This window comes from Pseudomonas sp. GL93, from assembly GCF_003408955.1.
GTDB lineage: Bacteria > Pseudomonadota > Gammaproteobacteria > Pseudomonadales > Pseudomonadaceae > Aquipseudomonas > Aquipseudomonas paracarnis.
This window is the reverse complement of record NZ_NKRF01000092.1, coordinates 1-55,032: the sequence shown is the minus strand read 5'-3', so window position 1 is coordinate 55,032 and position 55,032 is coordinate 1. Positions and strand designations below refer to the sequence as shown.

General features: G+C 59.0%; 61 protein-coding genes (1 of these 61 only partly in view). 27 read left to right on the top strand and 34 right to left on the bottom strand.

Annotated features, from left to right (window positions below; all coding sequences use genetic code 11):
* From CER19_RS21175 to tsaA, 7 genes are all read left to right on the top strand, one after another.
* On the top strand, nt 1-113 hold the 3' portion of the coding sequence (locus CER19_RS21175) for a type II toxin-antitoxin system RelE/ParE family toxin (RefSeq protein ID WP_116667851.1). It extends 211 nt beyond the left edge of the window; the window shows 113 of its 324 coding nt (coding positions 212-324); its start codon lies beyond the left edge, outside the window; it ends in the stop codon at nt 111-113.
* Nucleotides 110-445, top strand: coding sequence for an addiction module antidote protein (locus CER19_RS21170; protein ID WP_116667850.1), 336 nt, complete (start codon nt 110-112; stop codon nt 443-445). The genes CER19_RS21175 and CER19_RS21170 overlap by 4 nt, the downstream gene beginning before the upstream one ends.
* A gap of 181 nt (nt 446-626) precedes the next feature.
* On the top strand, nt 627-1,967 hold the full coding sequence (rimO, locus tag CER19_RS21165) for a 30S ribosomal protein S12 methylthiotransferase RimO (RefSeq protein WP_003231334.1): 1,341 nt from the start codon (nt 627-629) through the stop codon (nt 1,965-1,967).
* A gap of 100 nt (nt 1,968-2,067) precedes the next feature.
* Nucleotides 2,068-2,538: a GNAT family N-acetyltransferase gene (locus tag CER19_RS21160; RefSeq protein ID WP_116667849.1), complete on the top strand. Its 471-nt coding sequence runs from the start codon at nt 2,068-2,070 to the stop codon at nt 2,536-2,538.
* A gap of 207 nt (nt 2,539-2,745) precedes the next feature.
* Nucleotides 2,746-3,456: an rRNA pseudouridine synthase gene (locus CER19_RS21155; protein ID WP_116667848.1), complete on the top strand. Its 711-nt coding sequence runs from the start codon at nt 2,746-2,748 to the stop codon at nt 3,454-3,456.
* Nucleotides 3,457-3,525: 69 nt separating this feature from the next.
* A complete protein-coding gene (locus CER19_RS21150) occupies nt 3,526-3,987 on the top strand; it encodes a DUF1456 family protein (RefSeq protein WP_005785469.1) in 462 nt (153 codons plus the stop codon).
* 3 nt (nt 3,988-3,990) lie between these two features.
* A complete protein-coding gene (gene tsaA / locus CER19_RS21145) occupies nt 3,991-4,686 on the top strand; it encodes a tRNA (N6-threonylcarbamoyladenosine(37)-N6)-methyltransferase TrmO (RefSeq protein WP_116667847.1) in 696 nt (231 codons plus the stop codon).
* A 182-nt stretch (nt 4,687-4,868) separates the two neighbouring features.
* Here the strand turns inward: tsaA and fpr are convergent, their stop codons facing one another.
* A complete protein-coding gene (gene fpr / locus CER19_RS21135; protein WP_003189055.1) occupies nt 4,869-5,648 on the bottom strand; it encodes a ferredoxin-NADP reductase in 780 nt (259 codons plus the stop codon).
* A gap of 125 nt (nt 5,649-5,773) precedes the next feature.
* Between fpr and CER19_RS21130 the strand changes: the two genes are divergently transcribed.
* Nucleotides 5,774-6,700, top strand: coding sequence for a LysR family transcriptional regulator (locus CER19_RS21130; RefSeq protein WP_165861659.1), 927 nt, complete (start codon nt 5,774-5,776; stop codon nt 6,698-6,700).
* A gap of 3 nt (nt 6,701-6,703) precedes the next feature.
* On the opposite strand, the gene CER19_RS21125 is transcribed toward CER19_RS21130, so the two are convergent.
* The 3 genes from CER19_RS21125 to CER19_RS21115 form a co-directional block, all read right to left on the bottom strand.
* The gene (locus CER19_RS21125; RefSeq protein WP_003189051.1) at nt 6,704-7,066 is read right to left on the bottom strand and encodes a diacylglycerol kinase; all 363 of its coding nucleotides are present in this window, start codon (nt 7,064-7,066) and stop codon (nt 6,704-6,706) included.
* 75 nt (nt 7,067-7,141) lie between these two features.
* Nucleotides 7,142-7,792: a response regulator transcription factor ErdR gene (erdR, locus tag CER19_RS21120; RefSeq protein WP_003189050.1), complete on the bottom strand. Its 651-nt coding sequence runs from the start codon at nt 7,790-7,792 to the stop codon at nt 7,142-7,144.
* A 251-nt stretch (nt 7,793-8,043) separates the two neighbouring features.
* Nucleotides 8,044-8,763: a tRNA-uridine aminocarboxypropyltransferase gene (locus tag CER19_RS21115; protein WP_116667856.1), complete on the bottom strand. Its 720-nt coding sequence runs from the start codon at nt 8,761-8,763 to the stop codon at nt 8,044-8,046.
* A 178-nt stretch (nt 8,764-8,941) separates the two neighbouring features.
* Here CER19_RS21115 and CER19_RS21110 point away from each other — a divergent pair, with 178 nt between their 5' ends.
* Together CER19_RS21110 and CER19_RS21105 are read left to right on the top strand one after the other, a co-directional pair.
* Nucleotides 8,942-9,376 (top strand): PA3611 family quorum-sensing-regulated virulence factor, encoded by a 435-nt coding sequence (locus CER19_RS21110; protein WP_034126491.1) that lies wholly within the window; start codon nt 8,942-8,944, stop codon nt 9,374-9,376.
* 293 nt (nt 9,377-9,669) lie between these two features.
* A complete protein-coding gene (locus CER19_RS21105; RefSeq protein WP_116667844.1) occupies nt 9,670-10,782 on the top strand; it encodes a TIGR00730 family Rossman fold protein in 1,113 nt (370 codons plus the stop codon).
* Between the two features lie 61 nt (nt 10,783-10,843).
* On the opposite strand, the gene recX is transcribed toward CER19_RS21105, so the two are convergent.
* The 22 genes from recX to CER19_RS20995 all read right to left on the bottom strand — a co-directional run bounded on the left by recX (nt 10,844) and on the right by CER19_RS20995 (nt 26,811).
* On the bottom strand, nt 10,844-11,311 hold the full coding sequence (gene recX / locus CER19_RS21100) for a recombination regulator RecX (protein ID WP_034118389.1): 468 nt from the start codon (nt 11,309-11,311) through the stop codon (nt 10,844-10,846).
* An 8-nt stretch (nt 11,312-11,319) separates the two neighbouring features.
* Nucleotides 11,320-12,378, bottom strand: a complete 1,059-nt coding sequence (gene recA, locus CER19_RS21095) for a recombinase RecA (RefSeq protein WP_116667843.1) — start codon at nt 12,376-12,378, stop codon at nt 11,320-11,322.
* Nucleotides 12,379-12,461: 83 nt separating this feature from the next.
* Nucleotides 12,462-12,962 carry a CinA family protein gene (locus tag CER19_RS21090; RefSeq protein ID WP_116667842.1) on the bottom strand — a complete coding sequence of 167 codons (501 nt, stop codon included), beginning with the start codon at nt 12,960-12,962 and terminating at the stop codon, nt 12,462-12,464.
* A gap of 153 nt (nt 12,963-13,115) precedes the next feature.
* Nucleotides 13,116-13,673, bottom strand: a complete 558-nt coding sequence (locus CER19_RS21080; protein ID WP_116667841.1) for a glycoside hydrolase family 19 protein — start codon at nt 13,671-13,673, stop codon at nt 13,116-13,118.
* A gap of 22 nt (nt 13,674-13,695) precedes the next feature.
* A complete protein-coding gene (locus CER19_RS21075; protein ID WP_103451334.1) occupies nt 13,696-14,697 on the bottom strand; it encodes a contractile injection system protein, VgrG/Pvc8 family in 1,002 nt (333 codons plus the stop codon).
* Between the two features lie 9 nt (nt 14,698-14,706).
* On the bottom strand, nt 14,707-14,919 hold the full coding sequence (locus tag CER19_RS21070; RefSeq protein ID WP_044272200.1) for a tail protein X: 213 nt from the start codon (nt 14,917-14,919) through the stop codon (nt 14,707-14,709).
* Nucleotides 14,912-15,295, bottom strand: coding sequence for a phage tail protein (locus CER19_RS21065; RefSeq protein WP_014717171.1), 384 nt, complete (start codon nt 15,293-15,295; stop codon nt 14,912-14,914). Before CER19_RS21065 ends, CER19_RS21070 begins: the two co-directional genes overlap by 8 nt.
* On the bottom strand, nt 15,295-17,517 hold the full coding sequence (locus CER19_RS21060) for a phage tail tape measure protein (RefSeq protein WP_165861658.1): 2,223 nt from the start codon (nt 17,515-17,517) through the stop codon (nt 15,295-15,297). The genes CER19_RS21065 and CER19_RS21060 overlap by 1 nt, the downstream gene beginning before the upstream one ends.
* Nucleotides 17,518-17,645: 128 nt before the next feature.
* A complete protein-coding gene (locus CER19_RS21055; protein ID WP_116667839.1) occupies nt 17,646-18,227 on the bottom strand; it encodes a phage tail assembly protein in 582 nt (193 codons plus the stop codon).
* A gap of 180 nt (nt 18,228-18,407) precedes the next feature.
* Nucleotides 18,408-18,914: a phage major tail tube protein gene (locus tag CER19_RS21050; RefSeq protein ID WP_044272192.1), complete on the bottom strand. Its 507-nt coding sequence runs from the start codon at nt 18,912-18,914 to the stop codon at nt 18,408-18,410.
* On the bottom strand, nt 18,914-20,080 hold the full coding sequence (locus CER19_RS21045; RefSeq protein WP_032877508.1) for a tail protein: 1,167 nt from the start codon (nt 20,078-20,080) through the stop codon (nt 18,914-18,916). The genes CER19_RS21050 and CER19_RS21045 overlap by 1 nt, the downstream gene beginning before the upstream one ends.
* Nucleotides 20,081-20,082: 2 nt before the next feature.
* On the bottom strand, nt 20,083-20,256 hold the full coding sequence (locus CER19_RS28835) for a hypothetical protein (protein WP_003189022.1): 174 nt from the start codon (nt 20,254-20,256) through the stop codon (nt 20,083-20,085).
* 88 nt (nt 20,257-20,344) lie between these two features.
* On the bottom strand, nt 20,345-20,647 hold the full coding sequence (locus CER19_RS21040; RefSeq protein ID WP_116667838.1) for a hypothetical protein: 303 nt from the start codon (nt 20,645-20,647) through the stop codon (nt 20,345-20,347).
* A gap of 11 nt (nt 20,648-20,658) precedes the next feature.
* Nucleotides 20,659-21,441 (bottom strand): phage tail protein, encoded by a 783-nt coding sequence (locus CER19_RS21035; RefSeq protein ID WP_165861657.1) that lies wholly within the window; start codon nt 21,439-21,441, stop codon nt 20,659-20,661.
* Between the two features lie 47 nt (nt 21,442-21,488).
* The gene (locus tag CER19_RS21030) at nt 21,489-22,019 is read right to left on the bottom strand and encodes a hypothetical protein (RefSeq protein WP_116667836.1); all 531 of its coding nucleotides are present in this window, start codon (nt 22,017-22,019) and stop codon (nt 21,489-21,491) included.
* A complete protein-coding gene (locus CER19_RS21025; protein WP_116667835.1) occupies nt 22,016-22,654 on the bottom strand; it encodes a phage tail protein I in 639 nt (212 codons plus the stop codon). Before CER19_RS21025 ends, CER19_RS21030 begins: the two co-directional genes overlap by 4 nt.
* Nucleotides 22,651-23,646 (bottom strand): baseplate J/gp47 family protein, encoded by a 996-nt coding sequence (locus tag CER19_RS21020; RefSeq protein WP_116667834.1) that lies wholly within the window; start codon nt 23,644-23,646, stop codon nt 22,651-22,653. The genes CER19_RS21025 and CER19_RS21020 overlap by 4 nt, the downstream gene beginning before the upstream one ends.
* A complete protein-coding gene (locus CER19_RS21015) occupies nt 23,643-23,975 on the bottom strand; it encodes a phage baseplate protein (protein WP_116667833.1) in 333 nt (110 codons plus the stop codon). Before CER19_RS21015 ends, CER19_RS21020 begins: the two co-directional genes overlap by 4 nt.
* Before the next feature lie 9 nt (nt 23,976-23,984).
* Entirely contained in the window at nt 23,985-24,596 is a 612-nt protein-coding gene (locus tag CER19_RS21010) for a phage baseplate assembly protein V (protein ID WP_116667832.1), read from the bottom strand.
* A 3-nt stretch (nt 24,597-24,599) separates the two neighbouring features.
* Nucleotides 24,600-25,115, bottom strand: a complete 516-nt coding sequence (locus tag CER19_RS21005; protein ID WP_116667831.1) for a hypothetical protein — start codon at nt 25,113-25,115, stop codon at nt 24,600-24,602.
* A 23-nt stretch (nt 25,116-25,138) separates the two neighbouring features.
* Complete coding sequence (locus CER19_RS21000; RefSeq protein WP_005785384.1) at nt 25,139-25,477, bottom strand: phage holin family protein; 339 nt, start codon at nt 25,475-25,477, stop codon at nt 25,139-25,141.
* 590 nt (nt 25,478-26,067) lie between these two features.
* Complete coding sequence (locus CER19_RS20995; RefSeq protein ID WP_172832690.1) at nt 26,068-26,811, bottom strand: XRE family transcriptional regulator; 744 nt, start codon at nt 26,809-26,811, stop codon at nt 26,068-26,070.
* 331 nt (nt 26,812-27,142) lie between these two features.
* On the opposite strand from CER19_RS20995, the gene CER19_RS28830 reads away from it, so the two are divergent.
* The 3 genes from CER19_RS28830 to fdxA all read left to right on the top strand — a co-directional run bounded on the left by CER19_RS28830 (nt 27,143) and on the right by fdxA (nt 30,553).
* A complete protein-coding gene (locus tag CER19_RS28830; RefSeq protein ID WP_165861656.1) occupies nt 27,143-27,310 on the top strand; it encodes a hypothetical protein in 168 nt (55 codons plus the stop codon).
* Nucleotides 27,311-27,495: 185 nt separating this feature from the next.
* A complete protein-coding gene (mutS, locus tag CER19_RS20985) occupies nt 27,496-30,087 on the top strand; it encodes a DNA mismatch repair protein MutS (RefSeq protein WP_116667830.1) in 2,592 nt (863 codons plus the stop codon).
* Nucleotides 30,088-30,229: 142 nt separating this feature from the next.
* A complete protein-coding gene (fdxA, locus tag CER19_RS20980) occupies nt 30,230-30,553 on the top strand; it encodes a ferredoxin FdxA (protein WP_003208688.1) in 324 nt (107 codons plus the stop codon).
* Between the two features lie 521 nt (nt 30,554-31,074).
* Here the strand turns inward: fdxA and apbC are convergent.
* On the bottom strand, nt 31,075-32,169 hold the full coding sequence (apbC, locus tag CER19_RS20970; RefSeq protein WP_034135812.1) for an iron-sulfur cluster carrier protein ApbC: 1,095 nt from the start codon (nt 32,167-32,169) through the stop codon (nt 31,075-31,077).
* Nucleotides 32,170-32,341: 172 nt separating this feature from the next.
* Between apbC and metG the strand changes: the two genes are divergently transcribed.
* The 4 genes from metG (at nt 32,342) to CER19_RS20950 (ending at nt 36,438) form a co-directional block, all read left to right on the top strand.
* Entirely contained in the window at nt 32,342-34,393 is a 2,052-nt protein-coding gene (gene metG, locus CER19_RS20965; protein ID WP_116667828.1) for a methionine--tRNA ligase, read from the top strand.
* An 87-nt stretch (nt 34,394-34,480) separates the two neighbouring features.
* Nucleotides 34,481-35,449, top strand: coding sequence for an electron transport complex subunit RsxB (gene rsxB / locus CER19_RS20960; RefSeq protein ID WP_116667827.1), 969 nt, complete (start codon nt 34,481-34,483; stop codon nt 35,447-35,449).
* Nucleotides 35,450-35,509: 60 nt separating this feature from the next.
* Nucleotides 35,510-36,148 carry an endonuclease III gene (gene nth / locus CER19_RS20955; protein WP_116667826.1) on the top strand — a complete coding sequence of 213 codons (639 nt, stop codon included), beginning with the start codon at nt 35,510-35,512 and terminating at the stop codon, nt 36,146-36,148.
* A 107-nt stretch (nt 36,149-36,255) separates the two neighbouring features.
* Nucleotides 36,256-36,438: a PA3496 family putative envelope integrity protein gene (locus tag CER19_RS20950; protein WP_014717144.1), complete on the top strand. Its 183-nt coding sequence runs from the start codon at nt 36,256-36,258 to the stop codon at nt 36,436-36,438.
* 83 nt (nt 36,439-36,521) lie between these two features.
* On the opposite strand, the gene CER19_RS20945 is transcribed toward CER19_RS20950, so the two are convergent.
* The 3 genes from CER19_RS20945 to CER19_RS20935 all read right to left on the bottom strand — a co-directional run bounded on the left by CER19_RS20945 (nt 36,522) and on the right by CER19_RS20935 (nt 40,022).
* Nucleotides 36,522-37,154: a response regulator transcription factor gene (locus CER19_RS20945; RefSeq protein ID WP_003188986.1), complete on the bottom strand. Its 633-nt coding sequence runs from the start codon at nt 37,152-37,154 to the stop codon at nt 36,522-36,524.
* A 613-nt stretch (nt 37,155-37,767) separates the two neighbouring features.
* Nucleotides 37,768-38,985: an argininosuccinate synthase gene (locus tag CER19_RS20940; RefSeq protein WP_003188984.1), complete on the bottom strand. Its 1,218-nt coding sequence runs from the start codon at nt 38,983-38,985 to the stop codon at nt 37,768-37,770.
* A gap of 128 nt (nt 38,986-39,113) precedes the next feature.
* The gene (locus CER19_RS20935; protein ID WP_116667825.1) at nt 39,114-40,022 is read right to left on the bottom strand and encodes an OmpA family protein; all 909 of its coding nucleotides are present in this window, start codon (nt 40,020-40,022) and stop codon (nt 39,114-39,116) included.
* A gap of 157 nt (nt 40,023-40,179) precedes the next feature.
* Between CER19_RS20935 and pyrC the strand changes: the two genes are divergently transcribed.
* Nucleotides 40,180-41,226, top strand: coding sequence for a dihydroorotase (pyrC, locus tag CER19_RS20930; RefSeq protein ID WP_116667824.1), 1,047 nt, complete (start codon nt 40,180-40,182; stop codon nt 41,224-41,226).
* Nucleotides 41,223-41,894 (top strand): ribonuclease T, encoded by a 672-nt coding sequence (gene rnt, locus CER19_RS20925; RefSeq protein WP_003188980.1) that lies wholly within the window; start codon nt 41,223-41,225, stop codon nt 41,892-41,894. Before pyrC ends, rnt begins: the two co-directional genes overlap by 4 nt.
* Before the next feature lie 65 nt (nt 41,895-41,959).
* Here rnt and CER19_RS20920 read toward each other — a convergent pair whose 3' ends face one another.
* On the bottom strand, nt 41,960-42,562 hold the full coding sequence (locus CER19_RS20920; RefSeq protein ID WP_003172097.1) for a peroxiredoxin: 603 nt from the start codon (nt 42,560-42,562) through the stop codon (nt 41,960-41,962).
* 243 nt (nt 42,563-42,805) lie between these two features.
* Here CER19_RS20920 and CER19_RS20915 point away from each other — a divergent pair, with 243 nt between their 5' ends.
* Nucleotides 42,806-43,024, top strand: coding sequence for a bacterioferritin-associated ferredoxin (locus tag CER19_RS20915; RefSeq protein WP_003188977.1), 219 nt, complete (start codon nt 42,806-42,808; stop codon nt 43,022-43,024).
* Between the two features lie 201 nt (nt 43,025-43,225).
* A complete protein-coding gene (bfr, locus tag CER19_RS20910; RefSeq protein WP_012722487.1) occupies nt 43,226-43,696 on the top strand; it encodes a bacterioferritin in 471 nt (156 codons plus the stop codon).
* 173 nt (nt 43,697-43,869) lie between these two features.
* Here the strand turns inward: bfr and grxD are convergent, their stop codons facing one another.
* Both grxD and CER19_RS20900 read right to left on the bottom strand, forming a co-directional pair.
* The gene (gene grxD / locus CER19_RS20905; RefSeq protein ID WP_116667823.1) at nt 43,870-44,208 is read right to left on the bottom strand and encodes a Grx4 family monothiol glutaredoxin; all 339 of its coding nucleotides are present in this window, start codon (nt 44,206-44,208) and stop codon (nt 43,870-43,872) included.
* Between the two features lie 77 nt (nt 44,209-44,285).
* Complete coding sequence (locus CER19_RS20900; protein WP_116667822.1) at nt 44,286-46,394, bottom strand: molybdopterin oxidoreductase family protein; 2,109 nt, start codon at nt 46,392-46,394, stop codon at nt 44,286-44,288.
* Nucleotides 46,395-46,828: 434 nt separating this feature from the next.
* Here CER19_RS20900 and argF point away from each other — a divergent pair, with 434 nt between their 5' ends.
* Together argF and CER19_RS20885 are read left to right on the top strand one after the other, a co-directional pair.
* Nucleotides 46,829-47,749, top strand: coding sequence for an ornithine carbamoyltransferase (gene argF / locus CER19_RS20890; protein ID WP_003188973.1), 921 nt, complete (start codon nt 46,829-46,831; stop codon nt 47,747-47,749).
* Nucleotides 47,746-48,855: an ABC transporter ATP-binding protein gene (locus tag CER19_RS20885; RefSeq protein WP_116667821.1), complete on the top strand. Its 1,110-nt coding sequence runs from the start codon at nt 47,746-47,748 to the stop codon at nt 48,853-48,855. The genes argF and CER19_RS20885 overlap by 4 nt, the downstream gene beginning before the upstream one ends.
* A 134-nt stretch (nt 48,856-48,989) precedes the next feature.
* Here the strand turns inward: CER19_RS20885 and ybaK are convergent, their stop codons facing one another.
* A complete protein-coding gene (gene ybaK, locus CER19_RS20880; protein ID WP_014717137.1) occupies nt 48,990-49,460 on the bottom strand; it encodes a Cys-tRNA(Pro) deacylase in 471 nt (156 codons plus the stop codon).
* 325 nt (nt 49,461-49,785) lie between these two features.
* Here ybaK and CER19_RS20875 point away from each other — a divergent pair, with 325 nt between their 5' ends.
* The 4 genes from CER19_RS20875 (at nt 49,786) to glpD (ending at nt 54,853) form a co-directional block, all read left to right on the top strand.
* Nucleotides 49,786-50,643: an MIP/aquaporin family protein gene (locus tag CER19_RS20875; protein ID WP_116667820.1), complete on the top strand. Its 858-nt coding sequence runs from the start codon at nt 49,786-49,788 to the stop codon at nt 50,641-50,643.
* Nucleotides 50,644-50,719: 76 nt separating this feature from the next.
* Nucleotides 50,720-52,225, top strand: coding sequence for a glycerol kinase GlpK (gene glpK / locus CER19_RS20870; protein WP_032893327.1), 1,506 nt, complete (start codon nt 50,720-50,722; stop codon nt 52,223-52,225).
* A 73-nt stretch (nt 52,226-52,298) separates the two neighbouring features.
* Complete coding sequence (locus CER19_RS20865) at nt 52,299-53,054, top strand: DeoR/GlpR family transcriptional regulator (RefSeq protein ID WP_003188962.1); 756 nt, start codon at nt 52,299-52,301, stop codon at nt 53,052-53,054.
* A 260-nt stretch (nt 53,055-53,314) separates the two neighbouring features.
* The gene (gene glpD, locus CER19_RS20860; protein WP_116667819.1) at nt 53,315-54,853 is read left to right on the top strand and encodes a glycerol-3-phosphate dehydrogenase; all 1,539 of its coding nucleotides are present in this window, start codon (nt 53,315-53,317) and stop codon (nt 54,851-54,853) included.
* The last annotated feature ends 179 nt before the right edge of the window (nt 54,854-55,032 follow it).

Sequence of the window (55,032 nt, the reverse complement as noted above, 5' to 3'; positions counted from 1 at the left end):
TCCAAGATCGAAAAATTGTTTTCCTGTTGGGTGGTGGTTCAAAGGCCAGACAGCAAAACGACATCGATCAGGCCAAGGCTCTCTGGAAATCTTACAAGGTGCAGCAAAAATGACCATTCATACTCGCTCTCATGAAGATAGCGTTCTTGAAATGCTCCGAGACGACGAAGCGTTTGCTCTCGAATATCTTTCTGTCGCACTTGAGGAAATTGATGAAGCGGGTGGTGAGGACGCCTTCCTTGTCGCTGTCCGCCGAGTCGCGGAAGCCCGTGGCGGAATGCTCAGCTTGTCGCAGAATACGGGCCTCAATAGAGCAAATCTCTACAGATCCATCGCCGTCGGCGGCGACCCGAAGCTCTCCACTCTCCTGAAAGTGCTTCAGGCGTTAGGTGTGGGCATGTCTAAAGTTGTATCGCACCGCGCAGAGCAAGACGTCCGGGCTTAAGAGAGTGGTAACGGCTGTAAGAATGCCCCGATACAGCACTCGTCGCATTTCCCTGCATAAAGCTGGTCAAGTGCGTTAGCCGTCGATAGAATTGCGCACTTTTTGATCAGAGGCGCACCAAGCGCCCATCCGTTGCCTTGTCGTGCACGACCGGCAGCGTCATTCAATACCGAGGTTAGACATGTCCACCACCATCGCAAAAGCCAACCCCAAGGTTGGCTTTGTTTCCCTGGGTTGCCCGAAGGCGCTTGTCGACTCCGAGCGCATCCTCACGCAATTGCGTATGGAAGGCTACGACGTCGTGTCCACTTACCAGGACGCCGACGTGGTGGTGGTCAACACCTGCGGCTTCATCGACTCGGCAAAAGCCGAATCCCTGGAAGTGATCGGCGAAGCCATCAAGGAAAACGGCAAGGTCATCGTGACCGGCTGCATGGGGGTGGAAGAAGGCAATATCCGCAACGTGCACCCGAGTGTGCTGGCGGTGACCGGCCCGCAGCAGTACGAGCAGGTGGTCAATGCCGTGCACGAGGTGGTGCCGCCACGCCAGGATCACAACCCGCTGATCGACCTGGTGCCGCCTCAAGGCATCAAGCTGACCCCACGCCACTACGCGTACCTGAAGATTTCCGAAGGCTGCAACCACAGCTGCAGCTTCTGCATCATCCCGTCGATGCGCGGCAAACTGGTGAGCCGCCCGGTGGGTGACGTGCTCGACGAGGCCCAGCGCCTGGTGAAGTCTGGCGTCAAGGAGTTGCTGGTGATCTCCCAGGACACCAGCGCCTACGGCGTCGACGTGAAATACCGCACCGGTTTCTGGAACGGCGCGCCGGTGAAAACCCGCATGACCGAGCTGTGCGAAGCCCTCAGCAGCCTGGGCGTGTGGGTGCGCCTGCACTATGTTTACCCGTACCCGCACGTGGACGAGTTGATCCCGCTGATGGCCGCCGGCAAGATCCTGCCGTACCTGGACATCCCGTTCCAGCACGCCAGCCCGAAAGTGCTCAAGGCGATGAAACGCCCGGCGTTCGAAGACAAGACCCTGGCACGCATCAAGAACTGGCGCGAGATCTGCCCGGAGCTGATCATCCGCTCCACCTTCATCGTCGGTTTCCCCGGCGAGACCGAGGAAGACTTCCAGTACCTGTTGGACTGGCTGACCGAAGCGCAGCTGGACCGCGTCGGTTGCTTCCAGTACTCGCCAGTGGAAGGTGCGCCGGCCAACCTGCTGGACCTGGCCGTGGTGCCGGACGACGTCAAGCAAGACCGTTGGGAGCGCTTCATGGCGCACCAGCAGGCCATCAGCTCGGCACGCCTGCAACTGCGCATCGGCAAGGAAATCGAAGTGCTGATCGATGAAGTCGACGAGCAAGGCGCGGTGGGTCGTTGCTTCTTCGACGCCCCTGAAATCGACGGTAACGTGTTTATCGACGATGCCAGCGGCCTGAAGCCGGGTGACAAAGTGTGGTGCACTGTGACCGACGCCGACGAGTACGACTTGTGGGCTGAAAAGCGCGACTGATCGCACGATGATAAAAAAGCCTCGCCTCTGAGAAGATGCGGGGCTTTTTTAGGTCTATCGTATTGCCCATCAACCCCGAATACAGCAAGGGACAGCGGGTATGCGTCAGCATTCGGTGATTCACACACCTAAAACCAGCGACTACGCGCGCCTGGTGCAGATCTGGGAGGACTCGGTACGCGCCACCCACGACTTCCTCCCGGACAGCTATATCGACATGTTGAAAAACCTGGTGCTGACCCGCTACCTCGATGCGGTCATGCTGATCTGCACCAAGGACGCGCGCCAGCGCATTACCGGCTTCGCCGGAGTGTCGGCGGGCAAGGTGGAGATGCTGTTTATCGACCCGCACTACCGTGGCCAGGGGCTGGGCCGGCAATTGCTGGGCTACGCCATCGAACACATGAATGCCGATGAACTGGACGTCAACGAACAGAACCCGCAAGCCCTGGGTTTTTACCTCAAGCAAGGCTTCGAGGTGATCGGGCGAACGGAACACGATGGGCTTGGGCAGCCTTATCCGTTGTTGCACCTGCGCCTACACCAGCAGCAACGGGCCCGTAATGCCTGAACTGTGGGAGCTGGCTTGCCTGCGAAGGCGTCGGGTCAGTCTACCCATCCGGTGCTGGTATACCGCCATCGCAGGCAAGCCAGCTCCCACATTTGCCCCGTGGGGTGTCAGTTAAATAATTGTTATGGCACATGTGCTGAAATGGGGCCGGGATTAACCGGCGCCAGGCAGGTACAATAGTGGCCCCCTTTTGTTACGGCCCTTGTCATGACTGACCCCATACGCCTCTCCAAACGCCTTATCGAACTGGTCGGTTGCTCCCGTCGGGAGGCTGAGCTGTTTATCGAAGGCGGCTGGGTCTCGGTGGACGGCGAAGTAATCGACGAGCCGCAGTTCAAGGTCACTGACGAGAAGGTCGAGCTGGACCCGGAAGCTAAAGCCACCGCGCCAGAGCCGGTGACCATCCTGCTGCACGCCCCCGCAGGCGTGAATGCTGAAACCGCCATGGCTTCGATCAGCGCTGAAACCCTTTCTGAAGAACACCGCTTCGGCAAGCGTCCGCTCAAGGGGCACTTCCTGCGCCTGAGCGCCAGCGCCGACCTGCAAGCCAAGGCCAGTGGCTTGTTGGTGTTCACCCAGGACTGGAAGATTCTGCGCAAATTGACCGCCGATGCCGCCAAGATCGAGCAGGAATACGTGGTGGAAGTCGAAGGCGACATGGTTGCCCACGGCCTTAACCGCCTGAACCACGGCCTGACCTACAAAGGCAAAGAGCTGCCTGCCGTCAAAGCCAGCTGGCAGAACGAGAACCGCCTGCGCTTTGCGATGAAAAACCCGCAACCCGGCGTGATCGCGCTGTTCTGCGAAGCCGTTGGCCTGAAAGTCATCGCCATCCGCCGCATCCGCATCGGCGGCGTGTCCATCGGCAAGGTGCCAGTGGGCCAATGGCGTTACCTGTCCGGCAAAGAGAAGTTCTAAGCCGTTCCCCTTTTCCCGACACCGCCTGATTCCGGCGGTGTCATCAGTTGAATACCAGGATTGCCCACCATGATTCACAACGACGTACTGCGCAGCGTGCGCTACATGCTCGACATCAGCGACAACAAGATGGTCGAGATCATCAAGCTCGGCGGCATGGACGTGACCAAGGAAGACCTGCTGACCTACCTCAAAAAAGATGAGGAAGAAGGCTTCGTGTTCTGCCCGGATGAAGTCATGGCTCACTTCCTCGATGGCCTGGTGATTTTCAAGCGCGGCAAGGACGAAAGCCGCCCGCCGCAGCCGATCGAAACCCCGGTGACCAACAACATCATCCTGAAAAAGCTGCGTGTGGCCTTCGAACTGAAGGAAGACGACATGCATGCAATCCTTAAGGCGGCGGAGTTCCCGGTGTCCAAGCCAGAGCTGAGCGCGCTGTTCCGCAAGTTCGGCCATACCAACTACCGCACCTGTGGCGACCAGTTGCTGCGCAACTTCCTCAAGGGCTTGACCCTGCGGGTTCGTGCTTAAGCCATGAGCTATCAGGTCTCCCCGGTCGGCTTCGTGCGCTCTTGCTTCAAGGAGAAGTTCGCCATCCCGCGCCAACCGCAATTGGCGCCGGCTGCCCGCGGCGTGCTGGAGTTGGTGGCGCCGTTCGACCAGGGTGAGGCGGTGCAGGGGCTGGAGCAGGTCAGCCATGTGTGGCTGCTGTTTCTGTTTCATCAGGCCCTGGAAGACAAGCCACGCCTGAAAGTGCGCCCGCCACGCCTCGGAGGCAATACCTCCATGGGCGTGTTCGCGACCCGTGCGACCCATCGTCCCAATGGCATCGGCCAGTCGGTGGTGAAGCTGGACAAGGTGGAGCCGGGGCGGTTGTGGATATCCGGCATAGATTTGCTCGATGGCACGCCGGTGCTGGATATCAAACCGTATGTGCCCTATGCCGATATCGTGGATGCGGCCACCAACGACATCGCCAGTGATGCGCCCCCGCTGATCGGCGTGCAATGGCTCAAGGCTGCACTGCAACAGGCGCAGGGCCACGCCCAGCGCCTTGGTGAGCCGTTGGTGGCGCTGATTGAACAGTGTCTGGCACAGGATCCGCGGCCGGCGTATCAGGTTCCTACCTCAGAACGGGAATACGGGGTGCGGTTCTGGGATGTGGATGTGCGCTGGCACTACCCGGAGCCGGGGATGATTTGTGTGCTGGAAGTGGTTCCGGCGCAGTAAATCGCAGAAACGCAAAAGCCCGCGTTGCCTTCACAGGCAACGCGGGCTTTTCTTTGCAAACGCATTCAACTGTAGGAGCGAGCTTGCTCGCGAAAAACGAACAAGCACCGCGTTCATTCAAGGTGCCAGCGTTATCGTTGGCGCCCTTCGCGAGCAAGCTCGCTCCTACAAGTGAGCCGAGGTTACTTTTCGACGAACGCGCGCTCGATCAGGTAGTCACCCGGCTCACGCATCCGTGGCGAAACCTTCAGGCCGAAGCTGTTCAACACTTCGCTGGTCTCATCCAACATGCTTGGGCTGCCGCACAGCATGGCGCGGTCGTCCTCAGGATTGATCGGCGGCAGGCCGATGTCGCTGAACAGCTTGCCACTGCGCATCAGGTCGGTCAGGCGGCCTTCGTTTTCGAACGGCTCGCGGGTCACGGTCGGGTAGTAGATCAACTTGTCACGCAGGGCCTCGCCGAAGAACTCGTTCTGCGGCAGATGCTCGGTGATGAATTCGCGGTAGGCGACTTCGTTGACGTAGCGCACGCCGTGGCACAGGATGACTTTTTCGAAACGCTCGTAGGTCTCCGGGTCCTGGATCACGCTCATGAATGGGGCGAGGCCAGTACCGGTGCTGAGCAGATACAGATGCTTGCCCGGCTTCAAATCGTCAAGCACCAGGGTGCCTGTCGGTTTTTTGCTGATGATGATCTCGTCGCCTTCCTTCAGATGCTGCAACTGGGAAGTCAGCGGGCCATCGGGCACCTTGATGCTGAAGAACTCCAGGTGCTCCTCCCAGTTCGGGCTGGCAATGGAGTAAGCGCGCATGAGCGGGCGGCCGTTGGGCTGTTGCAGGCCGATCATCACGAACTGACCGTTCTCGAAGCGCAGGCCCGGATCGCGGGTGCACTTGAAGCTGAACAGAGTGTCGTTCCAGTGATGAACACTGAGGACACGCTCGTGGTTCATGTTGCTCATGTACGGGGGACTCCTGGAAATGGGTCTGCGCCAAAGGTAAGGATGCGCAATTGCACAGCATTCTAATGGCGGCGACAATATCTGTTAACTGGATTATTAAGATAAGGGTTATCGGTTATATCGATATGCGATTTACTCTCCGTCAACTGCAAGTTTTCGTCGCCGTCGCCCAGCAGGAAAGCGTCTCCCGCGCTGCTGGCCTTCTGGCCTTATCTCAATCCGCCGCCAGCACGTCGATTACCGAGCTGGAGCGTCAATCCAGCTGCCAATTATTCGACCGCGCCGGTAAGCGCCTGAGCCTCAATGCCCTCGGTCATCAGCTGCTGCCCCAGGCCGTGGCACTGCTGGACCAGGCCAAGGAGATCGAAGACCTGCTCAACGGCAAGTCCGGCTTCGGCTCCCTGGCGGTTGGCGCCACGCTGACCATCGGCAATTACCTGGCGACGCTGCTGATTGGCAGCTTTATGCAGCAACACCCCGAGAGCCAGGTAAAGCTGCATGTGCAGAACACTGCCCATATCGTGCATCAGGTTGCCCACTACGAAATTGACCTGGGTCTAATTGAGGGCGACTGCAGCCACCCGGATATCGAGGTGCAGACGTGGGTGGAAGATGAGCTGGTGGTGTTCTGTGCGCCCCAGCATCATTTGGCCACGCGTGGCGTGGCCACCATGGACGAATTGACCCACGAAGCGTGGATCCTGCGGGAACAAGGCTCGGGCACGCGCCTGACCTTCGATCAGGCTATGCGTCATCACCGTAGCGCACTGAATATCCGCCTGGAGCTGGAACACACCGAGGCGATCAAGCGGGCTGTGGAGTCAGGCTTGGGGATTGGCTGCATTTCACGGCTGGCGCTGCGCGATGCCTTCCGCCGCGGCAGCCTGGTGCCGGTGGAGACCCCGGACCTGGACCTGGCCCGACAGTTCTACTTCATCTGGCACAAACAGAAGTACCAGACCTCGGCGATGCGCGAGTTTCTCGAACTGTGCCGCGCCTTCACCGCTGGGGTGCAGCGCAGCGACGAGATCGTGCTGCCGAGTATCGCGTGATCCTCAGATCAGGATCACGGCCCATACCAGAGTGATCATGGTCAGTGCCACGAACTGCGCGGCGCTGCCCATGTCCTTGGCGTTTTTCGACAGCGGGTGGCGGTCCAGGGAAATACGGTCAATGGCCGCTTCCACCGCTGAGTTGAGCAATTCAACGATCAGCGCCAACAAACACACTGCAATCAGCAGCGCCCGTTCAACCCGGCTGACCTGCAGGAAAAAGCTCAGGGGGATCAGGATGACGTTCAGCAAGACCAGCTGGCGGAATGCCGCCTCGCCAGTGAATGCCGCGCGCAGGCCATCCAGGGAATAGCCCCCTGCATTGAAGATACGTTTGATACCGGTTTGACCCTTGAAAGGCGACATAGATGTAGGCAACTGAACCAAAGAAGTGGGGAAGCTAGATCACGCAAAGTCAAAAAAGCGTGAAGCGGCTGTAACTTAATGTTGCGAGATAGACTCGAGTTGCTGCAACAGCAACGCCGCCTGGGTGCGCGTACGCACGCCCAACTTACGGAAAATCGCCGTAACGTGGGCCTTGATGGTCGCTTCCGACACACTCAATTCGTAGGCAATCTGCTTGTTCAACAACCCTTCGCAGACCATGGTCAATACCCGGAACTGCTGGGGCGTCAAGCTGGCCAGGCCATCGCGGGCGGCCTTGGCTTCATCGGACACATTGATTTCTTCAAACGCCTGGGGTGGCCAGGACACATCGCCGTCCAACACCGTGCGCACGGCTTTCTGGATATCTTCCATCGCGCTGGACTTGGGAATGAAACCGCTGGCGCCAAACTCCTTGGAGCGCACCACCACGTCGGCTTCTTCCTGGGCTGACACCATCACCACGGGGATCTGTGGGTATTGACCACGCAGCAGCACCAGCCCGGAGAAACCGTAGGCGCCCGGCATGTTCAGGTCGAGCAACACCAGGTCCCAGTCGGACTTTTCGGTAAGGCGGGCTTCCAGTTCGGCAATGCTGGCCACTTCGACCAGACGTACGTCGGGGCCAAGGCCCAGGGTTACGGCCTGATGCAGTGCGCTGCGAAACAGCGGGTGGTCATCGGCAATCAGGATTTCGTATGTGGCCATTGGTTAAATGATCCTGTTTTTTATGGGAGCCCTGATGGGTTCAGGGTTCACCAATACACGAGGCGACGGCCAGGCAGCGATCGCCACAGGGCCCGCTCAACGTCAAAAACACATGAAACGACGTCGATAATTCACGGTTGCGCCCAATCGGCGCACAGCATGCCCAGCGTAGCCTGGAGGGTCAAGCACTACGCCCGTGGGGATTTTAGCGGGTTGCGGGCTTACAGTGCCATCATGCAAACGTCGTCTGGTTATACCGCCGGGATGTAGGGTGCAAGGCGGGTATGCACGGTGTCTGCCGCATCCAGTGGCAGTTGGAACTTGGCAGCCAGGTAATGAGTGCTGAACACATCAAGGTAAGCATCCAGCACTTCGCTGGCGGCCAGGTCATTGGCCAGTTCCAGGCACAGCGCCGCCACCTCGGCGGTGCAGAAATGGTCATCGCGCTTGGAGCGCCGTAGTTTGTAGCGCGACAACTGCTCGGGCGCCAGGCTCAGCACTGGTAGATGCTCCAGATAGGGGCTTTTGCGAAACATCTTGCGCGCTTCGCTCCAGGTACCGTCCAGCAGAATGAACAGCGGGCGCTTGCCCTCCTCCACGCGCACTTCACTGACCACCCGTTGCGGCGCCACGAATTCACCGGGAAATACGATGTACGGTTGCCACTGCGGGTCGGCCAGCAACCTGAGCAACTCGGGGTCGACTTCGGTGCGCGACCAGGCGAACGCGGTGGTGTCGTGTATGACATCGGCGATCAGCCAACCCGTGTTGCTGGGTTTCATCGGCTCTACGTCATGCATCAACAGGCACATGGCAGACTTGGCTTCTACCTGCGGCCGCCAGGCACACAGGCAATATTCAGGAATGACCCGACAGCCGGCACAACGCTCAGCACGGGAACCCCGATTGAGAAACGGCCGGACGGCACGCGCCAGACGCTGAGTACGCAAACGGGAGACGGCGTGACTCATCGGGCACGCGGCGAAGTAGAAGAAATCGACACGGAACAAACTCGTGAAAAACAGAAGTCCCGCAGTTTACCAGCGATACGCCTGGCTGTAGTGGCAAGGGCTCACCTATAATTGCGCGCCACTGAACGCACAGCGCAGTGGCTGGTCTATGCACCAGTAACCGAATCAGGAGAGTTTCATGCTGCGTTCCATGCTGCGCCTTGTTGCCCCATCCGTCGCCCTTGCGCTGGTCTTGCCTATGGGCGCCCACGCGGCCTCGCTGCTGGAGGCTCAAATGAACAAGAAGCTGCAAAGCGTCGCGGCCGAAAGCAACAAGGACCTGCCCCGGGAAATCGATGAAAAAACCCTGGAAGTCGCCTACACCGTTGAAGGCATGCAGTTGATCGATCACCTCAGCGTGCTGCCTGATCGTGCCGAACAGATGCGCGCCAACCCAAAGGCTGTGTATTTCCAGCTAGGCCGCAGTGTGTGCACCAACCCAGGCTACCGCGAGCTGATGGCCAAGGGCGCGGTGATGCGCTACGAAATCACCGAGAACAAGACCAATCGGCCGGTGGCTTCGGTCAAGTTTGCAGAGGCCGATTGCCCGGCTCCGGCGAAGAAGAAAAAGTAACCACTGCTAAACCCTCGCGCGCGGCTGTCCAGCGGCGCGCAATCCCTCGATCCGTTTTCTGCCAACAACTGAACGCTCTGATGCGTAACCAATAAGCGGTTGCCAGCCAAGGGTTTTTCGGCCCATGATCAAGCCATCCCATACGCCCGCCCACAGCTATTTCAATGCTGTTCAGTAACACTTTCAGGGCATAAGCGGCCTGCCCTCCTGTGGCATGCAACGACACATGCAGTGTCGTGGCCCCGACGACGCTCTCGTCGACTATCCAGGCCCTGTAAAGAAGGAGAAGTTGAATGCCTTATGAATCCAATGATCAGTTGCTTCGTCATTTTGAAGAAAACGGGACCGATCTCACGCAGCAGGTCGACGCGCAAATTCAGTTGATCGCCCCCAACAGCCCGAATATTCCCCTTTATCGCGACATGATCCTTACCGTTCTGCGCATGGCCCAGGACGACCGGGACCGCTGGAATGCCAAGATCACCCTGCGCGCCATTCGTGAATTGGACCATGCCTTTCGCGTACTCGAACAATTCAAGGGCCGGCGCAAGGTGACGGTGTTCGGCTCGGCACGTACACCTGTGGAAAGCCCACTGTATGCGCTGGCCCGAGAAGTGGGTGCAGCATTGGCGCGCTCCGACCTGATGGTTATCACCGGCGGTGGCGGCGGCATCATGGCGGCAGCCCACGAAGGCGCGGGCCTGGCGCACAGCCTGGGGTTCAATATCACGTTACCCTTTGAACAGCACGCCAACCCCACCATCGATGGCACCGAAAACCTGCTGTCATTCCACTTCTTCTTTACCCGCAAGCTGTTCTTCGTCAAGGAAGCTGACGCGCTGGTGTTGTGCCCAGGCGGTTTCGGCACCCTGGACGAGGCTCTGGAAGTACTGACCCTGATCCAGACTGGCAAGAGCCCGCTGGTGCCAGTCGTGTTGCTGGATGCGCCGGGCGGTGGGTTCTGGCAAGGCGCCCTGGACTTTATCCGCAGCCAGTTGGAAGCCAATCGCTATATCCTGCCCACCGACCTCAAGCTGATACGCCTGGTCTACAGCGCCGAAGAAGCAGTGGATGAAATCAACCAGTTCTATGCCAACTTCCACTCCACTCGTTGGTTGAAACGCGAGTTTGTGGTGCGCATGAACCATCCTCTCAGTGAGCGTGCTCTGGCCCATTTGCAGCAAGAATTTGCCAGCCTGCGGCTCAGTGGCGAGTTTCAACAGCTCGCCTATACAGGCGAAGACCATGACGAACCAAGGTTCAGTCACTTGACCCGCCTGGTGTTCAACTTCAATGGCCGCGACCAGGGGCGACTGCGTGAATTGGTGGATTACATCAACCTGCCGGAAAACTGGGCACAGGCCCAAGGCAAGACGCAGCAACGCGTGACATCACTGCCGGCGTAGTTTTTTGCAGGCGAAAAAAAAGGCCCACTATTTTCATAGTGGGCCTTTCGTTTTGGGGCGTTCAGTCGTCCATATCCCGGCCGCTCAACAAGCGACTGATCATGTCCATCGAAAACCCGCGATAGCTCAGAAAGCGCCCTTGCTTCGCACGTTCCCTGGCATCAATCGGAAGGTGCCCCGCAAACTTGCGGCGCCAAGTGTCTTCCAACTGCGACTGCCAGCTGATACCGCACTCACGCAGGGCAAGGTCGATATCGGCACGTTGCAGACCACGCTGGCTCAGCTCTTCACGAATCCGCGCAGGGCCGTAACCGGAGCGCGCTCGATAGGACACAAAACTTTCAAGGTAACGGGCTTCTGACAACAGCCCCTCTTCCGTCAAACGGTCGAGGGCTGTTTCGATCATCTCAGGCTCCGCGCCGCGCTGACGCAATTTACGCGTCAGCTCGACTCGGCCATGCTCGCGGCGAGCGAGCAGGTCCATTGCAGTGCGCCGAACAGCAACGAGTGTATCCAGTACAACAGTCATCGTTTGCTTCAGATGTCAGTGTCGGCTTCTTCCATCTCGTCAACCGGCTCGCGGTTAGCGGCAGCTTTCACGTCCGGCGCCGGGGTCAGCAGCTTGTCGCGAATCTGCTTCTCAAGCGTGGCAGCAATATCCGGGTTATCCGCCAGGAACTTGGCCGAGTTGGCCTTGCCCTGACCGATCTTGCTGCCGTTGTAGGCATACCAGGCACCGGACTTCTCGACGAAACCGTGCAGTACGCCCAGGTCGATCATCTCGCCGTTCAGGTAGATACCCTTGCCGTAGAGAATCTGGAACTCGGCCTGACGGAATGGCGGGGCCCCTTTGTTCTTTACGACCTTGACGCGGGTTTCGCTACCGACAACCTCGTCACCTTCCTTCACCGCGCCAGTACGGCGGATATCCAGACGGACCGAAGCGTAGAACTTCAGCGCGTTACCACCGGTGGTGGTTTCCGGGCTGCCGAACATCACGCCGATCTTCATGCGGATCTGGTTGATGAAGATCACCAGGCAGTTGGCGTTCTTGATGTTACCGGTGATTTTACGCAGCGCCTGGGACATCAGGCGGGCTTGCAGGCCCACGTGCATGTCGCCCATTTCGCCTTCGATTTCAGCCTTGGGCACCAGGGCTGCCACGGAGTCGACCACGATCACGTCAATGGCGTTGGAGCGCACCAGCATGTCGGTGATTTCCAGGGCTTGCTCGCCGGTGTCCGGCTGGGAAACAAGCAGGTCATCGACGTTGACGCCCAGCTTGCCGGCGTATTCAGGATCCAGGGCGTGCTCGGCGTCGACGAACGCACAGGTGGCGCCCATTTTCTGCGCCTGGGCAATCACCGACAGGGTCAGGGTGGTTTTACCGGAAGATTCAGGGCCGTAGATTTCAACGATACGGCCTTTTGGCAGGCCGCCAATGCCGAGCGCGATGTCCAGACCCAGAGAGCCAGTGGAAATAGCCGGGATCGCCTGACGGTCGTGATCGCCCATACGCATTACGGCACCCTTGCCGAATTGACGTTCGATCTGACCCAGGGCCGCAGCCAAGGCTTTCTTCTTGTTGTCGTCCATTAAAGTCCTCACGTAATCAATAAGGCCTGACGGCCAACACCTGTATAAGTAGACAGTATTGTTCCACAAAGATCGGTGATCGCCTACCCCTGATTCTCGATTTCTGCTGCAGCTCGTCGCAACAAGCCCTCCAGTGCGGCTTTTACCGTTTGTCGGCGGACTTCGTCGCGGTTGCCGGGGAAGTGCGCAAGCTCGGCTGTCACCTCGTCGCCCACGGCAAAAGCCAGCCAAACAGTGCCCACCGGTTTGTCCGGCGAACCGCCATCGGGGCCGGCCACACCGCTGACCGCCACGGCAAACCGCGCCAGGCTTTTTTCCTGCGCGCCGCGGGCCATCGCTTCCACCACTTCCTGGCTGACGGCCCCGACTTTGGTAAACAGTTTTTCCGGCACATTCAACTGCCGGGTCTTCTGTCGGTTGGAATAGGTGACATAGCCCGCCTCGAACCAGGCCGAACTGCCAGGGATCCGCGTGATGGCTTCGGCGATGCCGCCGCCGGTACAGGACTCGGCAGTGGTGACGTGGGCACTGAGCACCTGCAAACGGCGCCCCAGTTCGGCAGCCAGTTGAGTGATTTCCTTCACGGTCGTCTCCAGGAATGGGCGGGGGGTTTGCCTACCCTACAGGAGCCCATCGACCATGCAAGACACAGAGTGCATCAAGAGACGAATGCGCGACGGCCTGTACCTGCCACACATGCACCATGAGCAGGCGCACACCGATCAAGCGAAACGCACCTAGGACACGCACAGCACCGCCTTCGCCCGCGCCCACAACTGCAAACGGTCATCCAGACCATTGAGGCCGCCGTTGATGCGGCGGGTGATGGTGGTGAACTGGTCTTTGTCGGCAAGTTCGTTGAGACCGTTGCTTTGCCAGAACCAGGCGGCGGATTCGCAGGCCCATTGCGGTTGTTCCAGCAGTTGCGGCTGAAGCAGCAGGCGATCATCGCCGAACAGTGCTTGGCTGCACGCAAGGTAATTACGACGGCCGGTTATCTGGATCAGCCCTCTGCCGCGATACTTTTGTCCATCTCCGTCCGCTTCCGGGGTGTTGCCCAGGCGCGCCCCCAAGACACCGGTGTCATATTTGCTCAAGTATTGATCACTGCCCAATTCGCGCACGTACTGTAACTGGGCAGACTCGTGACCGATTTGGGCGAGGAAGGCGGCGACGCGACGGGCCGTATTGATCTGGTGTCCCGCAAAGGCCGCATTTAGAAAGGTTAAAAAAATGCCCGCGCGAAGGCGGGCTCCAGGCATTACACCCAGAAGCTGAGCATGTGTGATTACCATGGGGTTTACTCTAAGGAAGGATCTACACCGACAAGCCGCTGGCCTGGACCGTACTCCGATAGCCACCCTTTCGCTCGCCCCTGGATTTCACCGTTTTAATCGACCAGCGCCCTTGCATGAACCCCGGCCACGACTCATCCAGCAGCAACAGGCCTTCAGCAGCCAACGAAGGATTACCAGGGCAGACCACATCAATCTGCAACCCTTCGCGCCCCACCCGCCGCATCTCTCCCTGCGCCGCCGAGCGTGCTTCGTCCTCGCTCTGATATCGCTGTGTCACCACTTTGAAGGGGGCGATGCCCACCTTGACGACACGCTGTTTTCCGGCTGCCGCATCCCACCATGACGTTTGCGCGCCGTTATATTTGGCACGGCTGGTTTCGGTGAAACTGGCGCTGATGAACGCGCGGTCACCTGGACGATTGTCATGGGTGATCGACAACCGCACATCCGGCAATGCCTTACCCGACAGCGTCTTGATCTGGCCTTTGCGCCCCAGTACATACAGCTCATCGACAGGCTTGGCCACCGCATCGAAACGCTTGGCCAAGCGCGTGAGAAAAGCCATGTCGCTTTCATTGGTCTGATCGATGTGCGCGATCGGCTCACCGTCGAGTTCAGGCGCCACACGCGGTGAAAAACCGTATCGGGTGGTCAGTTGGCGAAACAGCGCCCCCAGGGTTATCGGCCCATGGCTGGCAGTGCGGCGCTGCTTGAATTCGTGCTCGTCGAAGGGCGCCGCAGTGGCCACCAGTACCAGCCGCAATGGGAACATTGAGGGCGTACGCTGGGTAATCTTGAACACACCCTTATCCACCAGGCCCGATTCCAGGTAGCCGATACGCAGGCCGATTTTGCCGCCCAGATCGGGCAGCCCTTCAAGCCCCTCGATATCGAGGGTCAGCTTCAGTTGATCAGATACAAACCCCGCTGCGTCGGTATGCTCCCACTCCAATAGCCGCTCGTTGAATAACGCGGCATTGGCTCCGTATAGCTCCACTACAGGTGTAAATCCGAGTGCCATGATGGCTCCTTAATCCCAGGCGGAAACCGGCCGACTCGCAACCGGTTGCGCGTCCAATTCGGGCACCAGCACGCTGACGCCCGCCGGCAGTACCGCACCCTGTTCGGCCAACTCCGGGTTCAAGCGCCACAATGCCTCTTCTGCGGCATCATCACTGCGCCCCAGTTGGCGGTAGAGCAACAGGTTCACCGAGTCGCCGGCAATACTTCGAACCCTACGCATTGACGAACTCCTCCAGTAACAACGTCCAATTGATCACCATGGCCGTCCCGTCGTCGATCACGCTGGCTTGTTTTTCACTGATCGACTGGATGGTCCATAGTCCCCAGTTACGCCCTAACCCGTCCACCAAAGGCAACGGCGCCCGCAGGGCCTGCAGGGTACGCAACTCATCCAGGCGCGCCATGCCATTGGCACGCGCAGCCTTGCCGCCCAATGCCAGCGTTTCGAGCCCCTGGCCGACCTGGCTGGATTTAGGTTTGCCGGCAATGATGTCGAGGCTGACCCAGCCCCCGCTACTACCACGATCAAGCGTGTCGTAGGCGAACCCACGGGACAGCCCGAAAATAAAAGTACCCAAGACCATCTGTTGTCGCATCACACAGCTCCATCGGTGAGTGCTGCGCCGCGTCGGGTCGCCAGCAGGTTGTCCATCGACAGCGGGGTAAATTGCGCTTCGATCTGTTGCACCACGAGCGCCGCCAGTTGTTGATGGCTGGCTTGTTCAGGCGCGGTGATGGTGATTTGCGGGGCGAAGTTGATTTGGCGGTTGTCGGCTTGAGGGGTGTTGATGTTTTTGCTGACCTCTGTGGGGGATGGCAGGCGATCGCCCGTCCCCATCACTTTTTCAGCCAGCCACGCACCGACGTCGCTGCCCACGAAAGTGCCCACGGCCCCACCGACTACCTTGCCGATTGCGCCCCCGGCGACGCCGCCCATCACACCGCCCAACACTGTGCCGGCACCCGGAACGACCGAACCGATAACAGCTCCCGCCAGCGTGCCGACCGCTCGGCCAATCGCCATCCCTGCCACATCACCAACGACACCGCCGGCAACACCGCCGCCGATCGAACCCACGCTGGTGCCAACCGCTTTACCCAGGTTCCCGGTCATCGCGCCTTGCGTCATCTCGACACCGGCCTGGGCCACCACCAGACCGAGGGAGGCCCCTTTGGCCAGCTTGCTCACCTTCGCCGCTTTGCCAGAGATGCCAGGGCCGGAAGCAGACGGGCGATTACCGTTGTGCCCGTCATTACTCGGGGCTTTGCGCTGGCTGTCCGGCGGTGTGGTTTTATTCCCTGCTGCCGGCCCTTCCCCGAGCACTTTCCCTGCGACTTTTTCGAAGATCTTGTCTTTCACGGCACCGAAAACACCGGAAACCACCGGGATCAGCCCCGCCCCCGCCAAAGTGACAGCAGCGGTAGCCTTGGGCAGGCCTTCCGCCAACCAAGCCACGCCATTGACCAGGCCGTTCATTGCGGTCAGCGAGGTATCCACAACGGGGGCCAACGCTGTATCAGAGGCGGTGCTCAAGCGTGTGGTACTGGCCTCGTAGGCTTGCCGACGCGCGTAAGTGGAGTCTGCGCGAACCGCGGCCGAACGCATGACCGAACCCTGGTCGCCCAACGTGGAAGTGGCGTAGGTGGGTTTTTCTGCGACCAGCGAAAAGGCCTGTTTAACGCTGTCGATCACCGGTACCAGGCTCAGAATCGTCTGGTTGCCGTCGAACAACTGCGTCGCCAGCACCGCCTTTCTTTCAGCGGGTTGCGACTTGAGCGCCTCCAGCACCGTAAGCACGGCCTGTGGGGCGTCCTGTTTCATGCCCGCCGCGAGTACTTTTGGATCAAGCTTGAGCTCTGCCCAAGCACTGCGTTGCCCTGCAGAGGCGTTGTCGCCTTTAGCCAGGACGGCGCTGATTTTTTCCAGCCCAAGACCTGCAACAGCCTTGCTGTTACCTGCGCTCAACAACGCCGCCGAAAGCGCTGCAGCCTGTTCGGGACTCATGCCCGCAGCCTTCGCGGCAGCGCCCTGAAGTTGCACAATAGCGCCGATATCCGCCGATTCAGCCTTGAGCGATACCTGGGTGCCCAGTACGTTTGTTGCGTCGGCAAGGTCCAAGGCTTGTGCGCGATCAAGGTGCATTGACTCGCGCCAGCCGCCCATGATTTCGCCGGCATTTTTGACGTCGATCTTGAACGCCGTCGCCATGATCGCAGCGTCGCGAGCGAACTGCTGCAGGTCTGCCTGGCGCCCAATGGTGTCGATATTGCCCGAAGCGTCCTTACGATCACTGCCGATACCGGAACGGGCGGCGGCATACTCGACCTTCGCGAGGTCGACGGCACTGGCACCACTGGCGGCCACCACCGGCTCGGACGCCATGGCAAGGTTGGCTTCACGCAATCCCTTGCGCTCATGCCGGGCAAATATCAACAGTTGATCAAGGTCGGTCATCGCGGCGTCCAGCGCCTGCGAGGGTGTGCGCTTGTCGCTAGCCGCGGCGGTCTTCGTACCCTCTGCGTTCCCGGCAGCTTCGGTTTGCCGGGCGTCCATCACCTTGAGCAACGAGGCGTTGAACAGCTCCAGCGTATCGACCAGCCGTACCTGCCCGTCGGCCAGATGCTTGATCTGCAAGCTGGCATCGGCCAATGCCAGTGCCAAACTCGCCGCACTCCCCGGTGCCACCTCAAGCGGGCTCGGCAGCGCTTGGGTGATAGGCTTGAGACTGGCCTGCACTCCTGTCATTTGAAGTGAGCCCTGAGTCATCACGCCTTCCTTGGCAATGGCTGACCCCGCTCCGTGATTACTGCCTGCCATTGCGCTCTACTCCTGTTTAACGCCAAGACGACTGATTGCGATGTCGTAGCGGCGCATTGCTTTGCCGGCTTCCCAGTCGAGGATTTCCGCTTCGCTTACCAAGTAAACCAGCGGCACTACATCGAGGATCACTTCGATGTCGCGCTCCGAAAGAAGTCCGCCGGTTTGTTTAAAAAATCGTCGATGCGCTCCTGCAGCTCGGTCCAGTCGGGCACGGTCAGGCCGGCAAGATCGGGAATCATCAGGCCGCTGCAGTGAGCGGTGATGAACTCGGCCCGGTCTTTGTTAGTGGCCAGTTTTTTCATCACTTTGGTAGCGCGCAAGGCGGGCATTTCCAAGGTAACGCTGGTGAGGGTGCGACCGCTCGCATCCAGCGGCAGCAGCAGGGCAACCTGTTCGCACGTCAACGACTCGCGCGGGCTGTCGGTTTGATCGAGAAAAAACGATGCTGGCCGGGTCGACATTTCATGTACGTATTGAGCAATGCTCACGTAGTCCGGGCGCTTGAGTTGGTCGAGCTCTTTTTCCGACAGGCCGGTGGCGAGTTTCGCCAGTTCGAAAAACTGGTCGTCCTCGTCGTCACCGGCCCGGGCCAGCGCGTCTTTTTGCGCGGCGTAGAACAATGGTTTGAGCTGAATCTGCTGGATCGTCGCACCGGTATCGGCGGTGATCGGGGACAGCAGGATGTGCAACGGTGGCATCCAGGCCATGGGGAATTCCTTGTTGAGCGGTGTTGAAAAGTGCGAAAAATCTAAACCTGAGCACGGCCCCTGTGGGAGCTGGCTTGCCTGCGATGGCATCCACCCGATACGCCAGGGATACCGAGTCGCCTGCATCGCAGGCAAGCCAGCTCCCACCTTGACCGTGCTCGCTTCAGATTGCGCCGGACCTTAAGGCATCAGTACGGCGCGGCGGGCATCGCCAAGAATGTCGACGCCGTTGAGCACGAACTTCTGGGTGCGCACGTCGATGTCGATCACTGGAATGCCATTTTCCAGACGGTTGTAGGTACGGCAGGACAATTCCAGAGTGGTGACCGGCTTGGCGTTCATGGTCAGCGCCGTCTCGGCCAGGGACTTCAGCTTGCCGCCCACGGTGTGGTAGGTGAAGTAGGTCTTGCCGTCCTGATCCTGACCGGCTTCACGCACGTTCAACAGGATGTCATCACCCTGGGTGACGCCAAGCGCCAGCAGGACTTGGGCGCCAACACCTTGCAGTACCAGGGTTGCATTCAGCACCTTGGCGCTTTTGGCGACCTCCTCGGCGATAAAGCGCCCGCCGGTCATCGGGTCCATTTCGAACTCGATCTTCGGCGGAGTAAAGGAATCGACGGTTGCCGACAACGGCAGGCCTTGAAGGGTGGCCGCAATGGCCTGTCTGACTCGGTTGGTAAACATTAGAGAACGTCCTCCAGGAACTGCTCGATGATTTCATCGCGGGCGTTGAGTTGATAAACCATGTGTTCGTTCGGCGCGTAGCGGCCGTAGTCGATGACGATGAACCAGGTGCCGTTCTTGTACTTCTCGACGCTGTTGAGTTCCGGGTGCAGGTACACGCTGCCGCCGGGGATGGTTTCGTCGGCCACCAGGGTTTGCAGCCAGTCGTTGATGCGCTTGACCTCCTGGTCCATGAAGGACTTGGTGAGGTTCTTGGCCATGGCTTTCTGGCCGGCCTTGACCAGCTTGCGGCTGATGGCATCTTCCAGGCCGACGTAGCTGATGAACTTGCCGGTGATGGAGCGGTTACCCAGCAGCGAGAAACCGCCGAGGATGGTGCGGGCGTAGTAGCTCACGCCATAGCGGTTGAGCAGGTCGCCTTCGGTGGAGGTGTCGAGGATGTTGTACTCGACCACGCGGGAAACGTCCTCGGCGAAGGTCACCTGATTACCTGGGCTTTCCCACTGCTTGACCTTGGCCAATGCGGCGATGGCCAGTGAGGATGGCGACAGGAACACGTTCTTCTTCGCAGCCTTGGAGTACACCGACGGCATGTTGTGCACCAACAGGCAACGGTCGAAGCCGAGGTCGGCACCGCCCAGTTCGCCGCTGTAGGTCACTTGGTCGGCCACCGAAGCGTCCTTGCCATCCAGTACCACACGGGCCTTGATGCGCTTGCCAAAGGAGGCGAACTCACCGGCCACGGCCTTGGTGCCAGTGAAGCCTGGAGCGCCGATGATGGTCAGGTCTTCAGGGACGCTGCTCAGGGCGGCCAGACCGAGTTTGCGACCGGTGACCGGGTCGTTGCCGCCGATCACATTATTGATCGTATCGGCCGGGGTGGCGCCTTCTTCGACGATGACCACATAGACCGGCACCTTCACCACTTTGAGGATCTGGTACACCGCCTGGAACAAGGTGCCCGACTCAGTGCCGGTAGGGTCCAGCAGCGCCTGGGTGGTGAAGCTGTTGATGCGAAACGGCGCGTTTTTTGGGATCGACGCATGGGCATTCGGCGCAGTGCCGACCAGGCCAATGACGTTATCGCCAAGGCCACCCATGGCCTCGGGAGATTCAGTGGCATTCACAGTGATGCCGTTGTGCTCGAAGTTCAGGACTTCTGCCATGGTTATTCAGCCTTCTTGGGGGTGGAGTTGAGGACGCTGGTCAGTTCCAGGCGGCCAGCGGTGCGCAGGGCGGATGCTTCGACGTCGAGCAGTTCCAGCTCCTCGCCGGCGGTGGACCAATGGCCGTTGCCGATGGGGAATGGGATGAGGACGGTGTAGGTTTGGCGGGTGGGCATGGGTGGAAATCTCCGGGGGAAAAATGCAAAAAGCCCCTGCGGGGAGGGGCTTTGGGGAGGCGAAAAAAAACCGCTTTCGCGGTGGGGGTTACTTATCTTCTGGCAAGGGGAAGCGCGCCTTGATTTCGGCTACTTTGGCTCGCCATTCTTTTTCCTTTTCTGCCGTACCGTCGAATTGCCATTCGAGGTACATCGGGTCAGCTTCGCTGACGTAGGCAGAGCGGCGGGCAGCAATAGTGCTAGCGAGCGCGGCTGCGGAAGTGGCGTTCTCGATCAGAGTCTGGGCGGTCTCATTGCTAAAGCCCAGACCCTTGAGGGTCTGCGCACTGGCAGGTACGTTGATCAACGAGTCACCCGCAGGGGTTACCAACTTTTCGATAAACAAAGTCATTTGATCAGTCCTTAAACCTTGGCGGTATAGCGAATGTCGTTATCGTGGGAATAGGCCAAGCGCTTCTCTTCAAGGGTTTTCCCGAGTGCAGCATCAGCCTGAGCCAAGGCATAAGGTTTCACCGCCCAACGAACTTCCCAATCGGCGTTAACGTCATCCTTCATGCTCACTTCAGTGTCTAGCTTGCTGTAATTCACAGGATAATCAAACGTTTTGGTGACGGTGTAACTGAGTCCTCCCCTGAGGTACATACCGGAAAACTGGGGAGCGTTCGTTAGTTGACCGGCGACCAAACCTAAGTACATAGGTTTAAGCCCAGTAACTGCACGAGCTGTACAAATCATACCAAAAGAAACACCTCGCACCGTTTCACGGTAGGTTTGAGATACTCGCTTGATAGCTAGGAAGTTAGCATCACCGTTCCATAGAAACCCAACACCCTCAAGCTGCAAGTTCAAGCCAGCGATGTGAGAAACATCTTTGCCAAAAGGCGTTTTCTCACTGTCTCGATAATATACCCGGGAGACAGTTAGCTCTGTTTCACCCGCCTCGTTACCGGGCATAGTCCACCAGACAGGGTAAAGCACCTCCGTTGACAACCCTGTGAGATCGATGTCCTGCTTGTAAAGAGCACGACCGTTAATATCCTTGGCCTGCACACTATTACGCCACGCAGTAAACTGACTCGAAGCCGCTTCTACCCGTGCATCAATTTTCCCAATTTGGTTAGTAACCGTTTCCGTAAGCTTGTTACATGCATCCACAACTTTTGTGATAGTCGTTTCAATTCCCATCATCAACTCCCTGTCAATTAATCTTTCCAGCACTTTTGTCAGTGCAACTACTTCGCTTCGAGATGCATAACCCGAAACATCAAATCAAGGTGGCGAGACATATTGCCAACCGAAGCCGCCGCCATAATCGCGATCTCTTCAGCCAGCAACACATTTAGGTTTTCACTCCCCACCACAATCGTCACGCTATCCGCCGGCAACGGCGAAACATCCAGCGTAAACTTCTGCAAAACCCGCGCCGCCGCTGCTTTATACGTCAGCAACTTCCCCGCCACGGAATACACCGCCAGCAAAGTCCCGCTGGCGAGGTAAAACCCGAACTCGCCAATTTCATACTCGCCGTCGCCGTCAAACAGCGCGGCCATCCTGAGTTGGCGTTCGCCCAAGTCTTCGTAATCGACGATGGCCACCCGTTGGCGCTCGTCACGCAAGGCCACTTCTGTGCCGTCGGGGTTGTAGCGGCCGGTGCCGGCGCCGATGTGGGTGATTTCGCCTTTGAGGCCCTGGTTCTTTGCCTGCAGCACTTCATCCAAACCTTTGGAGGTGAAGCGCACCAGGCGCGTGGTTTCATCTGTCATGGCTGCGCCCTGAGGTCGTAATCGTTAATGGTGTAGTGCTGGGCAACCCCGGCACTGTTGAGCCGAGCCACCAGCGCCAATTCCGGCAACGCGCCGTTTAGGTAGAACTCGCCGTCGCTTAAAGGGGCGTCGAGCACTTGCGTGAGCGCGAGCTGGCCTTCGGTCTCATGCACGATGGTAATCGTCGCCTGGTCGCGCTCACTTTTCGCCGCGTTGACGCGACGGATCAGCCGGTTGTGGTCGCCGCTGGACCAGCTGCGCCCGATGATCGCCTGTACGTCGAAGGTGTAAGGCACACCCAAGGGACGCTGCTGATACCAGGCGCTGATATTGGGCGTGAAGCCCAACGACTCCACCGCATGGCTCAGCGCCTTGGGTGTGCCGGCCTGGCGTTGGATCTGCCAGGACAAGGCCACGGTCAGGCGTTTTTCCGCCTCGCTGGCCTCGGCATCCCATTCACTGACACCACGGTCGGCAGCCAGGTAAGGCAGGAATTCGCTGGGGGTGTGCAGCGGATTCATCAGCGCCGGAAACGGCGGGGTGACGCGCTCGAGCAATCTGCCGAAGCCCAGGTCCAACGCCTTTTCCAGCGGTGAGCTGTTGGCGGGCAGCAAACTCGCTTTGGGTTCACTCATAGCGTGCGCACCTCCACCTCGACGCCCGTGCAATACGGGGCCTGGAACGCGGTGCTGACAATCGGCGCCAGCGGTTCCAGGATGTGCAGTTGCGCAGCGCCGGCACTGTGGATGGCGTAATCGATCCAGCTGGGGTCCACCCGCCCTTCCAGACGGTGGCAGGACTCGGCGTAGTCTTGCAGCAGTTTCTGCGCGGCCACTTGGGTCAGCCCCGAGTCCGGGCCGGCGTTGATCTTGGCCACCACGCGAATTTTGTAGGGTTGAATCTGCGCGCCTTGGACGCTGACCAGGTCGGTTTCGGGCCGTACATCCGGCCGTGCGAAGTGTCGACGTACGCCGTCAAGCAAGTCGGAAGATGGCGTGCCGTCGCCGTCCCTGGAAAGCACGGTGACCATGACTTCACCCGGTGCAGTGCGTCGGGCGTTGCCGTCCTTGACTTGGGCCGCATAGCCGTCCGGGTCGAAGGTGTAGGTGACCGTCACCACACCCGGCGTCGCGCTCTGTACTTTCACCGCCGGGCGCTCGCCAAGGGTGAACACTTCGCGGCGGTACTGCATTCGCGAGCCTGCTGCTGGAGCGTGGGGTGCCAGGTAGTAACGCAGGCGAGCGTCGTCATCGCTTTCCAAAGTAGGTGGCACCGGCGGGAACGCGGCCGGGTCGCCAGGGTCGAGCACTTGGCGTTCCAGGCCCATATCGGCCAGGCGTGCATCCAGGTTGCTACCGGTGGCCCACCACGCCAGCATCTGCTTGATGCGGGCATTGTATTTGCGCTCATGGGTTTGCAGGCGCACGCAAAAGGCTTCCAGGGCCAGGGTCAGCAGTTCACTTTCGTTGTCGAGGCTGACCTGGAGTTTGGTTGCGCTTTGCGGCGCGCGGGTGGCGACGTAGTCAATGACGAACGCCTTGAACTCGGCCAGCAACGGCTCGAACTCATCCACCTTGATGAGGGCCGGTTCCGCCAGTTGGTTCTGGCCGGGGATCAACATACTCATGTCACGACCTCGAAGGATTGTTGGCGGTTTTTCCAGGTGCCGGCAAACCGCAGCAGCAGGCCGGCGCCTTGGCGGGTGGCGACAATGACTTGGGGATCAAAATCGCCGATGCCGTTGTGGGTGTTGTAGAAGGCTTGCGCGGCGTGGCTCTGGGCGAGGATCAAGAGGTCGTCACCGAGGTTCTGGCCGAGCAACTGCGGGATCAACGAGCCGTACAATGGGCGTTTTTGCCGAGTACCCACGGGGGTGGTCAGCGCTCGGGTGGCGCGCTGCACAAATTGCAGCCAGTCGTCGACGGCTGCCCCGGTGCTCCTATCGATTCCGATCATGGGGTGTCCTTATCGGGGGCTGATGACGCGTCCTTGATGGTCCACTACCGGGCCGCTGAAGTGCGCGCCGCCGGCATCCAGCAACAGGCTGGTACCGCCGATTTGCAGAATGATGCCCTGGGCGCTGAGGGTCAGGCTGGCGGCGCCGACTTTGACGTCAACTTGTTCGCGCGAACCGCTGAAGGTGGTCGGGCCATTGACCCAGTTGAAGGTGTGGCTGGCGTCGTCGTAGTCGCTTTGGGTGCCGTCTTGATGGCGACGCCGGGTGAGCGTTGCCACGCTGGAGACCGGCGGGAAGCGATCACTATTGAGGCCGAACAGCGCCACGGATTGCACACCGCCCTCCCCCCCGCCGTAGTTGAGCAACAGGCATTGCTCACCCACAGTAGGGATGCGGGTTTCAGTCTGTGCACCGGCACTGGGGTTGAAAAAGCGGATCGCCGGGGTGAGCAAGTCACCGTGGCTGACCTTGCAGGTGTTGCTGGCCGCATCGACCTGCTGGCAAATACCGATCCGGCAGAAGCTCTCGGCGCGTCGGTAGAGGTCCTCGAGCTGGGACTCCATCTCGGCCAAGCGTTCAACGATCGGTCCCAATTGCATGCGTAACAGCGCGTCGAACATGGGCTACCCCGCCAGTGGCTGGTATTGGGTTGGGTCGTCGATGTTGGAGACGTCCCAGGTGCAGGCAAATAGCGGTTGGCCTGTGGGATCGTCGAGTAACACCGGCCCCAGATAGAGGGTTTGCGTGAAGGAAACCGTCCAGGTGTCGTAGTCCGTTTCCATGGAAGTGCGCACAGCGGGAGCAGCGACGATATTCGCCGGCAAATCGCACTGCGCCTGGGGCAGGTTCCAACGGTTATCCAACACCAGGTCCATCAGTTGGCTGGCCAGGTCGCAGGCATCGAACGGCAATGCACCGGGAGCCACCATGGCCCTGAGTGAAATGGCCAGGACGTGGGCCTTGCGCCCTTCGCGAGAGCGAATGCCCGGGCCATTGCCTTCGACCGTGACCTGCACACCGGTTTTTTCGGCGTCGCCCTTAAAGTCCTGGTGACTGCCGACCTTGATGTCCGGGAAGGCCGCATGCAGCACCGCGCCGATGGCCTGGGGCAGTTGGGATGGCTTTTCGATAAGCGTCATTTTAAGTAGCGTCCTTGCAACGATTACTGCGGGTCCTGGCGGGAGCCTTGGTTGATCCCGATGCGCTTGGCCGCCCATCGTTCATAAAGGCCGATGGCTACATCGGCACCGGCCATGGCAGTCAGGCAACCAATGGCACCGGCAGTCCATATCGACATGCCGGCGGCGTAGCACAGCATCAAGGCCGAAACCCCGCAGACCATGCACGCCCCGGAACGCAGGGCCAGACGGCGGATCAGCGACCAACCGCGGGCGCCCTCTTTGTCGGCGCGCCACATTTCTCCAGACACCCCGCCGATCACGGCCAATACGATGACCAGCCAGATAGGCATTTCCGCTAACGCTTGCTGTTCATTTGTCATGTCACGCCTCCTGGCTGAGCAATTAATAATCCATATTTCATTTACAGATGCTTCGATAGGTAGGCATTCCAAAAAGCCCGGTCGCCCGGGCTTTTCAGTAATGCTGTCCTCGGACTTTCGGCGCTACTGGCGCGGTACGGTCCTTTCCTCGATGTTTTTCCGACCACGATCCCTGTCTGCCGGATAACTGCTTCTGGTGCTTTACGCTGCACACCCGGGTCAGTTGCCAACCCTCTGAACCGTTAAGGCCGGTTCATCGCTGCCTGTTGTTGAAGCGGTGAAACTAAAGAGCGTCGGCATCCTTGCCGGTGTTGCCTGGCATCCCTGCCATCGCTTCGATGGCGTCCTTGCCGATGTTGCGTGCCTTCCTTGTCTTCCTTGGCAGCATCCTTGCCGCCTCCACCAGGCCTTGTTGGCTGGCTTGAGGTGAAGAATATGCATGTATGCATATACAGTCAATGCACAAATGCATTTATTTTTACGTCGGGTATGCGCGTATGCATTCCGAGCCTTGCGGGCTTGGGGTTTGGCGGTTTTCTGCGGGCGAAAAAAAACCCGCTCATGGGCGGGTTTCGTCTTACGCGGGGACGTTAACGGGCGTACATGCCCCACCAGAAAACATGGCCGAGGATGCTGATCTGCTCGTCCTGAATATCCTGGAAGCTGTAGTCCTCATCCGGATGCTCATCACGGTTGAAACTGCGCAGGCGAATCCCGGAAGGCAGGCGGTAGAGCTGTTTAACTCGCAGCTGGCCGTTGTGATTGATGGCATACAGATCACCATCGACGATATCGCCAATGCCGCTCTTACCGGCGTTCACCCCAACCGTGGCGCCGTCGCGCAGTACCGGCAACATGCTGTTGCCGCGTACCGTCACGCACTTGGCCTGGTCGAACTGCACGCCGTTATGCCGCAGGCTGCGCTTGCCGAACCGCAGGCTGGCCTTCTCGCTTTCCTCGATGACGAATCTTCCTGATCCAGCAGCCAATTCAACCTCGCGCAGAAAGGGGATCGACACCTCGTCATCATTAACGGGGGTGTCGTCGTCCCACAGGCTTATGTCCTTGAGTTCCGAATGCATCGGGTCGCGCCCGTCATCGCGCAAAGCGCCCACTGCTGCGCGCCCGCGCAGGTAATCAGTGCTGACGCGAAAGTACTCAGCGATACGGGAGATGTGTTTATCCGACGGATCAACGATCTTGCCGCTGAGGATCCGGGACAGTGTGGATTGAGGCACGCCGGTGCGCCGGTGAAGCTCCGTGGGGGAGATCCGGTCGCGATCCAACAGTTCTCTTAAGACGATAGAAACGTTGCGTTTTTGCATAGCGCGGATAGTGACGGGAGTTTTTGGGGTTGGCAAATGCTAATTTGCATATTTATACATAAAATGGATGTATTAAGTGAAGTTTTGGCCAGTAAAGGAGCTGGAATCGCGTGATAGTCTCGACCTCCTACGGATCGACCCCGATGAGCTTCGCAACGAGTTTGCCGCTTAATTTGCCGCTTAATCAGGGGCGACGTTCGCGAGGTTTTGCTATCAAGCATATCGACAACTCTGGACGACTTTACAAAGCAGGTGTCGACAAAATTGACTACCATATTCCCGAGCAGCATACGCGGGCCGATCTAGCGGCTAAGCTCGGGCCACCATCAGGAGCGCGTTGATGATATCGATCAAGCTGGGCTCGTCCAAAGGCGCAAAAAGCTCCTTTGCCGACTTTATCCGTGACGCAAAATCCGAGCAGAAAAAGCGCGTCTACAGTGAGGTTCTGACTGAAGCGACCAAGCAGCAGAATCTCGTGATGATGAAGGCAGAAGCGAAAAGAGCTTGATTGCACACCGCCTTTCGAAGCCCGGCCCTGTGCCGGGCTTTTTATTGGGTTAATTTGCGTTTTACCTAGCCGTTTGCAACCTGCGAACCCGCCACCTCGCGTGTTAACCTTGCCGCCATCGCAAAAAATGCTGGGCCAAGCGCCCCCTTTGCCCCATCACTTTCAACGAATTTGCCTATTACCCAATGAGTAAAAACACTTCAGACCTGTCCTCCCACACCCCGATGATGCAGCAGTACTGGCGCCTGAAAAACCAGCACCCTGATCAGTTGATGTTCTATCGCATGGGCGACTTCTACGAGATCTTCTACGAAGACGCAAAGAAGGCCGCCAAGCTGCTGGATATCACTCTGACCGCGCGCGGCCAGTCGGCGGGGCAGTCGATTCCGATGTGTGGCATTCCTTATCACTCGTTGGAAGGCTACCTGGTCAAGCTGGTCAAGCTGGGCGAGTCGGTGGTGATCTGTGAGCAGATCGGCGACCCGGCCACCAGCAAAGGGCCGGTGGAACGTCAGGTGGTGCGCATTATTACGCCGGGCACGGTGAGTGATGAGGCACTGCTGGATGAGCGTCGCGATAACCTGATCGCTGCGGTGTTGGGCGATGAGCGTCTGTTCGGCCTTTCGGTGCTGGATATCACCAGTGGCAACTTCAGCGTGCTGGAGATCAAAGGCTGGGAGAACCTGCTGGCGGAGCTTGAGCGTATCAATCCGGTGGAGTTGTTGATTCCGGATGATTGGCCCAAGGACTTGCCGGCGGAGAAACGTCGTGGGACCAAGCGTCGTGCGCCGTGGGATTTCGAGCGCGATTCGGCGCTGAAAAGTCTGTGCCAGCAGTTCTCGGTGCAGGACCTTAAAGGCTTCGGTTGCGAAACCCTGACCCTGGCCATCGGCGCTGCTGGCTGTTTGCTCAGCTACGCGAAGGAAACCCAGCGCACCGCCCTGCCGCACTTGCGCAGCCTGCGTCATGAACGGCTGGACGATACCGTGGTGCTCGATGGCGCCAGCCGTCGAAACCTGGAATTGGATACCAACCTGGCCGGCGGGCGCGATAACACCCTGCAATCGGTGGTCGACCGTTGCCAGACTGCAATGGGCAGCCGCTTACTGACCCGTTGGCTGAACCGGCCGCTGCGGGACTTGACCGTGCTGCAAGCGCGTCAAACCTCTATTACCTGCCTGCTCGACGGCTACCGCTTTGAAAAGCTGCAGCCGCAACTGAAAGAAATCGGTGATATCGAGCGTATCCTCGCGCGAATCGGCCTGCGCAATGCGCGGCCCCGCGACCTGGCGCGCCTGCGTGATGCCTTGAGCGCCCTGCCGCAGTTGCAACTGGCAATGACGGAGTTGGATACGCCGCACCTGCAACAGCTGGCGGTGACTGCCGGCACGTACCCGGACCTCGCGGCGCTGCTGGAAAAAGCCATCATCGACAACCCACCCGCGATCATCCGTGACGGCGGCGTGTTGAAAACCGGCTACGACAGCGAGCTGGATGAGCTGCAGTCCCTGAGCGAAAACGCCGGCCAGTTCCTGATCGACCTGGAGGCTCGCGAAAAAGCCCGTACGGGCCTGGCTAACCTGAAAGTCGGCTACAACCGTGTGCATGGCTACTTTATCGAGCTGCCAAGCAAACAAGCCGAGTCAGCACCTATCGACTATCAACGTCGCCAGACCCTCAAAGGCGCCGAGCGTTTTATCACCCCGGAGCTCAAAGCGTTCGAAGATAAGGCGCTGTCGGCCAAAAGCCGCGCCCTGGCGCGGGAAAAGATGCTCTACGAAGCCTTGCTCGAGGACTTGATCAGCCGCCTGGCGCCGTTGCAAGACACCGCCGCCGCCCTGGCGGAGCTGGATGTGTTGAGCAACCTCGCCGAACGTGCGCTGAACCTGGACCTCAATTGCCCACGGTTTGTCAGCGAACCGTGCATGCGCATCGTGCAAGGTCGTCACCCGGTGGTAGAGCAGGTGCTGACCACGCCGTTCGTCGCCAACGACCTGTCGCTGGACGACGATACCCGCATGTTGGTGATCACCGGTCCGAACATGGGTGGTAAATCCACCTACATGCGCCAGACCGCGTTGATCGTGTTGTTGGCGCATATCGGCAGCTTCGTACCGGCAGCCAGTTGCGAATTGTCCCTGGTTGACCGCATTTTCACGCGGATCGGCTCCAGCGATGACCTGGCCGGTGGCCGTTCGACCTTTATGGTGGAAATGAGCGAAACCGCCAACATTCTGCACAACGCCACCGAACGCAGCCTGGTGCTGATGGACGAAGTGGGCCGCGGCACCAGCACCTTCGACGGCCTGTCCCTGGCCTGGGCGGCGGCTGAACGCTTGGCGCATTTGCGTGCGTACACGTTGTTCGCCACGCACTACTTCGAGCTGACGGTGTTGCCGGAAAGCGAGCCGCTGGTGGCCAACGTGCATCTCAATGCCACCGAGCACAACGAGCGCATCGTGTTCCTGCACCATGTGCTGCCAGGGCCGGCAAGCCAGAGCTACGGCCTGGCCGTGGCGCAGTTGGCCGGTGTGCCGAACGAGGTGATCACCCGTGCTCGCGAACACCTCAGCCGCCTGGAAACCACGGCGCTGCCCCATGAAACCGTGGTCACCAGCCCTGCCAAGGCCAGCAAGAAACCTGCCGCGCCGCACCAGAGCGATATGTTCGCCAGCTTGCCCCATCCGGTGCTGGATGAGTTGGCAAAACTTGACCTGGATGACTTGACGCCGCGTAAAGCGCTCGAAATGTTATATGCACTGAAGACTCGGATATAACGCAGACGCTTGCAAGCTGATAGAATCTCGCGCGGTTTGGGATGCTGCGGGCTTTTAGCCTGGTCCGCAGACTATCGCTCTCAAACCTCGCGAACCCCACCACAAGGGGTTTCGCTGCCGCCGCCTGAGGAGAAAATTAGAAATGACCTTCGTCGTCACCGACAACTGCATCAAGTGCAAGTACACCGACTGCGTAGAAGTCTGTCCGGTGGACTGCTTCTACGAAGGCCCGAATTTCCTGGTTATCCACCCGGATGAGTGCATCGACTGCGCCCTGTGTGAACCAGAATGCCCGGCCGTCGCGATTTTTTCCGAGGACGAAGTGCCTGCGGAGATGCAGGAGTTTATTCAGCTGAACGTCGAGTTGGCGGAAATCTGGCCGAATATCACCGAGCGCAAAGACCCGATGCCCGATGCAGCGGAGTGGGATGGCAAGAAAGGTAAGATTGCAGACCTCGAACGCTGATAGCGTCGTCGCCCCCAAAAGGCCCCTTGCGGGCCTTTTTGCGTTTCTGAAGGGAGCGTTTTACTTTTCTACAGGCGAAAAAAGGGGCGGTATGACCCGCCCACATTTTTTCCCTAGTCCCTGTATTCCTTTTCATCATCCTGATGAATCGCATCCTGCGACGTTCCTTCAAACCATCGTTCCTTGATGGCTGTGCCAATCCGTGGACACAGGGCTGATGTTAGAGCGTTCCGAGGGAAGTTCAACGCGATCCCCACGGCGGGCTGACAAACTTTGCCACTCGCAAGTATGAAAATAATCGTTATTTTTCAAAAAGATAGATAATAGCTTCGTCGATTCAAGACGTACGCAACCGCTAAAAAAACCAAACACTTACGGAAAAGTAAGCGAATGCTTACACGCGCATTGCGTAAAGTAGCAACAAGCCCTATTGGCGCCCCACCTATAGGAGCGAGCTTGCTCGCGAAAAACCCGAGAGCCATACTGGGCGTCAGGCTTTTCGCGTAACCGTTAAAGCCTAATCAATCGTCGCTCACGGTAATGGTCGGCATCGCCGGCGCCGTCGCTTCCTGCAAAACAATCCGCGCACCGACATGACGGGCCAATTCCTGATAGATCATCGCGATCTGCCCATCAGCCTCTGCCGCGACGGTAGGTTTGCCACCATCGGCCTGCTCGCGTATCTCCATCGCCAATGGCAACGATGCCAGCAGTTCAACGCCATACTGGGTAGCGAGCTTCTCGCCCCCGCCCTCACCGAATAGATGCTCGGCATGCCCGCAGTTGGAACAGATGTGCACCGCCATGTTTTCCACCACGCCCAGCACCGGGATGTTGACCTTGCGGAACATCTCCACACCTTTCCTGGCGTCGAGCAGCGCCAGGTCCTGGGGCGTGGTGACGATCACCGCACCGGCCACCGGGACTTTCTGCGCAAGGGTCAACTGGATATCGCCGGTGCCTGGCGGCATGTCGATCACCAGGTAGTCGAGGTCGCCCCAAGCTGTTTGTGTGACCAATTGCAGCAACGCACCGGAGACCATCGGCCCGCGCCAGACCATCGGCGTGTTGTCATCGGTGAGAAACGCCATGGACATCACTTCCACACCCAGCGACTCGATCGGTACAAACCATTTCTGATCCTTGACCTTCGGCCGTGTGCCTTCGGCGATGCCGAACATCACGCCCTGGCTCGGCCCGTAGATATCGGCATCGAGAATGCCCACGCGCGCCCCTTCCCGGGCCAGGGCCAGGGCCAGGTTGGCCGCCGTGGTGGATTTACCCACGCCGCCCTTGCCGGACGCCACCGCCACCACATTCTTGACGTTGGCCAGGCCCGGGATCTGCGCCTGGGCCTTGTGCGGCGCGATCACGCATTGGATATCGACCTTGGCCGAACCCACACCGTCGAGGCCCTCGATCGCCATTTGCAGCATCTGCGCCCAACCGCTTTTGAACAAACCCGCGGCATAACCCAGTTGCAACTGCACCGACACCTGGTCGCCCTGGACCTCGATGGCACGCACACAGCCGGCACTGACCGGGTCCTGGTTCAAATAAGGGTCGGTGTACTGGCGAAGAACGGCTTCCACCGCTGCGCGATTGACGGCGCTCATGGGCTACTCCCGAAAAAAGACTGACTGAAACAGGCGGCTATCCTAACCGTTCCAGCCGCCGAACGGCATGCTTTCGAAGGTGCGCAAGATACTGAAACAGCGTCACGGGGTGAAATAAATTTCCCGGCGCTTTATAGTGGCCGACCTCCGTTTCATCAAGTAGCCGAGCCCCATGTCCGAGCCACGCAAGATCCTCGTCACCAGCGCCCTGCCCTATGCCAATGGTTCGATCCATCTTGGCCATATGCTTGAGTACATCCAGACCGATATGTGGGTGCGCTTCCAGAAGCATCGCGGCAATCAATGCATTTATGTCTGCGCGGACGACGCCCACGGTTCGGCCATCATGTTGCGCGCCGAAAAGGAAGGCATCACCCCGGAACAACTGATCGCCAATGTGCAGGCTGAACACAGCGCCGACTTTGCCGAGTTCCTGGTGGACTTCGACAATTTCCACTCGACCCACTCCGAAGAAAACCGCGAGCTGTCGAGCCAGATCTACCTGCGGTTGAAGGAAGCCGGGCACATCGACCAACGTTCGGTGACCCAGTATTTCGACCCGGAAAAGAAAATGTTCCTGGCCGACCGTTTCATCAAGGGCACCTGCCCGAAATGCGGCACCGAAGACCAGTACGGCGACAACTGCGAAAAATGCGGCGCGACCTACGCACCGACCGACTTGAAGGATCCCAAGTCAGCGATCTCCGGCGCCACTCCGGTGCTCAAGGACTCGCAGCACTTCTTCTTCAAGCTCCCGGATTTCCAGCAAATGCTGCAAACCTGGACGCGTAGCGGCACCTTACAGGACGCTGTGGCCAACAAACTCTCCGAATGGCTCGACAGTGGCCTGCAGCAGTGGGACATCTCCCGCGACGCGCCGTACTTCGGCTTCGAGATTCCGGGCGAGCCGGGTAAGTATTTCTATGTATGGCTGGACGCGCCGATCGGCTACATGGCCAGCTTCAAGAACCTGTGCGATCGCACCCCGGAGTTGGACTTCGACGCGTTCTGGGGCAAGGACTCCACCGCCGAGCTGTACCACTTCATCGGCAAGGACATCGTCAACTTCCACGCGCTGTTCTGGCCGGCAATGCTTGAAGGCTCGGGCTACCGCAAGCCGACCGGCATCGCCGTGCACGGCTACCTGACGGTCAACGGCCAGAAAATGTCCAAGTCCCGTGGCACCTTTATCAAGGCGCGCACCTACCTGGACCACCTGTCGCCGGAATACCTGCGCTATTACTACGCGTCCAAGCTGGGCCGTGGTGTGGACGACTTGGACCTGAACCTGGAAGACTTCGTACAGAAGGTCAACTCGGATCTGGTGGGCAAAGTCGTCAACATCGCCAGCCGTTGCGCCGGGTTTATCCACAAGGGCAACGCCGGTGTACTGGTAGCCGAGAACGCCGCACCGGAGTTGACCGACGCCTTCCTGGCCGCCGCGCCAAGCATCGCCGACGCCTATGAGGCCCGCGACTTTGCCCGTGCCATGCGCGAGATCATGGGGCTGGCCGACCGTGCCAACGCCTGGATCGCCGACAAGGCTCCCTGGTCGCTGAACAAGCAGGAAGGCAAGGAAGCTGAAGTCCAGGCGATCTGCGCCACCGGGGTCAACCTGTTCCGCCAGTTGGTGATCTTCCTCAAGCCGGTGCTGCCATTGCTGGCCGCCGATGCCGAGGCGTTCCTCAACGTGGCGCCGTTGAGCTGGAACGATCACACCACCTTGCTCGGTAATCATCAGTTGAACGCGTTCAAGCCCTTGATGACCCGGATTGACCCGGTAAAAGTCCAGGCCATGACCGACGCTTCGAAAGAAGACCTGGTGGCCAGCCAGACCGATACCGGCCAATCCGCGCCGGCGGGCAATGGCGAGCTGGCGAAGGACCCGATTTCCCCGGAAATCGATTTCGACGCCTTTGCCGCCGTGGACCTGCGTGTGGCACTGATCATCAAAGCCGAAGCTGTGGAAGGTGCCGACAAGCTGCTGCGCCTGACGCTGGATATCGGCGACGAACGGCGCAACGTGTTTTCCGGCATCAAGAGCGCTTACCCGGACCCATCCAAGCTCGATGGTCGCCTGACCATGATGATCGCCAACCTCAAGCCGCGGAAAATGAAGTTTGGCATTTCCGAAGGCATGGTGATGGCGGCTGGCCCTGGCGGCGAAGAAATCTACCTGCTGAGCCCGGACAGCGGCGCCAAGCCGGGCCAACGCATCAAGTAACCTCTGCAAAATGCCCCGCTGTTGCTACGGCGGGGCTTCTCAGCTTGCCCTCCTCCCTGGGCCGGGCGTCAACGCTATGATTACAGCATGAACCTCATTCAACGTATCGATGCGCTGCTGCCGCAGACTCAATGCGGCAAGTGCGGGCACCCGGGTTGCAAACCTTACGCAGAAGGCATCGCTAAAGGCGAAGCCATCAACAAGTGCCCGCCCGGCGGGCAGGAAACCATCGTCGGGCTTGCACAACTGCTGCGCCTGCCGGTACTGGACCTGGACACGAGCCGTGGAGATGCGCCTGCGCAAGTCGCCTATATCCGCGAGGCCGAATGCATCGGTTGTACCAAATGCATCCAGGCCTGCCCGGTGGATGCCATTGTGGGTGCCGCCAAGCTGATGCACACCGTGATTGTCGACGAGTGCACCGGTTGTGACCTGTGTGTTGCGCCCTGCCCTGTCGACTGTATCGAGATGCGTCCGCTTGCTGACGTTCTGCCTATCGTCGGTGACTTGGCCAGCAACGATGATGAACGGCGTGCACGCGACTTCAAACGCAACCGGGCGCGGCGGCGCTTCGAACAACGTAACGCCCGCCTGCAACGTGAAGAAGCTTGCAAGCTCGCCGAACGCCTGGCACGAGCCAAGCGCACAGCGCCGATGGAGGTGGCACCGGTCGATCACCCTCAGGCTGCTCAGGACGCCGCGATCAAGCAGGCCAAAAGCAGCGTCGCCATGAGTCGCGCTCAGTTGCACAAATCCTTGAAAGCGTTTGGGCATCCGCCGACCTTTGAGCAACAGTCGCAATTGATTATGCTGCAGCGACAGTTCGAGGCATCCGAGCAGGCGCTTGCCGCACTGGAGGCCAACAGCTCACCGCAGCCACCAAAGACGGCCACTAAAAGCGCCGAGTTCAAGCGCGCAAAAATCCAGCTGGCCATGCGCCGTGCAGCGTTGAAAAAGGCTCAGGATCACCATGCTGACGAGCATCAATTGGCAACCTTGAAAGCCGCATTGAATGCCGCCGAGCAAACGCTGCAAGATGCCGAGGCCAACGACTGACCCACTGCGCTGTGTATTGCTAACATCACGCCGACCGCCTGCAAGGAAACGTCTGTCCCTATGAATGCCGCAAAACGCCTGGAAATCTTCCGCAGGTTTCACGAAGACAATCCGGAACCGAAAACCGAACTGGCCTACTCCTCATCGTTCGAATTACTGATTGCGGTGATCCTTTCGGCTCAATCCACGGACGTTGGCGTTAACAAGGCCACGGCGAAGTTGTACCCCGTGGCCAATACACCTGCCGCGATTTACGCCCTGGGTGTGGAAGGCCTGTCCGAATACATCAAGACAATCGGCTTATATAACAGCAAGGCCAAGAACGTGATCGAGACATGCCGCCTGCTGTTGGAGCTGCATGGAGGCGAGGTACCACAAACCCGCGAAGCCCTCGAAGCCTTGCCAGGCGTGGGCCGCAAAACCGCGAACGTGGTGCTCAATACGGCGTTTCGGCAGTTGACCATGGCGGTGGACACGCACATTTTCCGCGTCAGCAACCGAACCGGCATTGCACGGGGCAAGAATGTGGTTGAGGTGGAAAAGCAGTTGATGAAGTTCGTGCCCAAGCCCTATTTGCTCGACTCCCACCATTGGCTGATCCTGCACGGACGCTACGTTTGCCAGGCCCGCAAGCCGCGCTGCGGCAGCTGCCGTATCGAAGACTTGTGCGAATACAAGGACAAGACCTCCGACGATTGAGCGATCATTGGTTTTTGTGATCAGGCGATTGAAAAAATCTTTTTTACCCGTTCGCGGATTATCGCTATAAGGAGCCCCAACGGCAGTCTTAGCCTGGAGTTGACCTTATGAGCGCTGGCAACGAACAACTGGAAGTGGAAGACGACCTCGTTGAGTCGGATGACGATGTGGTAGAGGCACCTGTGGCAGAGGTGGCCAAGACCAATTTAAGCAAACGCCGCACTATCGACAATCTTCTGGAAGAGCGACGCTTGCAAAAACAGCTGGCCGATTACGACTTCGATCTCTGATCGAGCCGTTGACGGCCGGAAGCCTCCCTGACGGAGGCTTTTTTCTGCCGGTTACACGGGTATTCAAGGGGGGCAATATCCTCCTAGACCAGGCCGTTGCGCTGGGCCAGTTCGATCAGGTCCACGAGGGACCTGGCATTGAGCTTGAGCAGCAAGCGCGTCTTGTAGGTACTGACGGTTTTGTTGCTGAGGAACATGCCATCGGCAATCTCCTTGTTGGTTTTGCCACGGGCCAGTTGCTGCAGCACCATCATCTCCCGCCCCGATAAGCGTTCGACCATGTCAGCTTCACTGGCATTGCCCATGGTTGACCGCACTGAGTTGAGCGCCTGGTTCGGGAAATAGCTATAGCCGGAAAGCACCGCCTTGATAGCACTGAGCAACTCTGTCAGATCCTGCTGCTTGCACACATAGCCGGCGGCACCCGCCTGCATGCAGCGCATGGAAAAATGGCCGGGAGCCTGGGACGTCAGCACCAGCACCTTGAACGAGACGGCTTGCTTGGTCGAAGCCAGCCGACAAATAACTTCCAAGCCGTCGAGCTTGGGAATTCCGATATCCAGTATCACAATATCCGGCATGTGTTCCCGTGCAAGTTGCAACGCATCGACACCGTTATCAGTCTCGGCAACGACCTCATAACCATGACGCTCCATTAGCATGCGCACAGCAAGACGAATGACGGGATGATCATCCACGATCAGCACTTTATTCATGAGAAAGTCCAATTTCGCTGTTCGAATTATTTAGAGCAAACACAATAGCCTAGTCGATTACTAGTTGGCATAGCATTCCACCCCGAGCAAGAGCAGGCAGAGACCCAACCCACAAGAAGATAGGAATTAACCTACAAAAATTCGCCAACTTAGATGCATGTAGCTTTATGGTTGCTTTCAGACCTTTCTCGGCGCGCACATATTTTGAGTGAAATGTCTGGGGCATGCGCCCCTGAAGGTAAACGTGCCGCACAAGACTTTCAGGAAATGCCCCTTGCTTGTCGCAATGACGCCCGCAAACCGAGCAGGAAAAACCGTCCGCATTAGTTCCATTTAACATATTTAAACACTTCCATAATTCCTACAGAAAATTCAACAACTAACATCTCCATTGCAACTACATGAGTGAATTTTCTGTCAGACATAGTTCCTCCTCAGATGTAAAAAATCATTCAACCTTAAAAACAAAAAGATAAAACCGGAAAATAATTGCGCAAGTTACGAAAAAACCTTAAACACACGCTAAACGCTAATAAACAGCGCGGCATCTAAAATCCAGGCAAAAAAAATGGCCCCTTGCATAAGGGGCCATTTTTCACGACAGGCGCACGGTTCAGAACAACGAGCGGCCCTTGTTGGCAGCAATGCGCATGCGCAGTGCGTTCAACTTGATGAAGCCTGCCGCGTCCGCCTGATTGTAGGCCCCGCCGTCTTCCTCGAAGGTGGCGATGTTGGAGTCGAACAGCGACTCATCGGATTTGCGGCCGGTGACGATCACGTTGCCCTTGTACAGCTTCAGGCGCACAACACCGTTCACATGAGCCTGGGAGGCGTCGATCATCTGTTGCAGCATCAGACGCTCAGGGCTCCACCAGTAACCGGTGTAGATCAGGCTGGCGTACTTGGGCATCAGCTCGTCTTTAAGGTGAGCGACTTCGCGGTCCAGGGTGATGGATTCGATGGCGCGGTGAGCGCGCAGCATGATGGTGCCACCTGGGGTTTCGTAGCAGCCACGGGACTTCATGCCCACGTAACGGTTCTCGACGATGTCGAGACGGCCGATACCATGCTGGCCACCGATCCGGTTCAGGGTCGCCAATACGGTGGCCGGGGTCATTTCAACGCCGTCCAGCGCAACGATGTCGCCGTTGCGGTAAGTCAGTTCCAGGTATTGCGCCTTGTCTGGAGCGTTCTCCGGGGAGACCGTCCATTTCCACATATCTTCTTCGTGCTCGGTCCAGGTGTCTTCCAGCACGCCGCCTTCATAGGAGATGTGCAGCAGGTTGGCGTCCATCGAGTACGGCGATTTCTTCTTGCCATGGCGCTCGATCGGGATGGCGTGCTTTTCAGCGTAATCCATCAGCTTTTCACGGGACAACAGGTCCCATTCACGCCACGGCGCAATGACTTTCACCCCTGGCTTGAGTGCGTAGGCACCCAGTTCGAAACGGACCTGGTCGTTGCCCTTGCCGGTGGCGCCATGGGAAATGGCGTCGGCGCCGGTTTCGTTGGCGATCTCGATCAGGCGCTTGGCGATCAGTGGACGTGCGATGGAGGTACCCAGCAGGTACTCACCTTCGTAGACAGTGTTGGCGCGAAACATCGGGAAGACGAAATCGCGGACGAACTCTTCGCGCAGGTCGTCAATGTAGATCTCTTTCACGCCCATGGCTTGCGCCTTGGCACGTGCAGGTTCGACCTCTTCACCCTGACCCAGGTCAGCAGTGAAGGTCACCACTTCACAGTTATAAGTATCCTGCAGCCACTTGAGGATCACCGAAGTGTCCAGGCCGCCGGAATACGCGAGAACGACCTTGTTTACGTCGGCCATGCCATCACTCCACGGGGTTGTACGGAAAGGCGACGATTCTACCGATCAAAACCGTGAAATTACAGGGGCGCGACAGCAAATGAAGATAAAGCGACAGATTATGTCGAGTGGGCGACCGATGGTCGCCCTTATGAGGTAGCCGCCGGGTTGCTCGGCGTAGTGGCCTGGGGCGCAGGTTTCTCAGGGGCAGCCACGCGCTCAAGCTGAATATTCACACGGCGGTTACGCGCGCGGTTGGCGGCATTGGTGTTGGGCGCCAAGGGGTAGCTTTCGCCATGGAAGCGCATCGTGATCTGCGATTCCTGGATGCCGTTGGCCTTGAAGTAGTCCATCACCGCCAGGGCGCGGCGGCGTGAAACGTCGCGGTTGGTCAGGCGGTTGCCACTGTTGTCCGAATGGCCGTTCAACTCGACATGGTTGACCGTAGGATCGGCCTTCATGAACGCCAGGATCACGGACAACTTCTTCTTGGCCGCCGCGTCCAGCTCAATGCCGCCGCCGGGAAAGCCCACTTCGGTCTGTTTGACCTGGTCGTAATTCATGGGCAGCAGCTTGGTGGTGCACAGCTGATAATCGCTGTAGGCCTTGTTGAACTTCACGGGCAGCAGGCGAATTTCCGAGTAACCGCCTTCACGCCCGTAATGCCGCACGGTGGGGCTGCGCCCTTCAAGCAAGCCCGTGAACAGGCGACCGGCCTGGGCCTGGGAGCTATTGAACAAAACGTCGCCGCTGCCGACACGCACGGCCCCAAGGTTGATATCACCTCGGCCCGGCTGCCACGGCGCGGCAGCGGCCAACAGGGTTGCCGAGCCGGCGCCGAGGCTGCTGCCATAGGTTTTCAGACGAAACGTCGCCTGCTCGCCGGCCCGGCGTACGAATTCACCGGAACCGAAATCGGTGATCGGCTGGGTCAGGCGGCACTCGAACTGGTCGCCCTCTACCTTCCACTCAATATTCTCCAGGCGTGTCTGGAACGTGAGGGCCGCCGCAGGCAGGCTGGCGAACACACTGAGCAGGGCTAGATAATGCTGGCGCACGGGAGGCTCCACTGGTTTCTACAACACTTCACAGCGTCATACATCGTTAAGGCATACCCCCCTGCTATCGGTCGCATCCTGCAAAACTTGATAGCGAGTGCCTGCAAGTGTCTTTTCCGGTAGCATCCCCACCAGATTGACCCGCCTGGAATCCCCAATGTCCGACCGCCTGACCCTGCTGCGTCCCGACGACTGGCATATTCATCTTCGCGATGGTGCTGCGTTACCTCAAACCGTGGCCGATGTCGCGCGCACGTTTGGCCGCGCCATCATCATGCCTAACCTCGTACCTCCGGTGCGCAATGCCGCAGAAGCCGACGCCTACCGCCAGCGCATCCTCGCTGCGCGACCGGCCGGCAGCCGCTTCGAACCGTTGATGGTGCTCTACCTGACCGACCGCACCCAGCCTGAAGAAATCCGTGAAGCCAAGGCCAGCGGTTATGTGCACGCCGCCAAGCTGTACCCGGCAGGCGCGACCACCAACTCCGATTCCGGTGTAACCAGTATCGATAAGATCCTGCCGGCGATCGAAGCCATGGCGGAGGTCGGCATGCCATTGCTGATCCACGGGGAAGTCACCCGTGGCGATGTGGACGTGTTCGATCGCGAAAAAATCTTCATCGATGAACACATGCGTCGTGTGGTCGAGCTGTTCCCCACGCTCAAGGTGGTGTTTGAACACATCACCACTGCCGATGCGGTGCAGTTCGTCAGCGAGGCGTCGGCCAACGTTGGCGCGACCATCACGGCCCATCACCTGCTCTACAACCGCAACCACATGCTGGTGGGCGGGATTCGGCCGCACTTCTACTGCCTGCCGATCCTCAAGCGCAACACCCATCAGGTAGCCCTGCTGGATGCCGCCACCAGCGGCAGCCCGAAGTTCTTCCTCGGCACCGACTCGGCGCCCCACGCCCAGCACGCCAAGGAAGCCGCATGCGGCTGCGCCGGCTGCTACACCGCGTTTGCCGCCATCGAGTTGTACGCCGAAGCGTTTGATCAGCGTAACGCGCTGGACAAGCTCGAAGGTTTCGCCAGCCTCAACGGCCCGCGTTTCTACGGCCTGCCGGCGAATACCGACCGCATTACCCTGGTTCGTGAAGACTGGACCGCCCCTGCCAGCCTGCCGTTTGGCGAGCTGACCGTTATCCCGCTGCGCGCCGGTGAAACACTGCGCTGGCGCCTGCTGGAGGAAAGCAAGTGAGTGAAGACCATTACGACGACGAACAAGAGCACGGCGGTGGCGGCTCGCGCCATCCGATGGCCGAGCGTTTTCGCGGCTATCTGCCGGTCGTCATCGACGTAGAAACCGGTGGTTTCAACTGCGCCACCGATGCCTTGCTGGAAATTGCCGCAACCACCATCGGCATGGACGAACAGGGCTTTGTGTACCCGGAGCACACCCATTTCTTCCGCGTCGAGCCGTTTGAAGGCGCCAATATCGAAGCCGCTGCCCTGGAATTCACCGGGATCAAGCTCGACCACCCACTGCGCATGGCGGTAAGTGAGGAAGCGGCGCTGACCGATATCTTCCGTGGTGTGCGCAAGGCGTTGAAGGCCAATGGCTGCAAACGTGCGATCCTGGTCGGTCACAACAGCAGTTTCGACCTGGGCTTCCTGAACGCCGCCGTGGCGCGGTTGGACATGAAGCGCAACCCGTTTCATCCGTTCTCCAGTTTCGACACCGCAACGCTTGCCGGCCTGGCCTACGGTCAGACCGTTCTGGCAAAAGCCTGCCAGGCAGCCGGTATAGACTTTGACGGGCGTGAAGCCCACTCGGCCCGCTACGACACCGAGAAGACCGCCGAGCTGTTCTGCGGCATCGTCAATCGCTGGAAACAGATGGGCGGCTGGGAAGACTTCAACGACTGAAATCAAATCCCGCGCATAAAAAAACCGGCCTTTTCAGGCCGGTTTTTTTGTACCGTTACGTTGGCTTACAGCTTGCCAGCGTTCTCGGTGAGGTAAGCCGCAACGCCTTCTGGCGAAGCGTTCATGCCTTTGTCGCCTTTTTTCCAGTTGGCAGGGCAGACTTCGCCGTGCTCTTCGTGGAATTGCAGCGCGTCGACCAGGCGGATGAGCTCTTCCATGTTACGGCCCAGCGGCAGGTCGTTGATGATCTGCGAGCGCACAACGCCCTTGTCATCGATCAGGAATGCGCCACGGAACGCCACGCCGCCTTCGGACTCAACGTCGTAGGCCTTGGCGATGTCGTGCTTCATGTCGGCAGCCATGGTGTATTTGACTTTACCGATGCCGCCGTCATTGATGGCGGTGTTGCGCCAGGCGTTGTGGGTGAAATGGGAGTCGATGGAAACCGCGACCACTTCAACGTTGCGCGCCTTGAAATCGTCCATGCGGTGGTCCAGGGCGATCAGCTCCGAAGGGCAGACGAAGGTGAAATCCAGCGGGTAGAAGAACACCAGGCCGTATTTGCCTTTGATGGCTTCAGACAGTTTGAAGCTGTCAACGATTTCGCCATTGCCGAGCACGGCTGGTACGTCGAAATCCGGGGCTTGTTTACCGACGAGTACGCTCATTGGATATCTCCTGATGTGGGGGTGACGATTGAAGCAAAAGGACAGGTCGAGTCTGCCGGGGAAAATCGACAGAAACATGACGCAATCGCGCTTCGTAAAGACCGACCATCATACACCGAAAAAACCGTTCGTCAGCGCATGGGCAATGTGCGCGGGATCGGGGATGAAACTATTTTGACAATCATTCTCGTTAACATTAAGATCCATCGCACTTAAGCCTTAAACCCGCGACGGTTCTCACTTATGTATGTCTGCCTCTGCACTGGCGTCACCGACGGACAAATCCGCGAAGCAATCTACGAAGGTTGCTGCAGCTATAAGGAAGTACGTGAAACCACCGGCGTTGCCAGCCAGTGTGGCAAATGTGCCTGCCTGGCCAAGCAAGTGGTACGGGAAACCCTGACGCAACTGCAGACAGCCCAGGCCGCGCTCCCCTACCCAGCAGAATTTAAACACGCCTGAATAGGCATGTTTTGAAGAACCGGACCTAGTGTTCGGTTTTTTTATGCCATTAATTCAAATAGTTAGCGCCAAGACGCGGAACACAAACATTCTTATTCCGATTAATTTTCATTTATTATTCAATAACTTAGGTTTGACACTAAGATTTTCACCGCTCAGACTCCGCCCTATACACAGCTATTACAGGGCAGGACCCCAGTCATGAAAGGCGACATCTCAGTCATCCAGCAACTCAACAAAATCCTTGCCAATGAACTGGTCGCGATCAATCAGTACTTTCTGCATGCGCGCATGTACGACGATTGGGGCCTGGAAAAGCTCGGCAAGCGTGAATACAAAGAGTCAATCAAGGCCATGAAGGACGCCGACGCGCTGATCAAGCGCATCCTGTTCCTGGAAGGCCTGCCGAACGTGCAGGACCTGGGCAAGCTGAACATCGGCGAGCACACCCAGGAAATGATCAGCAGCGACCTGGGCTTTGAGCGCAAGAGCCACAGTGACCTGAAGGCCGCTATCGCTCACTGCGAAACCAAGGGCGATTTCGGCAGCCGTGAACTGCTGGAAGATATCCTGGAAGATCAGGAAGAGCATATCGACTGGCTGGAAACCCAACTGGGCCTGATCGACAAGGTCAGCCTGGAGAACTACCTGCAATCGCAGATGGGCGAATAACTGCGCTTGCTATCACTGTAGGAGCGAGCTTGCTCGCGAAGGACTCCCAGGCAACGCGTTAAACCAGGCGCGCTGCGTTATCGTTGACGCTCTTCGCGAGCAAGCTCGCTCCTACAGAAAAGCTCAAAAAAAGCCCCGCTCTCTTGTGAGAAGCGGGGCTTTTTTATTGCCAATTAGGCGTCAGTCTTGGCCGCTGCTTTTTCCGCTGCGTCCTTGATCAGCGCTTGCAGGGAACCATCCGCTGCCATCTCGGTGATGATGTCGCTACCGCCAACCAGCTCACCGGCTACCCACAACTGCGGGAAAGTCGGCCAGTTGGCGTACTTTGGCAGGTTGGCGCGAATTTCAGGGTTTTGCAGGATATCCACGTAAGCGAACTTCTTGCCACATGCCATCACGGCCTGGGACGCTTTCGCGGAGAAACCGCACTGAGGCGCGTTTGGAGCGCCTTTCATGTAAAGCAGAATGGTGTTGTTGGCAATCTGCTCTTTGATCGTTTCGATGATATCCATGGAACACCTCTGCAGGAACTTTGCGACACACGGGTCGGCACGGTGGCGCATTGTAACGCAAAAATCCAGCAGGATCCTCAGGCCGCCGCCACCTTCACCGGTACGCCGTTGAGCGCCGCATTACCCGACAACTCATCCAATTGCCGCTCGTCGGTCAAGTCATTGGCACTCGCCCCCGGCTGGCTACTCGCGATGCTCATCTGCACGCCCGGGCGACCGTGGCCCCAGCCGTGAGGCAGGCTGACCACACCCGGCATCATGTCTGCACTGGCCACTACTTCCACTTCGATCATGCCGGTGCGCGAACTCACTCGCACCCGTTGGCCATCGCTCAACTGCCGTCTGGCCAGATCGTCGGGGTGCATCAACAGTTGATGGCGTGGCTTACCCTTCACCAGCCGGTGATAATTATGCATCCAGGAATTATTGCTACGCACATGCCGTCGCCCAATCAGCAGCAGTTCGTCGGCCACCGGCACCGGCTGCGCAGCGAAACGCGCCAGGTCCGCCAGGATCACGACCGGTGCCGCTTGCACCTTGCCATCCGCCGTTTTCAAACGCGCCGCGAGGTTGGGCTTGAGCGGTCCCAGGTCCACGCCATGGGGATGATCTGCCAGCATCGCCACCGATAGCTTATGACTGGATGCGTCACCGTAGGCACCCGCGCGCAGCCCGAAATCGATCATCTGCGCCGGCGGCAGGGTGGGTTTGAGCACCGCGCCAGTGTGCGCCGCGAATGCCTTGGCCAAGCCGACAAAGATCTCCCAGTCATGCAGCGCACCTTCCGGCTTGGGCAGGATGGCACGATTGAAGCGCGTGACATTGCGCACCGCAAACAGATTGAAGGTGGTGTCGTAATGATCGTTTTCCAGCGCCGAAGTGGAGGGCAAGATCAGGTCGGCATAACGCGTGGTCTCGTTGATATACAGGTCGATGCTGACCATGAATTCCAAGCCGTCCAGTGCTTGCTCCAATTGACGACCGTTCGGCGTGGACAGCACCGGGTTGCCGGCCACCGTCACCAAGGCGCGGATCTGCCCTTCACCCTCGGTCAGCATTTCTTCGGCCAGCGCCGACACCGGCAGTTCTCCACCGTACTCCGGGCGCCCAGACACGCGGCTCTGCCAGCGGTTGAAATGGCCGCCGCTGGTGGAGGCCACCAGGTCCACTGCCGGGCTGGTGCAGAGCGCGCCGCCGACGCGGTCCAGATTGCCGGTTACCAGGTTGATCAGTTGCCCCAGCCAATGGCACAACGTGCCAAACGCTTGGGTCGAGACACCCATGCGGCCATAACAAACGGCCTTGTCAGCGCCGGCGAAGTCCCTGGCCAGCTGGCGAATCTGCTCGGCAGGCACCGCACACTGGCGGCTCATGGCCTCGGCATCGAAGCCGGCCATCGCCTTGCGTACATCATCCAGGCCTTCCACCGGCAAATGGCTGTCGCGTGTCAGCCCTTCTGTGAACAACGTGTTGAGCACCCCAAACAACAACGCCGCATCGCCGCCGGGGCGCACAAACACGTGCTGGTCTGCGATGGCTGCTGTCTCGCTGCGCCGAGGATCGACCACCACCACTTTTCCGCCCCGCGCCTGGATGGCCTTGAGGCGTTTTTCCACATCAGGCACGGTCATGATGCTGCCATTGGAGGCCAGCGGGTTGCCGCCGAGGATCAACATGAAGTCGGTCTGGTCGATGTCGGGAATGGGCAACAACAGGCCGTGGCCGTACATAAGGTGGCTGGTGAGGTGATGAGGCAGCTGGTCTACCGAGGTCGCGGAAAACCGATTGCGCGTCTTCAACAGCCCTAGAAAGTAGTTGCTGTGGGTCATCAACCCATAGTTATGCACACTGGGGTTGCCCTGATACACCGCCACCGCGTTCTGGCCGTGCCTCGCCTGAATACCAGCCAGCTGCTCGGCCACCAGGGCAAAGGCTTCATCCCAGGCAATCGGCTGCCATTCGCTGCCCACCCGCCGCATGGGTTGGTGCAGGCGGTCTGGGTCATTCTGGATATCCTGCAGGGCCACGGCCTTGGGGCAGATATGGCCGCGACTGAAACTGTCCAGAGGGTCGCCCTTGATCGAGGTGATCGCCAGGCTACCGTCTTCGGCTTGGGTGGTTTCCAGGGTGAGGCCGCAGATGGCTTCGCACAGGTGGCAGGCACGGTGATGGAGAGTCTTGGTCATGGCCAGTCTCTTTTATAGGGGCTTTGGCTCAACTATGGGCCGCGACCACCTGGGGCGCCAGCAACCTTCGCGCTGTGAATCGACGGGCATAGGCCAGGGCATGGCTAAGCATGAGCAAATGTTTCAGAAACCTTGCCCACAGGCGCTGAAACCGACGCGACCTGGCCCAAGCCCGCCCCCGCGCATTGCAAAAGGCCTGGACGCCAGTGTACAAATGGCTCGCTGCTGTCAGGAAATCGTCTTCAAACGCGCGTCAGCGCCCTGCTTGAACACCCCTAAAACCGTAGCCCCTATTGGTAAAACGCGACATTTAATGTCAATATCGCGTCTTCCCCTATTTCGTCGCCCCGTGCGGCTTTCGCCGCAGGTCTCGCCCGTTGTCGCAATAAACAAGGCTTTGAGTATCTGCGGTCTGTTGCAAAAGGTAGTTAATGATGAGCGCAAGGCACTTTCTCTCCCTGATGGATTGCACGCCCGAAGAGCTGGTCAGCGTGATCCGTCGAGGCATTGAGCTTAAAGACCTGCGTAACCGCGGTGTACTGTTTGAGCCGTTGAAAAACCGTGTGCTCGGGATGATTTTCGAAAAGTCCTCGACCCGCACGCGCCTGTCGTTCGAAGCCGGCATGATCCAACTGGGTGGCCAGGCGATCTTCCTGTCACCGCGAGACACCCAGTTGGGCCGTGGTGAGCCGATCAGCGATTGCGCCATCGTGATGTCGCGCATGCTCGATGCCGTGATGATCCGTACCTTCGCCCACAGCACCTTGACCGAATTTGCCGCCAACTCCCGTGTGCCCGTGATCAACGGCCTGTCCGATGACCTGCATCCCTGCCAGTTGCTGGCCGACATGCAAACCTTCCTCGAACACCGTGGCTCGATCCAAGGCAAGACCGTGGCCTGGATCGGCGACGGCAACAATATGTGCAACAGCTATATAGAAGCAGCGATCCAGTTCGACTTCCACCTGCGTATCGCCTGCCCTGAAGGCTACGAGCCCAGCGCCGAGTTCATGGCCAAGGCCGACGGTCGTGTGCAACTGCTGCGCGATCCAAAAGATGCAGTGGTCGGCGCTCACTTGGTCAGCACCGACGTCTGGACCTCCATGGGCCAGGAAGACGAAACCGCCAAGCGCCTGGCCCAATTCGCGCCGTTCCAAGTGACTCGCGCGTTGCTCGACCTGGCCGCGCCGGACGTGCTGTTCATGCACTGCCTACCCGCCCACCGGGGCGAAGAAATCAGCCAGGACCTGCTCGACGATCCGCGCTCAGTCGCGTGGGATCAGGCCGAGAACCGCCTGCATGCGCAAAAAGCCTTGCTCGAATTCCTCGTACCACCGTCGTACCACCACGCATGAGCCAGCCATTACTGCTGAACCTGCGCAATCTGGCATGCGGCTATCAAGACCAACGTGTGGTGCAGAACCTCAACCTGCATCTTAACGCCGGCGATATCGGTTGCCTGCTCGGCTCTTCGGGCTGCGGCAAGACCACTACCCTGCGCGCGATTGCAGGCTTTGAGCCGGTGCATGAAGGCGAAATCAGCCTGGCGGGCGACATCATCTCCCGTGCCGGTTTCACCCTCGCGCCGGAGAAGCGTCGCATCGGCATGGTGTTCCAGGACTACGCATTGTTCCCGCACCTGAGCGTGGCTGACAACATCGCCTTTGGCATTCGCAAACACCCGCAAAAAGAGCGCGTGGTCGCCGAGTTGCTGGAACTGGTCAACTTGAAGAACCTGGGCAAGCGCTTCCCCCATGAGCTTTCCGGTGGTCAGCAACAACGCGTCGCCCTCGCCCGCGCGCTGGCGCCGGAACCGCAACTGCTGTTGCTGGATGAACCCTTTTCCAACCTCGATGGAGAACTGCGCCGCAAGCTCAGCCATGAAGTGCGCGACATCCTCAAGGCACGCGGCACCAGCGCGATCCTGGTGACCCATGATCAGGAAGAGGCCTTCGCCGTCAGCGATCACGTCGGGGTCTTCAAGGAAGGCCGGCTAGAGCAGTGGGACACGCCCTACAACCTCTATCACGAACCGCAGACGCCTTACGTCGCCAGTTTCATCGGCCAGGGTTATTTCATCCGTGGTCGGCTGAGCTCGCCGGAATCGGTCAGCACTGAACTGGGCGACCTGCGCGGCAACCGTGCCTACACCTTGCCAACCGGTGCTGCGGTGGATGTACTGCTGCGCCCGGATGACATCGTTTACGCACCGGACAGCGCGTTGAAAGCCCGGATCGTCGGCAAGACCTTCCTCGGCGCCTCAACGCTGTACCGGTTACAGCTGCCGACCGGCGCGCAATTGGAGTCGATTTTCCCCAGCCATGCCGATCACCAAGTGGGCGCAGAGGTGGGGATTCGTGTGGCGGCTGAACATTTGGTGGTGTTCCAGGCATCCGGCAGCACAGCGGCGCAGATTCCTGCTGTTGAGTCAGGCGTGCGCCGCCACAGCGTCGCTCACTGACAAAACCGGGTCAAACTGTGGGAGCTGGCTTGCCTGCGATGCAGACAACTCGGGTTATCTGGTACACCGCGTTGATGCTATCGCAGGCAAGCCAGCTCCCACATTTGATCCTCATAGACTTCAAAAAATGATTATCAGGCCCGACCGATCGGTGCGAATTTGGCCTGGGTATGTTCAGCCAACACCGCCGCGGGCAATTCAACTTCCAAGCCCCTTCTGCCCGCACTGACAAAAATCGTTGCAAAGGGTTGCGCCGTTTCATCGATAAACGTGCGCAAGCGCTTTTTCTGCCCCAACGGACTGATGCCACCCAACAGATAACCCGTGGAGCGCTGCGCCGCTGCCGGATCAGCCATTTCGACTTTCTTCACACCCGCAGCGTGAGCCAGGGCTTTCAAGTCAAGACTTCCGACGACCGGCACCACCGCCACCAACAATTCACCCTTCTCGCTGCTCGCCAACAGCGTCTTGAACACCTGGGCCGGGTCCAGGCTCAATTTCTCCGCGGCCTCCAGCCCATACGAGGCGGCCTTGGGATCATGTTCATAACTATGCACACGATGTTCGGCGCGAACTTTTTTCAACAGGTCCAATGCAGGGGTCATAGCGGCTCCGGGCGGGCAAACTGATGGCCAATTCTAGGCCAAGCCTACCTAAAACGCTCTAGCACAGACCTATCACCGCTAAAGCAATGCGCCTTGGCCATGATCATTCACCACACCAATAGTTCGGAAATGACCAATGGTTCACTTTCGACCTTTGACAGCGGTCATTCTTGTCTATATTTTTTCGTTTCCGAATACCGTAGGAATTATCCTCTGGTACTCCGCAGTAAGCCGCGATCCAGGATGGGGATCCTTCTCGCGGTGAATATCGCGCAGCTGCCCGTTGAGGCCGTGCGCAAGACAAGAACAACAATTGAGGTTTTCCATGACAACTGCTCTTCAACAGCCTTCACTTTCGAGCCAATGCATGGCCGAATTCCTGGGCACCGCGCTGCTGATCTTTTTCGGTACAGGATGCGTCGCCGCGCTCAAGGTCGCGGGTGCGAGCTTTGGCTTGTGGGAAATCAGTATCATCTGGGGGGTCGGCGTGAGCATGGCGATCTACCTGAGTGCCGGTATTTCCGGGGCTCACCTCAACCCGGCGGTCAGTATCGCCCTGTGCATCTTTGCCGATTTTGAAAAGCGCAAACTGCCTTTCTATATTCTTGCCCAGGTCGCCGGCGCCTTTTGCTCCGCCGCCCTGGTGTACACGCTCTACAGCAATCTGTTTTTCGATTACGAACAAACCCACCACATGGTCCGCGGCTCCCAAGCCAGCCTGGAATTGGCCTCGGTGTTCTCCACCTATCCTCATGCACTACTGAGCACGGCTCAGGCGTTCCTGGTGGAAATGGTCATCACCGCGATCCTGATGGGTGTGATCATGGCGCTCACCGATGATAACAATGGCCTGCCACGCGGCCCGCTGGCGCCCCTGCTGATCGGCTTGCTGATCGCCGTGATCGGTAGCGCCATGGGCCCGTTGACCGGTTTTGCGATGAACCCGGCACGGGATTTCGGCCCCAAGCTGATGACCTTTTTCGCCGGTTGGGGTGAAATGGCCTTTACTGGCGGTCGCGATATTCCTTCCTTCCTGGTGCCGATTTTCGCCCCGATCGTCGGCGCATGCCTCGGTGCCGCGGCCTATCGCGGGCTGATTGCCCGCCACCTGCCGAGCGCCGCACCGGCTTTAGCTGAAGAAACACCTGACACGGCTGTCAACGGCAAGACTCGTATTTCCTGAAAGCGCCAGCCTGGTCCCCTGCCCTTCGCGGCCCAGGCTGATTTCTGACTTCCTTATTTCGTCCAAGGCAATTGACATGACCGACCTTCAGAATAAGAACTACATCATTGCCCTTGATCAGGGCACCACCAGTTCCCGGGCGATCATCTTCGATCGTGACGCCAACGTGGTGTGTACCGCCCAACGTGAATTCGTCCAGCATTACCCGCAGGCCGGCTGGGTTGAACATGACCCGATGGAAATCTTCGCCACCCAGAGCGCGGTGATGGTCGAGGCACTGGCCCAGGCGGGCCTGCACCATGACCAGGTGGCCGCCATCGGTATCACCAACCAGCGCGAAACCACCGTGGTCTGGGACAAGATCACCGGCCGCCCGATCTACAACGCCATTGTCTGGCAGTGCCGCCGCAGCACCGAGATCTGCCAGCAGCTCAAGCGCGACGGCCATGAGCAATACATCAGCGACACCACGGGCCTTGTGACCGACCCGTACTTCTCCGGCACCAAGCTCAAGTGGATCCTCGACAACGTCGAAGGCAGCCGCGAACGTGCCCGCAATGGCGAACTGCTGTTCGGCACTGTCGACAGCTGGCTGATCTGGAAATTTACCGGCGGCAAGACCCACGTCACCGACTACACCAACGCTTCGCGCACCATGCTCTTCAACATCCACACCCTGGAATGGGATGCGAAGATGCTGGAGATTCTCGACATTCCGCGGGAAATGCTCCCTGAAGTGAAGTCGTCATCGGAAATCTACGGTCGCACCAAGAGCGGCATCGCTATCGGCGGCATTGCCGGTGACCAGCAAGCGGCCCTGTTTGGCCAGATGTGCGTGGAAGCGGGCCAGGCCAAGAACACCTACGGCACCGGCTGCTTCCTGCTGATGAACACCGGCGACAAGGCGGTGAAATCCAAGCACGGCATGCTCACCACCATCGCCTGCGGCCCGCGCGGTGAGGTGGCCTATGCCCTGGAGGGCGCTGTCTTCAACGGCGGCTCCACCGTGCAATGGCTGCGTGACGAGCTGAAGATCATCAACGATGCCCACGACACCGAATACTTTGCCGGCAAGGTCAAAGACAGCAACGGCGTGTACTTGGTACCCGCCTTCACCGGCCTCGGCGCGCCCTACTGGGACCCGTATGCCCGTGGCGCACTGTTCGGCCTGACCCGTGGCGTACGCGTGGACCACATTATTCGTGCAGCCCTGGAGTCGATTGCCTACCAGACCCGCGACGTCCTCGACGCCATGCAGCAGGACTCGGGCGAACGCCTCAAGGCCCTGCGCGTGGACGGCGGCGCGGTTGCCAACAACTTCCTGATGCAATTCCAGGCCGACATCCTCGGCACCCAGGTCGAACGCCCGCAAATGCGTGAAACCACTGCCCTCGGCGCGGCCTACCTGGCGGGCCTGGCGTGTGGCTTCTGGGGCAGCCTGGACGAGTTGCGCGGCAAGGCAGTGATCGAGCGCGAGTTCGAACCACAGCTGGATGAGGCGGCCAAAGAGAAACTCTACGCCGGCTGGCAAAAAGCCGTGAGCCGCACCCGTGACTGGGAACCGCACGAGGGCGCTGAATAAGGTTGTAACTGGCAGGGAGCGGATTCCTGCGTCATCATGGGCCACTTTTGTATGGCAGCCCAAAGGACGCCCCATGAATCTGCCTCCCCGCCAACAACAAATCCTCGAACTGGTCCGCGAACGCGGCTACGTCAGTATCGAGGAAATGGCGCAGCTATTCGTTGTCACCCCGCAAACCATCCGCCGCGATATCAACCAGCTGGCGGACGCCAACCTGTTGCGCCGCTACCACGGCGGCGCAGCCTATGACTCCAGTGTCGAAAACACCGCGTACGCCATGCGTGCCGACCAGATGCGCGACGAGAAGCAACGCATCGGTGAAGCCATCGCCGCGCAGATTCCCGATCATGCCTCGCTGTTCATCAACATCGGCACCACCACCGAATCCATCGCCCGGGCGCTGCTCAATCACAGCCACCTGAAAATCATCACCAACAACCTCAACGTCGCCACCATGCTCAGTGCCAAGGACGACTTCGATGTGTTGCTCACCGGCGGCAATGTGCGCCGTGACGGTGGCGTGGTGGGCCAGGCCAGTGTCGACTTCATCAACCAGTTCAAGGTCGACTTTGCCCTGGTGGGCATCAGCGGGATCGACGAGGACGGCAGCCTGCTGGACTTCGATTACCAGGAAGTGCGAGTTTCCCAGGCAATCATCGCCAATGCGCGGCAAGTGATTCTGGCGGCAGACTCCAGCAAATTCGGGCGCAATGCCATGATTCGCCTGGGGCCGATCAGCCTGGTGGACTGCCTGGTGACTGACCAGCAGCCAGTGCCGGCGTTGGTGCAAGTGCTGAATGAGCACAAGGTGCGGCTGGAAGTGGTGTAGCGCCTGTTCAGGCGTCATCGCGGACAAGCCCGGCTCCCACAGTTTGAAATGCGATCAAATGTGGGGAGCCGGGCTTGCCCGCGATGACGGCCTCACTCACACCAATACATTCACCTTTGTTCATAATTCTTCCTTTCCCCACCCTTCGATGAGTTTTTTCAATCGAAGTCGGGTGGCTGTGCCCGCAATTATCAGCTACCATTTTCGCAAATGAACATTAATGTTCGAATTCCAAGACGAAAAGATCGCGAGGCCAGCCGATGAACCCTTCCACCTTGCCTGCTCCACCGCTTGCCGAAGTCTATGACGTTGCCGTAATTGGTGGCGGGATCAATGGCGTCGGGATTGCGGCAGACGCAGCCGGTCGCGGTTTGTCGGTATTCCTTTGCGAAAAGGATGACTTGGCCAGCCACACCTCCTCGGCCAGCAGCAAGCTGATCCACGGTGGCCTGCGTTACCTGGAACACTACGAATTTCGCCTGGTGCGCGAAGCCCTGGCCGAACGTGAGGTACTGCTGGGCAAAGCCCCACACATCGTCAAGCAAATGCGCTTCGTACTGCCGCACCGCCCGCACCTGCGCCCGGCGTGGATGATTCGCGCTGGCTTGTTCCTCTATGACCACTTAGGCAAGCGCGAGAAGCTGGCAGGCTCCAAAAGCCTCAAGTTCGGTGCAGACAGCCCGCTGAAAAGTGAAATCACCCAAGGCTTCGAATACTCCGACTGCTGGGTCGATGACGCCCGCCTGGTCGTGCTCAACGCCATGGCCGCCCGCGAAAAAGGCGCGCATATCCATACGCAAACCCGTTGCGTCAGCGCCCATCGCAGCAACGGCCTGTGGGAAATGAACATGGAGCGTGCCGACGGCAGCCTGTTCTCGATCCGCGCCCGCGCCCTGGTGAATGCTGCCGGCCCTTGGGTGGCCAAATTCATCAAGGACGACCTGAAGCTGGATTCGCCCTACGGCATCCGCTTGATCCAGGGCAGCCACCTGATCGTGCCGCGCCTGTACGAAGGCGCCCACGCGCATATCCTGCAGAACGAAGACCAGCGCATCGTCTTCACCATTCCGTACCTGAACCACTTGACCATCATCGGCACTACCGACCGCGAATACACCGGCGACCCGGCTGCAGTGGCGATCACCGAAGGTGAAACCGACTACATGCTCAAAGTGGTCAACGCGCACTTCAAGAAACAACTGAGCCGTGACGATATCGTCCACACCTACTCCGGCGTGCGCCCGCTGTGCAACGACGAGTCGGACAACCCATCGGCCATCACGCGTGATTACACCCTGGCCTTGTCCGGGGGCACCGGCGAAGCGCCGATCCTGTCGGTATTCGGTGGCAAGCTGACCACCTATCGCAAACTGGCTGAGTCGGCCATGGCCCAACTGGCGCCGTACTTCACCCAGATGCGCCCTAGCTGGACCGCCACGGCCAGCCTGCCCGGCGGCGAACACATGACTACCCCAGAGGCCCTGGCCGATGCCATCCGCGCCAAGTTCGACTGGGTACCGAGCGAGATCGCCCGTCGCTGGTCCACCACCTACGGCAGCCGCACCTGGCGGCTGCTGGAGGGCGTGCAATCGCTCGCCGATCTGGGTGACCACCTGGGTGGCGGCCTCTATACCCGCGAAGTCGACTACCTGTGCGCCGAAGAGTGGGTGACGCAACCGCAGGACGTGCTGTGGCGTCGTACCAAACTTGGCCTGTTCACCACACCGCAGGAGCAGGAAAACCTACAGCGCTACCTGTCCAAGGTCGAGCAGAACCGCAGCAAGATCGAAGCCGCCTGACCACCCTACTGTAGGAGCGAGCTTGCTCGCGAAAAACCTGAGAGCGCCGCGTTTATTCAGCATAAACGCGGCGTTTTTGCGTTTTTCGCGAGCAAGCTCGCCCCTACGGACTATTCGGTTTTCCGAACACGCCCCTCTACCCTATTCGGTTTGCCGGACTATCAACCGAGAATATTGCC

Bases quoted from the DNA above. Each gene is read 5' to 3' on its own strand.
- CER19_RS20915 (WP_003188977.1), top strand. From the start codon at position 42,806: ATGTATGTCTGCCTCTGCACTGGCGTCACCGACGGACAAATCCGCGAA.
- pyrC (WP_116667824.1), top strand. From the start codon at position 40,180: ATGTCCGACCGCCTGACCCTGCTGCGTCCCGACGACTGGCATATTCAT.
- rsxB (WP_116667827.1), top strand. From the start codon at position 34,481: ATGAACCTCATTCAACGTATCGATGCGCTGCTGCCGCAGACTCAATGC.
- nth (WP_116667826.1), top strand. From the start codon at position 35,510: ATGAATGCCGCAAAACGCCTGGAAATCTTCCGCAGGTTTCACGAAGAC.
- argF (WP_003188973.1), top strand. From the start codon at position 46,829: ATGAGCGCAAGGCACTTTCTCTCCCTGATGGATTGCACGCCCGAAGAG.
- metG (WP_116667828.1), top strand. From the start codon at position 32,342: ATGTCCGAGCCACGCAAGATCCTCGTCACCAGCGCCCTGCCCTATGCC.
- CER19_RS20865 (WP_003188962.1), top strand. From the start codon at position 52,299: ATGAATCTGCCTCCCCGCCAACAACAAATCCTCGAACTGGTCCGCGAA.
- CER19_RS21020 (WP_116667834.1), bottom strand. From the start codon at position 23,646: ATGAGTATGTTGATCCCCGGCCAGAACCAACTGGCGGAACCGGCCCTC.
- CER19_RS20950 (WP_014717144.1), top strand. From the start codon at position 36,256: ATGAGCGCTGGCAACGAACAACTGGAAGTGGAAGACGACCTCGTTGAG.
- grxD (WP_116667823.1), bottom strand. From the start codon at position 44,208: ATGGATATCATCGAAACGATCAAAGAGCAGATTGCCAACAACACCATT.
- CER19_RS21060 (WP_165861658.1), bottom strand. From the start codon at position 17,517: ATGGCAGGCAGTAATCACGGAGCGGGGTCAGCCATTGCCAAGGAAGGC.
- CER19_RS21125 (WP_003189051.1), bottom strand. From the start codon at position 7,066: ATGTCGCCTTTCAAGGGTCAAACCGGTATCAAACGTATCTTCAATGCA.
- CER19_RS21015 (WP_116667833.1), bottom strand. From the start codon at position 23,975: ATGATCGGAATCGATAGGAGCACCGGGGCAGCCGTCGACGACTGGCTG.
- CER19_RS21110 (WP_034126491.1), top strand. From the start codon at position 8,942: ATGCTGCGTTCCATGCTGCGCCTTGTTGCCCCATCCGTCGCCCTTGCG.
- bfr (WP_012722487.1), top strand. From the start codon at position 43,226: ATGAAAGGCGACATCTCAGTCATCCAGCAACTCAACAAAATCCTTGCC.
- CER19_RS21130 (WP_165861659.1), top strand. From the start codon at position 5,774: ATGCGATTTACTCTCCGTCAACTGCAAGTTTTCGTCGCCGTCGCCCAG.
- CER19_RS21035 (WP_165861657.1), bottom strand. From the start codon at position 21,441: ATGGGAATTGAAACGACTATCACAAAAGTTGTGGATGCATGTAACAAG.
- CER19_RS21170 (WP_116667850.1), top strand. From the start codon at position 110: ATGACCATTCATACTCGCTCTCATGAAGATAGCGTTCTTGAAATGCTC.
- CER19_RS28830 (WP_165861656.1), top strand. From the start codon at position 27,143: ATGATATCGATCAAGCTGGGCTCGTCCAAAGGCGCAAAAAGCTCCTTT.
- rimO (WP_003231334.1), top strand. From the start codon at position 627: ATGTCCACCACCATCGCAAAAGCCAACCCCAAGGTTGGCTTTGTTTCC.
- CER19_RS20940 (WP_003188984.1), bottom strand. From the start codon at position 38,985: ATGGCCGACGTAAACAAGGTCGTTCTCGCGTATTCCGGCGGCCTGGAC.
- CER19_RS20900 (WP_116667822.1), bottom strand. From the start codon at position 46,394: ATGACCAAGACTCTCCATCACCGTGCCTGCCACCTGTGCGAAGCCATC.
- CER19_RS21065 (WP_014717171.1), bottom strand. From the start codon at position 15,295: ATGCGACAACAGATGGTCTTGGGTACTTTTATTTTCGGGCTGTCCCGT.
- CER19_RS21045 (WP_032877508.1), bottom strand. From the start codon at position 20,080: ATGGCAGAAGTCCTGAACTTCGAGCACAACGGCATCACTGTGAATGCC.
- mutS (WP_116667830.1), top strand. From the start codon at position 27,496: ATGAGTAAAAACACTTCAGACCTGTCCTCCCACACCCCGATGATGCAG.
- CER19_RS21010 (WP_116667832.1), bottom strand. From the start codon at position 24,596: ATGTTCGACGCGCTGTTACGCATGCAATTGGGACCGATCGTTGAACGC.
- CER19_RS21005 (WP_116667831.1), bottom strand. From the start codon at position 25,115: ATGACGCTTATCGAAAAGCCATCCCAACTGCCCCAGGCCATCGGCGCG.
- CER19_RS21080 (WP_116667841.1), bottom strand. From the start codon at position 13,673: ATGGTAATCACACATGCTCAGCTTCTGGGTGTAATGCCTGGAGCCCGC.
- CER19_RS21075 (WP_103451334.1), bottom strand. From the start codon at position 14,697: ATGGCACTCGGATTTACACCTGTAGTGGAGCTATACGGAGCCAATGCC.
- CER19_RS21070 (WP_044272200.1), bottom strand. From the start codon at position 14,919: ATGCGTAGGGTTCGAAGTATTGCCGGCGACTCGGTGAACCTGTTGCTC.
- CER19_RS28835 (WP_003189022.1), bottom strand. From the start codon at position 20,256: ATGCCCACCCGCCAAACCTACACCGTCCTCATCCCATTCCCCATCGGC.
- glpK (WP_032893327.1), top strand. From the start codon at position 50,720: ATGACCGACCTTCAGAATAAGAACTACATCATTGCCCTTGATCAGGGC.
- ybaK (WP_014717137.1), bottom strand. From the start codon at position 49,460: ATGACCCCTGCATTGGACCTGTTGAAAAAAGTTCGCGCCGAACATCGT.
- CER19_RS21055 (WP_116667839.1), bottom strand. From the start codon at position 18,227: ATGGCCTGGATGCCACCGTTGCACATCCTGCTGTCCCCGATCACCGCC.
- apbC (WP_034135812.1), bottom strand. From the start codon at position 32,169: ATGAGCGCCGTCAATCGCGCAGCGGTGGAAGCCGTTCTTCGCCAGTAC.
- CER19_RS21115 (WP_116667856.1), bottom strand. From the start codon at position 8,763: ATGAGTCACGCCGTCTCCCGTTTGCGTACTCAGCGTCTGGCGCGTGCC.
- tsaA (WP_116667847.1), top strand. From the start codon at position 3,991: ATGAGCTATCAGGTCTCCCCGGTCGGCTTCGTGCGCTCTTGCTTCAAG.
- CER19_RS21025 (WP_116667835.1), bottom strand. From the start codon at position 22,654: ATGAGTGAACCCAAAGCGAGTTTGCTGCCCGCCAACAGCTCACCGCTG.
- CER19_RS20920 (WP_003172097.1), bottom strand. From the start codon at position 42,562: ATGAGCGTACTCGTCGGTAAACAAGCCCCGGATTTCGACGTACCAGCC.
- CER19_RS21000 (WP_005785384.1), bottom strand. From the start codon at position 25,477: ATGACAAATGAACAGCAAGCGTTAGCGGAAATGCCTATCTGGCTGGTC.
- fpr (WP_003189055.1), bottom strand. From the start codon at position 5,648: ATGAGCAACATGAACCACGAGCGTGTCCTCAGTGTTCATCACTGGAAC.
- CER19_RS21030 (WP_116667836.1), bottom strand. From the start codon at position 22,019: ATGACAGATGAAACCACGCGCCTGGTGCGCTTCACCTCCAAAGGTTTG.
- recX (WP_034118389.1), bottom strand. From the start codon at position 11,311: ATGACTGTTGTACTGGATACACTCGTTGCTGTTCGGCGCACTGCAATG.
- CER19_RS21155 (WP_116667848.1), top strand. From the start codon at position 2,746: ATGACTGACCCCATACGCCTCTCCAAACGCCTTATCGAACTGGTCGGT.
- CER19_RS20945 (WP_003188986.1), bottom strand. From the start codon at position 37,154: ATGAATAAAGTGCTGATCGTGGATGATCATCCCGTCATTCGTCTTGCT.
- fdxA (WP_003208688.1), top strand. From the start codon at position 30,230: ATGACCTTCGTCGTCACCGACAACTGCATCAAGTGCAAGTACACCGAC.
- CER19_RS21150 (WP_005785469.1), top strand. From the start codon at position 3,526: ATGATTCACAACGACGTACTGCGCAGCGTGCGCTACATGCTCGACATC.
- recA (WP_116667843.1), bottom strand. From the start codon at position 12,378: ATGGACGACAACAAGAAGAAAGCCTTGGCTGCGGCCCTGGGTCAGATC.
- CER19_RS21105 (WP_116667844.1), top strand. From the start codon at position 9,670: ATGCCTTATGAATCCAATGATCAGTTGCTTCGTCATTTTGAAGAAAAC.
- CER19_RS20875 (WP_116667820.1), top strand. From the start codon at position 49,786: ATGACAACTGCTCTTCAACAGCCTTCACTTTCGAGCCAATGCATGGCC.
- glpD (WP_116667819.1), top strand. From the start codon at position 53,315: ATGAACCCTTCCACCTTGCCTGCTCCACCGCTTGCCGAAGTCTATGAC.
- CER19_RS21160 (WP_116667849.1), top strand. From the start codon at position 2,068: ATGCGTCAGCATTCGGTGATTCACACACCTAAAACCAGCGACTACGCG.
- CER19_RS21050 (WP_044272192.1), bottom strand. From the start codon at position 18,914: ATGTTTACCAACCGAGTCAGACAGGCCATTGCGGCCACCCTTCAAGGC.
- CER19_RS20885 (WP_116667821.1), top strand. From the start codon at position 47,746: ATGAGCCAGCCATTACTGCTGAACCTGCGCAATCTGGCATGCGGCTAT.
- erdR (WP_003189050.1), bottom strand. From the start codon at position 7,792: ATGGCCACATACGAAATCCTGATTGCCGATGACCACCCGCTGTTTCGC.
- CER19_RS21040 (WP_116667838.1), bottom strand. From the start codon at position 20,647: ATGACTTTGTTTATCGAAAAGTTGGTAACCCCTGCGGGTGACTCGTTG.